Annotated in this window: 57 protein-coding genes (2 of these 57 cut by a window edge); 30 read left to right on the forward strand and 27 right to left on the reverse strand. The window is 72.2% G+C overall.

All coding sequences use genetic code 11. The features are described 5' to 3' along the window. Positions 1 to 553: the 3' portion of a class I SAM-dependent methyltransferase gene (locus ACWED2_RS28560; protein ID WP_449693581.1), read on the forward strand. It extends 119 nt beyond the left edge of the window; 553 of the gene's 672 nt are visible here — the last part of the coding sequence; its start codon lies beyond the left edge, outside the window; it ends in the stop codon at positions 551 to 553. Here ACWED2_RS28560 and ACWED2_RS28565 read toward each other — a convergent pair. After that, on the reverse strand, positions 542 to 796 hold the full coding sequence (locus tag ACWED2_RS28565) for a hypothetical protein (RefSeq protein WP_003057586.1): 255 nt from the start codon (positions 794 to 796) through the stop codon (positions 542 to 544). The two genes, ACWED2_RS28560 and ACWED2_RS28565, sit on opposite strands and share 12 nt — an antisense overlap. A gap of 86 nt (positions 797 to 882) precedes the next feature. On the opposite strand from ACWED2_RS28565, the gene ACWED2_RS28570 reads away from it, so the two are divergent. The 5 genes from ACWED2_RS28570 (at position 883) to map (ending at position 5,850) form a co-directional block, all read left to right on the forward strand. Then, complete coding sequence (locus ACWED2_RS28570) at positions 883 to 1,707, forward strand: helix-turn-helix domain-containing protein (protein WP_449693582.1); 825 nt, start codon at positions 883 to 885, stop codon at positions 1,705 to 1,707. A 4-nt stretch (positions 1,708 to 1,711) separates the two neighbouring features. Beyond that, positions 1,712 to 2,101 (forward strand): VOC family protein, encoded by a 390-nt coding sequence (locus ACWED2_RS28575; RefSeq protein ID WP_449693583.1) that lies wholly within the window; start codon positions 1,712 to 1,714, stop codon positions 2,099 to 2,101. A 158-nt stretch (positions 2,102 to 2,259) separates the two neighbouring features. Continuing rightward, positions 2,260 to 3,114 (forward strand): GNAT family N-acetyltransferase, encoded by an 855-nt coding sequence (locus ACWED2_RS28580; protein WP_449693584.1) that lies wholly within the window; start codon positions 2,260 to 2,262, stop codon positions 3,112 to 3,114. A gap of 61 nt (positions 3,115 to 3,175) precedes the next feature. Continuing rightward, positions 3,176 to 4,969: a penicillin-binding transpeptidase domain-containing protein gene (locus tag ACWED2_RS28585; protein ID WP_449693585.1), complete on the forward strand. Its 1,794-nt coding sequence runs from the start codon at positions 3,176 to 3,178 to the stop codon at positions 4,967 to 4,969. Between the two features lie 23 nt (positions 4,970 to 4,992). After that, positions 4,993 to 5,850, forward strand: a complete 858-nt coding sequence (map, locus tag ACWED2_RS28590) for a type I methionyl aminopeptidase (RefSeq protein WP_043786947.1) — start codon at positions 4,993 to 4,995, stop codon at positions 5,848 to 5,850. 3 nt (positions 5,851 to 5,853) lie between these two features. On the opposite strand, the gene ACWED2_RS28595 is transcribed toward map, so the two are convergent. The 5 genes from ACWED2_RS28595 to ACWED2_RS28615 all read right to left on the reverse strand — a co-directional run bounded on the left by ACWED2_RS28595 (position 5,854) and on the right by ACWED2_RS28615 (position 9,794). After that, positions 5,854 to 6,657 carry an ABC transporter permease gene (locus ACWED2_RS28595; protein WP_449693586.1) on the reverse strand — a complete coding sequence of 268 codons (804 nt, stop codon included), beginning with the start codon at positions 6,655 to 6,657 and terminating at the stop codon, positions 5,854 to 5,856. Further along, the gene (locus ACWED2_RS28600; RefSeq protein ID WP_449693587.1) at positions 6,657 to 7,613 is read right to left on the reverse strand and encodes an ATP-binding cassette domain-containing protein; all 957 of its coding nucleotides are present in this window, start codon (positions 7,611 to 7,613) and stop codon (positions 6,657 to 6,659) included. The genes ACWED2_RS28595 and ACWED2_RS28600 overlap by 1 nt, the downstream gene beginning before the upstream one ends. Positions 7,614 to 7,639: 26 nt before the next feature. Continuing rightward, a complete protein-coding gene (locus tag ACWED2_RS28605) occupies positions 7,640 to 8,482 on the reverse strand; it encodes a DUF4097 family beta strand repeat-containing protein (protein ID WP_449693588.1) in 843 nt (280 codons plus the stop codon). A 55-nt stretch (positions 8,483 to 8,537) separates the two neighbouring features. Then, positions 8,538 to 9,029 (reverse strand): hypothetical protein, encoded by a 492-nt coding sequence (locus ACWED2_RS28610; RefSeq protein WP_449693589.1) that lies wholly within the window; start codon positions 9,027 to 9,029, stop codon positions 8,538 to 8,540. A gap of 81 nt (positions 9,030 to 9,110) precedes the next feature. Next, positions 9,111 to 9,794, reverse strand: a complete 684-nt coding sequence (locus tag ACWED2_RS28615; protein WP_449693590.1) for a FadR/GntR family transcriptional regulator — start codon at positions 9,792 to 9,794, stop codon at positions 9,111 to 9,113. Between the two features lie 48 nt (positions 9,795 to 9,842). Between ACWED2_RS28615 and ACWED2_RS28620 the strand changes: the two genes are divergently transcribed. Then, entirely contained in the window at positions 9,843 to 11,060 is a 1,218-nt protein-coding gene (locus ACWED2_RS28620; protein ID WP_449693591.1) for a CynX/NimT family MFS transporter, read from the forward strand. A gap of 39 nt (positions 11,061 to 11,099) precedes the next feature. On the opposite strand, the gene ACWED2_RS28625 is transcribed toward ACWED2_RS28620, so the two are convergent. Both ACWED2_RS28625 and ACWED2_RS28630 read right to left on the reverse strand, forming a co-directional pair. Next, positions 11,100 to 12,494: a mycothione reductase gene (locus ACWED2_RS28625; protein ID WP_449693592.1), complete on the reverse strand. Its 1,395-nt coding sequence runs from the start codon at positions 12,492 to 12,494 to the stop codon at positions 11,100 to 11,102. A 96-nt stretch (positions 12,495 to 12,590) separates the two neighbouring features. Next, entirely contained in the window at positions 12,591 to 13,274 is a 684-nt protein-coding gene (locus tag ACWED2_RS28630) for a M15 family metallopeptidase (protein WP_449693661.1), read from the reverse strand. A gap of 330 nt (positions 13,275 to 13,604) precedes the next feature. On the opposite strand from ACWED2_RS28630, the gene ACWED2_RS28635 reads away from it, so the two are divergent. Then, the gene (locus ACWED2_RS28635) at positions 13,605 to 14,423 is read left to right on the forward strand and encodes a S1 family peptidase (RefSeq protein ID WP_449693593.1); all 819 of its coding nucleotides are present in this window, start codon (positions 13,605 to 13,607) and stop codon (positions 14,421 to 14,423) included. Positions 14,424 to 14,440: 17 nt separating this feature from the next. Next, on the forward strand, positions 14,441 to 14,872 hold the full coding sequence (locus ACWED2_RS28640) for a GNAT family N-acetyltransferase (RefSeq protein WP_449693594.1): 432 nt from the start codon (positions 14,441 to 14,443) through the stop codon (positions 14,870 to 14,872). A 27-nt stretch (positions 14,873 to 14,899) separates the two neighbouring features. Here ACWED2_RS28640 and ACWED2_RS28645 read toward each other — a convergent pair whose 3' ends face one another. The 3 genes from ACWED2_RS28645 to ACWED2_RS28655 form a co-directional block, all read right to left on the reverse strand. After that, positions 14,900 to 16,075, reverse strand: a complete 1,176-nt coding sequence (locus tag ACWED2_RS28645) for an 8-amino-7-oxononanoate synthase (protein WP_449693595.1) — start codon at positions 16,073 to 16,075, stop codon at positions 14,900 to 14,902. A 99-nt stretch (positions 16,076 to 16,174) separates the two neighbouring features. Further along, complete coding sequence (locus tag ACWED2_RS28650; RefSeq protein ID WP_449693596.1) at positions 16,175 to 17,758, reverse strand: DEAD/DEAH box helicase; 1,584 nt, start codon at positions 17,756 to 17,758, stop codon at positions 16,175 to 16,177. A gap of 324 nt (positions 17,759 to 18,082) precedes the next feature. After that, complete coding sequence (locus tag ACWED2_RS28655; protein WP_449693597.1) at positions 18,083 to 19,042, reverse strand: serine protein kinase RIO; 960 nt, start codon at positions 19,040 to 19,042, stop codon at positions 18,083 to 18,085. A gap of 275 nt (positions 19,043 to 19,317) precedes the next feature. On the opposite strand from ACWED2_RS28655, the gene ACWED2_RS28660 reads away from it, so the two are divergent. Continuing rightward, positions 19,318 to 20,850 carry a phytoene desaturase family protein gene (locus ACWED2_RS28660; protein ID WP_449693598.1) on the forward strand — a complete coding sequence of 511 codons (1,533 nt, stop codon included), beginning with the start codon at positions 19,318 to 19,320 and terminating at the stop codon, positions 20,848 to 20,850. A 6-nt stretch (positions 20,851 to 20,856) separates the two neighbouring features. Here ACWED2_RS28660 and ACWED2_RS28665 read toward each other — a convergent pair whose 3' ends face one another. Next, positions 20,857 to 21,744, reverse strand: coding sequence for an MBL fold metallo-hydrolase (locus tag ACWED2_RS28665; RefSeq protein ID WP_449693599.1), 888 nt, complete (start codon positions 21,742 to 21,744; stop codon positions 20,857 to 20,859). Between the two features lie 82 nt (positions 21,745 to 21,826). Between ACWED2_RS28665 and ACWED2_RS28670 the strand changes: the two genes are divergently transcribed. The 3 genes from ACWED2_RS28670 to ACWED2_RS28680 all read left to right on the forward strand — a co-directional run bounded on the left by ACWED2_RS28670 (position 21,827) and on the right by ACWED2_RS28680 (position 24,089). Next, positions 21,827 to 22,672 carry a LysR family transcriptional regulator gene (locus tag ACWED2_RS28670; RefSeq protein WP_449693600.1) on the forward strand — a complete coding sequence of 282 codons (846 nt, stop codon included), beginning with the start codon at positions 21,827 to 21,829 and terminating at the stop codon, positions 22,670 to 22,672. Between the two features lie 68 nt (positions 22,673 to 22,740). After that, positions 22,741 to 23,544 (forward strand): class I SAM-dependent methyltransferase, encoded by an 804-nt coding sequence (locus ACWED2_RS28675; RefSeq protein WP_449693601.1) that lies wholly within the window; start codon positions 22,741 to 22,743, stop codon positions 23,542 to 23,544. Further along, positions 23,544 to 24,089, forward strand: coding sequence for a TetR/AcrR family transcriptional regulator (locus ACWED2_RS28680; protein ID WP_449693602.1), 546 nt, complete (start codon positions 23,544 to 23,546; stop codon positions 24,087 to 24,089). The genes ACWED2_RS28675 and ACWED2_RS28680 overlap by 1 nt, the downstream gene beginning before the upstream one ends. Here ACWED2_RS28680 and ACWED2_RS28685 read toward each other — a convergent pair. Further along, positions 24,086 to 24,640, reverse strand: coding sequence for a suppressor of fused domain protein (locus ACWED2_RS28685; protein WP_449693603.1), 555 nt, complete (start codon positions 24,638 to 24,640; stop codon positions 24,086 to 24,088). The genes ACWED2_RS28680 and ACWED2_RS28685 overlap by 4 nt on opposite strands. Before the next feature lie 83 nt (positions 24,641 to 24,723). Here ACWED2_RS28685 and ACWED2_RS28690 point away from each other — a divergent pair, with 83 nt between their 5' ends. Next, entirely contained in the window at positions 24,724 to 25,794 is a 1,071-nt protein-coding gene (locus ACWED2_RS28690; protein WP_449693604.1) for an NAD(P)/FAD-dependent oxidoreductase, read from the forward strand. 150 nt (positions 25,795 to 25,944) lie between these two features. Here ACWED2_RS28690 and yaaA read toward each other — a convergent pair whose 3' ends face one another. Then, entirely contained in the window at positions 25,945 to 26,691 is a 747-nt protein-coding gene (yaaA, locus tag ACWED2_RS28695) for a peroxide stress protein YaaA (RefSeq protein ID WP_449693605.1), read from the reverse strand. Positions 26,692 to 26,847: 156 nt separating this feature from the next. Between yaaA and ACWED2_RS28700 the strand changes: the two genes are divergently transcribed. The 3 genes from ACWED2_RS28700 (at position 26,848) to ACWED2_RS28710 (ending at position 28,871) form a co-directional block, all read left to right on the forward strand. After that, complete coding sequence (locus ACWED2_RS28700; protein ID WP_449693606.1) at positions 26,848 to 27,801, forward strand: GNAT family N-acetyltransferase; 954 nt, start codon at positions 26,848 to 26,850, stop codon at positions 27,799 to 27,801. Between the two features lie 55 nt (positions 27,802 to 27,856). After that, complete coding sequence (locus ACWED2_RS28705) at positions 27,857 to 28,690, forward strand: helix-turn-helix domain-containing protein (protein ID WP_449693607.1); 834 nt, start codon at positions 27,857 to 27,859, stop codon at positions 28,688 to 28,690. 70 nt (positions 28,691 to 28,760) lie between these two features. Then, positions 28,761 to 28,871: a DUF397 domain-containing protein gene (locus ACWED2_RS28710; RefSeq protein WP_449693608.1), complete on the forward strand. Its 111-nt coding sequence runs from the start codon at positions 28,761 to 28,763 to the stop codon at positions 28,869 to 28,871. Here ACWED2_RS28710 and ACWED2_RS28715 read toward each other — a convergent pair. Together ACWED2_RS28715 and ACWED2_RS28720 are read right to left on the reverse strand one after the other, a co-directional pair. Further along, on the reverse strand, positions 28,852 to 29,754 hold the full coding sequence (locus ACWED2_RS28715) for a 2-hydroxyacid dehydrogenase (RefSeq protein WP_449693609.1): 903 nt from the start codon (positions 29,752 to 29,754) through the stop codon (positions 28,852 to 28,854). The genes ACWED2_RS28710 and ACWED2_RS28715 overlap by 20 nt on opposite strands. A 15-nt stretch (positions 29,755 to 29,769) precedes the next feature. Then, on the reverse strand, positions 29,770 to 30,123 hold the full coding sequence (locus ACWED2_RS28720) for a VOC family protein (protein ID WP_449693610.1): 354 nt from the start codon (positions 30,121 to 30,123) through the stop codon (positions 29,770 to 29,772). Between the two features lie 124 nt (positions 30,124 to 30,247). Here ACWED2_RS28720 and ACWED2_RS28725 point away from each other — a divergent pair, with 124 nt between their 5' ends. From ACWED2_RS28725 to ACWED2_RS28735, 3 genes are read left to right on the forward strand one after another with little or no spacing between them, the layout of a single operon-like run. Continuing rightward, on the forward strand, positions 30,248 to 31,996 hold the full coding sequence (locus ACWED2_RS28725) for a proline--tRNA ligase (protein ID WP_449693611.1): 1,749 nt from the start codon (positions 30,248 to 30,250) through the stop codon (positions 31,994 to 31,996). Between the two features lies 1 nt (position 31,997). Next, on the forward strand, positions 31,998 to 32,822 hold the full coding sequence (locus ACWED2_RS28730; protein WP_449693612.1) for a hypothetical protein: 825 nt from the start codon (positions 31,998 to 32,000) through the stop codon (positions 32,820 to 32,822). 28 nt (positions 32,823 to 32,850) lie between these two features. Further along, complete coding sequence (locus ACWED2_RS28735; RefSeq protein ID WP_449693613.1) at positions 32,851 to 33,528, forward strand: hypothetical protein; 678 nt, start codon at positions 32,851 to 32,853, stop codon at positions 33,526 to 33,528. Here the strand turns inward: ACWED2_RS28735 and ACWED2_RS28740 are convergent. Both ACWED2_RS28740 and ACWED2_RS28745 read right to left on the reverse strand, forming a co-directional pair. After that, complete coding sequence (locus ACWED2_RS28740) at positions 33,506 to 35,632, reverse strand: bifunctional lysylphosphatidylglycerol flippase/synthetase MprF (RefSeq protein ID WP_449693614.1); 2,127 nt, start codon at positions 35,630 to 35,632, stop codon at positions 33,506 to 33,508. The two genes, ACWED2_RS28735 and ACWED2_RS28740, sit on opposite strands and share 23 nt — an antisense overlap. Before the next feature lie 110 nt (positions 35,633 to 35,742). Then, a complete protein-coding gene (locus ACWED2_RS28745) occupies positions 35,743 to 36,438 on the reverse strand; it encodes a haloacid dehalogenase-like hydrolase (protein WP_449693615.1) in 696 nt (231 codons plus the stop codon). Positions 36,439 to 36,543: 105 nt separating this feature from the next. Here ACWED2_RS28745 and ACWED2_RS28750 point away from each other — a divergent pair, with 105 nt between their 5' ends. Continuing rightward, complete coding sequence (locus tag ACWED2_RS28750) at positions 36,544 to 37,536, forward strand: ABC transporter permease (protein WP_449693616.1); 993 nt, start codon at positions 36,544 to 36,546, stop codon at positions 37,534 to 37,536. Here ACWED2_RS28750 and ACWED2_RS28755 read toward each other — a convergent pair. After that, on the reverse strand, positions 37,474 to 37,884 hold the full coding sequence (locus ACWED2_RS28755) for a secondary thiamine-phosphate synthase enzyme YjbQ (protein ID WP_285989367.1): 411 nt from the start codon (positions 37,882 to 37,884) through the stop codon (positions 37,474 to 37,476). The two genes, ACWED2_RS28750 and ACWED2_RS28755, sit on opposite strands and share 63 nt — an antisense overlap. A 10-nt stretch (positions 37,885 to 37,894) precedes the next feature. Then, positions 37,895 to 39,097 carry an MFS transporter gene (locus ACWED2_RS28760; RefSeq protein WP_449693617.1) on the reverse strand — a complete coding sequence of 401 codons (1,203 nt, stop codon included), beginning with the start codon at positions 39,095 to 39,097 and terminating at the stop codon, positions 37,895 to 37,897. A gap of 83 nt (positions 39,098 to 39,180) precedes the next feature. Here ACWED2_RS28760 and ACWED2_RS28765 point away from each other — a divergent pair, with 83 nt between their 5' ends. Then, positions 39,181 to 39,828, forward strand: coding sequence for a TetR/AcrR family transcriptional regulator (locus ACWED2_RS28765; protein WP_449693618.1), 648 nt, complete (start codon positions 39,181 to 39,183; stop codon positions 39,826 to 39,828). On the opposite strand, the gene ACWED2_RS28770 is transcribed toward ACWED2_RS28765, so the two are convergent. Both ACWED2_RS28770 and ACWED2_RS28775 read right to left on the reverse strand, forming a co-directional pair. Continuing rightward, complete coding sequence (locus ACWED2_RS28770) at positions 39,813 to 40,457, reverse strand: response regulator transcription factor (RefSeq protein WP_449693619.1); 645 nt, start codon at positions 40,455 to 40,457, stop codon at positions 39,813 to 39,815. The two genes, ACWED2_RS28765 and ACWED2_RS28770, sit on opposite strands and share 16 nt — an antisense overlap. Before the next feature lie 9 nt (positions 40,458 to 40,466). Beyond that, entirely contained in the window at positions 40,467 to 41,765 is a 1,299-nt protein-coding gene (locus tag ACWED2_RS28775; protein WP_449693620.1) for a sensor histidine kinase, read from the reverse strand. Between the two features lie 136 nt (positions 41,766 to 41,901). Here ACWED2_RS28775 and ACWED2_RS28780 point away from each other — a divergent pair, with 136 nt between their 5' ends. Continuing rightward, a complete protein-coding gene (locus ACWED2_RS28780) occupies positions 41,902 to 42,432 on the forward strand; it encodes a hypothetical protein (protein ID WP_449693621.1) in 531 nt (176 codons plus the stop codon). After that, complete coding sequence (locus ACWED2_RS28785) at positions 42,425 to 43,231, forward strand: hypothetical protein (RefSeq protein ID WP_449693622.1); 807 nt, start codon at positions 42,425 to 42,427, stop codon at positions 43,229 to 43,231. The genes ACWED2_RS28780 and ACWED2_RS28785 overlap by 8 nt, the downstream gene beginning before the upstream one ends. Positions 43,232 to 43,272: 41 nt before the next feature. Here ACWED2_RS28785 and ACWED2_RS28790 read toward each other — a convergent pair whose 3' ends face one another. From ACWED2_RS28790 to ACWED2_RS28800, 3 genes are read right to left on the reverse strand one after another with little or no spacing between them, the layout of a single operon-like run. Beyond that, a complete protein-coding gene (locus tag ACWED2_RS28790; protein ID WP_086846523.1) occupies positions 43,273 to 43,473 on the reverse strand; it encodes a hypothetical protein in 201 nt (66 codons plus the stop codon). A gap of 7 nt (positions 43,474 to 43,480) precedes the next feature. Then, positions 43,481 to 44,590, reverse strand: coding sequence for a fatty acid desaturase family protein (locus ACWED2_RS28795; protein ID WP_449693623.1), 1,110 nt, complete (start codon positions 44,588 to 44,590; stop codon positions 43,481 to 43,483). A gap of 11 nt (positions 44,591 to 44,601) precedes the next feature. Beyond that, entirely contained in the window at positions 44,602 to 45,669 is a 1,068-nt protein-coding gene (locus ACWED2_RS28800; RefSeq protein ID WP_449693624.1) for a ferredoxin reductase, read from the reverse strand. Positions 45,670 to 45,763: 94 nt separating this feature from the next. Between ACWED2_RS28800 and ACWED2_RS28805 the strand changes: the two genes are divergently transcribed. The 5 genes from ACWED2_RS28805 (at position 45,764) to ACWED2_RS28825 (ending at position 50,160) form a co-directional block, all read left to right on the forward strand. Continuing rightward, positions 45,764 to 46,423: a TetR family transcriptional regulator gene (locus ACWED2_RS28805; protein WP_449693625.1), complete on the forward strand. Its 660-nt coding sequence runs from the start codon at positions 45,764 to 45,766 to the stop codon at positions 46,421 to 46,423. A 123-nt stretch (positions 46,424 to 46,546) separates the two neighbouring features. After that, on the forward strand, positions 46,547 to 47,659 hold the full coding sequence (locus ACWED2_RS28810) for a Re/Si-specific NAD(P)(+) transhydrogenase subunit alpha (protein ID WP_449693626.1): 1,113 nt from the start codon (positions 46,547 to 46,549) through the stop codon (positions 47,657 to 47,659). 82 nt (positions 47,660 to 47,741) lie between these two features. Further along, positions 47,742 to 48,047, forward strand: coding sequence for an NAD(P) transhydrogenase subunit alpha (locus tag ACWED2_RS28815; RefSeq protein WP_033261827.1), 306 nt, complete (start codon positions 47,742 to 47,744; stop codon positions 48,045 to 48,047). Beyond that, positions 48,044 to 49,432, forward strand: a complete 1,389-nt coding sequence (locus tag ACWED2_RS28820) for an NAD(P)(+) transhydrogenase (Re/Si-specific) subunit beta (protein ID WP_449693627.1) — start codon at positions 48,044 to 48,046, stop codon at positions 49,430 to 49,432. Before ACWED2_RS28815 ends, ACWED2_RS28820 begins: the two co-directional genes overlap by 4 nt. Continuing rightward, on the forward strand, positions 49,429 to 50,160 hold the full coding sequence (locus ACWED2_RS28825) for a lipoate--protein ligase family protein (RefSeq protein WP_449693628.1): 732 nt from the start codon (positions 49,429 to 49,431) through the stop codon (positions 50,158 to 50,160). Before ACWED2_RS28820 ends, ACWED2_RS28825 begins: the two co-directional genes overlap by 4 nt. 36 nt (positions 50,161 to 50,196) lie before the next feature. Here ACWED2_RS28825 and ACWED2_RS28830 read toward each other — a convergent pair whose 3' ends face one another. After that, positions 50,197 to 50,763, reverse strand: coding sequence for an Lsr2 dimerization domain-containing protein (locus ACWED2_RS28830; RefSeq protein ID WP_449693629.1), 567 nt, complete (start codon positions 50,761 to 50,763; stop codon positions 50,197 to 50,199). 142 nt (positions 50,764 to 50,905) lie between these two features. On the opposite strand from ACWED2_RS28830, the gene ACWED2_RS28835 reads away from it, so the two are divergent. Beyond that, positions 50,906 to 52,294, forward strand: a complete 1,389-nt coding sequence (locus ACWED2_RS28835) for a dihydrolipoyl dehydrogenase family protein (RefSeq protein WP_449693630.1) — start codon at positions 50,906 to 50,908, stop codon at positions 52,292 to 52,294. A gap of 3 nt (positions 52,295 to 52,297) precedes the next feature. Here ACWED2_RS28835 and ACWED2_RS28840 read toward each other — a convergent pair whose 3' ends face one another. Further along, positions 52,298 to 54,248, reverse strand: partial view of a hypothetical protein gene (locus ACWED2_RS28840; protein WP_449693631.1) — the 3' portion only. The gene runs 194 nt beyond the window's last position; only the last 1,951 of its 2,145 coding nucleotides appear in the window; its start codon lies off the right edge, out of view; the stop codon is at positions 52,298 to 52,300.

Below are 54,248 nucleotides of genomic sequence, written 5' to 3' on the forward strand. Positions count from 1 at the left end.
GGCCGGTCGTGACGGCTACGCGCGCGTCCTGGGCTTCGACGTCCTCGGCCTGCCGCCGGACGCCCGCTGGCTCGACCTCTGCTGCGGCAGCGGGCGGGCGCTCTTGGACGCCGCCGAAGCCCGTCCCGACCTCGCCATCACCGGCGTCGATCTGGTCGGGTACTTCGCGGCGGCCGGGCCCGTGCGGTTCGTGACGGCGTCGATCACGGCGTGGGAGCCCGCGGGCCGGTTCGACCTCGTCACCTGCGTGCACGGGCTGCACTACGTCGGCGACAAGCTCGGCGCGCTGCTGCGGGCGGCCTCCTGGCTGAGCGACGGCGGCGTGTTCGTGGCGAACTTCGACGTCGATGGCATCGAGGCGCCGGGCGGTGCGCGCCGGGTTCTGCGCGCGTTGCGTTCCGCGGGCTTCGAGTACGACTCGCGGACCCACCGGATCCGGCGGGACGGCCCCTGCGAGGGCTCACTGCCCTTCCGCTACCTCGGCGCCGACGACCGGGCCGGCCCGAACTACACGGGCCAGCCCGCCGTCCGCTCGTACTACTCAGCCCTGTAGGTGGTGCTGGGCGGCGTCCCGGATCTGCAGGCGCACGTTCTCGAGCGCGGCCGCGACCTCGTCGATCTGCTGCGAGGCGAGCTGGATGGCGCCCTGGATCGCGGTGGCCGTGGACGTCTCCCCGAGCAGGCCGAGCACCTGGGCCTGGAGGTCTTCGAGGTCGCTCTTCGTGGCGAGCGCGATGCCGGTCGGCACCTGGTCGGCGAGCAGCTCCAGCTGCTGCGCCTGCTCCTGGATCGTCATCGGGTGGTTCCTTCCGCGGTGGGGACGCACGTCCGTGTTATCAGACGCGGGAGCCGGCAGTGGCATCCAGGGCTTGGCCCCCGAAAATGTCGGTGGTCCCGATTACCCTGGCTTCCGTGAGCGTGACCTGGGCTGTTCGCGAGCCGCACCCGATGGTGCGGCCCCTGGTCACGCGCTATGTCGGGTACGTGCAGGACGAGGTCACGCTGGCCGTCCACCGCGGCCTGCCGTCCCGGCACGTGACACTCGTCATCAGCCTCGCCGGGCCGGTGCGCATGGCCGGGCGCAGCCTGCAGGCGCTGGTCGGCGGGCTCCACACGAGCGCGGTGCTGATCCGGCAGGACCGCGTGCAGGAGGGCCTGCAGCTGGAGCTCGATCCGCTGGGCGTGCGGACGCTGTTCGGCGTCACCGCGGCCGAGCTGAGCGGCGAGGTGGCCGACCTCGCGGAGTTCGGCCTCGGCTGGCTGCCGGAGAGGCTGCGGGAGCTGCCTTGGCGCGAGCGGTTCGCGCTGCTGGACGACGTCCTGGCCGCCCGGGCCGTCGAGCCGGAGCCGCCGCCGCCCGAGCTGGGGGAGGCGTGGCGCCGGCTGCGGGGTGCGGACGGGCGAGTGCGGGTCGCGGACCTGGCGGACGAGGTCGGCTGGAGCCGACGGCACCTGGGCGAGCGGTTCCGCGCGGAGCTGGGGCTGGCGCCGAAGCAGGCGGCGCGGGTGCTGCGGTTCGAGCGGGCCGGGCGCCTGCTGCGGCACGGGCGGCGGGACCTGGCGGCGCTGGCGGCCGAGTGCGGGTTCTACGACCAGGCGCACCTGACGAACGAGTGGCGGGCGCTGGCGGGCTGCACTCCGGGCACGTGGATCGCCGAGGAGCTCCCGTTCCTCCAAGACCAGGAGGCGGAGGTGGCGCGAAGCTGACGGCATGACTCCTGAACCGAACGTCTGGCCCGCCCTCCGGTACGACGACGCCCCGGCCGCGGTCCGCTTCCTCGTCGACGTCCTGGGCTTCACCGAGGCGCTGGTGGTGCCCGAAGGCGACCTGATCGCGCACGCCGAGCTGCGCTGGCCCGAGGGTGGCGCGGTGATGCTGGGCAGCGTCCGGCCACCGGACGGCGTCCACGACACGATGAAGCCGGGTGCGTCCGCGGTGTACGTGGTGTCGGACAAGGTGGACGAGGTGTACGCGCGGGTGAAGGCCGCGGGTGCGGAACTCACGGCGGAGCCGGCGGACACCGAGTACGGCTCGCACACGTTCAGCCTGCGCGACCCGGAAGGCAATGCCTGGACGATCGGCACCTACCGCGGCGCCTGACCGGACCGGCAAGGGGCCTGCCGAAGACGCCTGCGTGACCTCCGGCGTCCCGGCTGCGGCGCTCGCGAGCCGCCCGGGTGCCCGGCTCCGGCTGTTCATCTCACCGTGTCGGGAGGCTTGCGTTCCGTTTAGCAGTCGAATCTGGCACCCTGGAGCCCGTGTTGCGGCTTGCAGGTGCACGGCTGCTCGATGATCGGGACTATCCGGCGGTCCGTGCCGCTCTGGCCGCGGATCCCGTGGGCAGCTGCATGGTCAGCGCCCGGGTCGAGGCCGCCGGTCTCGACCCGTGGCGGCTCGGTGGTGAGCTCTGGGCCGCCGACAGCCGTCCGGTCCGGGCCGGACGGCTCCAAGGGCTGTGCTTTTCCGGGCCGAACCTCATCCCGCTGAGGGGCAACGCGCCCGCGCTGCGCTCTTTCGCCGACCGTGCCCTGAGAAGGCAACGCACCTGCTCCTCGCTCGTCGGCCCGGCCGAGCAGGTCCTCGGCCTGTGGGACGAGCTCGAAGCCGAGTGGGGCCCGGCCCGCGAGGTCCGCGACGACCAGCCGCTGATGGCTCTGGACAGCACCCCGCTCGTCGCCGCCGACCCGCTGGTCCGCCCCGTCCGGCCGGACGAGCTCGAGCGGTACCTGCCCGCGGCCGTCTCGATGTTCATCGAGGAGGTCGGCGTCGACCCGCGCAGCGGCGACGGCGGGGCCAGCTACCGCGCCCGGGTCACCGAGCTGATCGGCGCCGGCCGCGCGTTCGCCCGCTTCGAGGACGGCGAGGTCGTCTTCAAGGCCGAGATCGGCGCCATGTCGGCCACCGTCGGGCAGATCCAGGGCGTGTGGGTGCACCCCGACCGCCGCGGCGACGGGCTCGGCACCGCCGGCACCGCCGCGGTGGTGAACCGGCTGGTCCGCGGCCTGGGCCGCACCGCCAGCCTCTACGTCAACGCGTTCAACACCCCCGCCCTCGCGGCGTACCGCAAGATCGGGTTCCAGCAGGTCGGCCAGTACGCGACGGTGCTGTTCTAACCACTCTTCCGTGGCGGTGTTGCGCACCGGCCGCACCGCGCTGACCAGGCATCATCCGGCCATGAGTGCACGTCGAGGCCGCGGTGCGCTCGCGGCGCTGCTGCTCGTCGCCGCGACCACGGCGGGGTGCTCGGGCGACGGTCCCGAGGATGCCCTCTCCGCGTTCCTGGACGCCGTCGCGTCCGGGGACGTCGCCACCGCGGCGGCGAACACCGACTCGCCCGAAGCCGCGAAGACCGTGTTGAGCCAGGTCCGCGGCGTGCTCGACCCCGAAGCCCTCGACGTCGACGACGAAGAGGTGAAACAGCCGGACGGCGACGTCGTGACCGCCGGCTACCGGCTCACCTGGCACCTGCCGCACGACCGCACCTGGTCCTACCGCGCCGACGCCCAGCTGCGGGCGGCCGAGAACGGCTGGCAGGTGCACTGGCAGCCGACGGTCGTGCACCCGCAGCTGGCCGTCGGCCAAACGCTCGGCATGCTGCCGCAGCTGCCGGAGACCGCGCCGGTCCTCGACCGCGACGGCGTGGCGCTGATGCGCCCGCAGACCGTCATCGGGGTGGTCGTCGACCCGCAGAAGGCCGGCGACGCGAACGCCGTCGCCGGGACGCTGGCCAGGGCGCTGCACCGGTACGAGCCTTCGGTCACCGGCCGGTCCGTGCTGGACGGGATGAACAAGACCAAGCCCGGCGACGCCTACCCGGTGATCACCCTGCGCGCCGGCGACTACCAGCGCGTCAAACCGGCGATCTACGACCTGCCCGGCGTCCGCTTCGCCAGCCAGGAGCGGCTGCTGCCGGTGACCCGCGGGTCGGGCCAGCAGGTCCTGCCGGGCATCCGCGCGCTGGTCGAACAGCAGCTGGCCGGTGCGGCGGGCTGGCGGATCGTCACGCGCGACGTCACCGGCGGTGAGGCCGTCGAGCTCAAGGCCGAGCCGCCGCGGCCGGCACCGGCCGTCACCAGCACGCTCAGCGCGAAGATCCAGGCCGCCGCCGAGAAGGCCCTCGACACCGAGCCGTACTCCGCCGCGCTGGTCGCGATCCAGCCCTCGAGCGGGGACATCCTCGCCGTGGCGCAGAACGACGCCGCGGACGAAGAAGGCTCGCTGGCCCTGTCCGGCCGCTACCCGCCGGGGTCGACGTTCAAGATCGTCACGGCGGCGGCCGCGCTGTCGGCGGGGGAGGTCGAGGCGGGCAGCGCGGTGGACTGCCCGGGTACGACAACGGTCGAAAACCGCGTCGTGCCCAACGAAGGCCGGTTCGACCTGGGCCGGGTGCCGCTGAAGACGGCGTTCGCGCGGTCCTGCAACACGACCTTCGCCCGGCTCGCCGCGGGCCTCGGCGGCTCGTCGCTGACCGACACCGCCCGGTCCTTCGGCCTCGGTGCCGACTTCGTGGTGCCGGGCCTGACCACGGTCACCGGGGACGTCCCGGCCAGCGACTCGGCCGTCCAGCGGGCGGAAAACGGCTTCGGCCAGGGCCGGGTGGTGGTCAGCCCGTTCGGCATGGCGCTGGTCGCGGCCACCGTGCAGGCCGGGAAGGTGCCGTCGCCGTCGATCGTCAAGGGCCTGCCGGCCGCCACGAAGAACGTCGGCGACCCGCCGTCGCCGGAGGCCCTGGACGCGCTGCGCGGGATGATGCGGGAGGTCGTCACCGCGGGCACCGCGACCGGGCTGCGGGACATCCCCGACGTCGCGGGCAAGACCGGCACCGCCCAGTTCGGCGACGGCTCCCACTCGCACGGGTGGTTCGTCGGCTACCGCGGTGACCTGGCGTTCGCCGTGCTGCTCACCGACGCCGGGTCGTCGAAACCGGCGGTGCAGGCCGCGCACCGGTTCCTGGCGGGGATCGGCTGAGCGGACCGTCGTAAGGTGGAGGCATGTCCGTTCGTGCCCCGCTCGTTCCCGGCGTCCAGACGCCGCGCCGTGACGTCCCCAGTTCCATCGCCCGTCCCGAGTACGTGGACAAGCCGGCGCCGAAGCGGGACACCGGCAACGGCGTGCGCACGCCCGAGGTGATCGAGGCGATGCGGGTCGCCGGCCGCATCGCGGCCCAGGCGCTGGAGGAGGGCGGCAAGGCCGTCAAGCCGGGCGCCACCACGGACGACATCGACAAGGTGGTGCACGAGTTCCTGCTCGACCACCACGCCTACCCCTCGACGCTGGGCTACCGCCGGTTCCCGAAGTCGTGCTGCACCTCGCTCAACGAGGTGATCTGCCACGGCATCCCGGACTCGACGGTGATCGAGGACGGCGACATCTGCAACATCGACGTCACCGCCTACATCGGCGGCGTCCACGGCGACACGAACGCGACCTTCCTGGCCGGCGACGTCTCCGAGGAGGCCCGCCTGCTCGTGGAGCGCACCCGCGAGGCGACGCTGCGGGCGATCAAGGCGGTCCGGCCGGGCCGGCAGCTGAACGTGATCGGCCGGGTGATCGAGTCCTACGCCAAGCGCTTCGGCTACGGCGTGGTCCGCGACTTCACCGGCCACGGCGTCGGGCCGGCGTTCCACACGCCGCCGACGGTCCTGCACTACGAAGAGCCCTCCGTCGACACGATCATCGAGGAGGGCATGACCTTCACGATCGAGCCGATGATCACCCTGGGCACCATCGACTACGACATCTGGGCCGACGACTGGACCGTCACCACGAAGGACAAGAAGTGGACGGCCCAGTTCGAGCACACCCTCGTGGTGACGGCCGACGGCAGCGAGATCCTCACGCTGCCCTGAGCGTCAGTGGCTGGTGGCCTTCTTGTAGCAGCGCACCGAAAGCGGCACGAAGATCGCCAGCAGGAGCGCGATCCACAGCACCGAGGCGAGCACGGCGTGCTGCATCGGCCAGGCGTCGTGCACCGGCATGGCCGCGCTGGTGTTGCCGAACAGCTCCCGTGACGCCTGGGTGATCGCCGAGACCGGGTTCCAGTCGGCGATCACCCGCAGCGGGGTGGGCAGGCGGCCGCTGTCGACGAAGGTGTTGGCCAGGAACGTCAGCGGGAAGATCGCCACGCTCGAGACGTTGTTGAACACCTCGGGCTTGCGCACGGTCAGGCCCAGCGTCCCCATCACCCACGACAGCGCGTAGGCGAAGGCGAGCAGCAGGAGCACCCCGCCGAGTGCCTCGAAAACGCCGGTGTGGATGCGCCAGCCGACCAGCAGCCCCACGAGTCCCATGATCAGCAGGCTCGTGACGTTCAGGATGAGGTCCGCGGTGGTGCGGCCGATGAGCACCGCGGCGGGGGACATCGGCAGCGAGCGGAACCGGTCGATGATGCCCTTCTGCAGGTCGTCGGTCAGCCCGTAGCCGGTGACGATGCTGCCCATCGCCACCGCGAGGACGAAGATTCCCGGCAGCATGAACTCGCGGTAGGACATCCCGGGGATGTCGATCACGCTGCCGAACACGTAGCCGAAGAGCAGCACGAACATCACCGGCATGAACACGATGGACCCGAGCAGGTCCAGCGACCGGACGATCTTGATCGAGTTGCGCTTGGCGACGGTCACGCCGTCGGTGACGGCCATCTGCACCGCGTTCATCACACGGCCTCCTTCGCGGGTTCGGCCGTCTCGTGGCCGGTCAGGGACAGGAAAACGTCGTCGAGGGTGGGGCGGCGGACGCCGACGTCGCGGACGTCGACCCCTTCGGCGGCGAGGATCGCCAGCGCTTCGGTAAGCGCTTTCGCGCCGTGGGTCACGGGCACGGTGAGCCGGAACGCCTCGGCCTGCGGCTCGCCGCTGGCCAGCCGGGCCAGCGCCCGCCGCGCGACGCCGACGTCGGCGTGGGTGCCGACGGTCAGCTCGATCCGTTCGCCGCCGACCAGGTCCTTGAGCTCGTCGGCGGTGCCGCGGGCGATCACGCGCCCGTGGTCGACGACGGCGATGCTGTCGGCCAGCCGGTCGGCCTCTTCCAGGTACTGGGTGGTCAGCAGCAGCGTGGTGCCGCCCGCGACCAGCTCGGTGATGACGTCCCACAGCTCGGTGCGGGCCCGCGGGTCGAGCCCGGTCGTGGGCTCGTCGAGGAACAGGACCGGCGGGTTGGCCACGAGCGCGCCGGCCAGGTCGAGCCGGCGCCGCATGCCGCCGGAGTAGCCCTTCACCGGCCGGTCGGCGGCGTCCTCCAGGCTGAACCGGGCGAGCAGCTCCCGGCCGCGGGCCTTGGCCCGCTTGGTGCCCAGGTGGTACAGCCTGCCGACCATCTCGAGGTTCTCCGCCCCGGTCAGCTCCTGGTCGACGGCGGCGTACTGCCCCGAAGCGCCGATGTGCGAGCGCAGCTCGTGCGCGTCCTTCACGACGTCGAACCCGGCGACCGTCGCGCGGCCCGCGTCCGGCTTCTGCAGCGTCGTGAGGATCTGGACGGTGGTGGTCTTGCCCGCGCCGTTCGGCCCGAGCACCCCCAGCACCGTGCCTTCCGGTACGGACAACGTCATCCCGTCGAGCGCGGTGACCTTCCCGTACTTCTTGACCAATCCCTCGGCCACGATGGCGTCTGACATGGAATTCCCCTTGTTCTCGTGGAGTTTCAGGCCCGGCGGATGACGATGTCGCCGGTGTAGGTGTGGGCCTTGACCTCGACGGTCTCGGTGGTGCCACCCGGCCCGTCGGACGGCGTGAGCGTGTTGCGCACGGACCCGGTCAAGGAGTTGAGCTCGAGCCACGCGGCGCTGCCTTCGCGGATGCCGACCTCGATCTCGCCGACGGCGGTCTCGAGGACGACCCGGTCGCGGACGACCTCGCCGAGCCGGATGTCACCGGCGGCGGTCTTCGCGTTGACGCCGGCGTGGGCGACGTCGACCAGGATGTCGCCGTTGGCCGTGCTGACGCGCAGGTCACCGGTCACCTCGCCGACGCGGGTCTCGCCGTTGGAGTTCTTCAGCACCGCGGTGCCGTCGATCTCGCGGATCCGCAGCTCGCCGGAGCCGGTGCCGACCTCGGCGTGGCCGGTGGCCCGGTCGACGAAGACGTCACCGGTCGCGGTGTTCGCCTCCAGCCGCGAGGTTTCGTCGAGGTGGATGTTGCCCACGGACGTCTTGAGCCGGCTGTCGCCGAGGCGGCCGGTGACGTGCAGGTCGCCCATCGCGGACGTCGCCCTGACGCGGGAACCGGCCGGCAGCTCGACCGTGACGTGCAGCGCGCCGCCCTTGCCCCACAGCTTGGTGGTGTACTTCGGGCCCTTGACCAGCAGTTCACCGTCGGCGAACTCGACGCGGGTCTTGGCGGCGGCCTTGACGTCCTCGGTGTCGCCCGGGTCGGCCGGCTGGACCTCGACGGTGGTTTCGGCGCGGTCGCCGGCGACGATCCGGACGTCGGCCATGCTGACGTCGAGCGTGGCCGTGATCGGCTCGGGGGTGGCGAAAAACGGCATGGCTGCGCCCTCCTGGGGTGCGTCGAGAGTGTTTTGGCTGGTCAGAGCAGGCGGGTCAGCGGACCCAGCCGGTGTACTTCTCGCCGTAGACGGACCGGCGGTGCGTGGGACGGCTCGCGTCGGCGCCGAGTGCGGTGTTCGCGGCCCGGACGAGCCAGGCGTTGATGGAGAGCCGGTCGCGGCTCGCGGCCTCCTCGACCCGCTGCTTCAGCTGGTCGGGCAGCCGCAGGTTGATCCGCGAGACGGCGCCGTCGTCGGCCTCGGGCGGCGGCGGTGGTGCTTCGGCGGGTGCCGGTTCGGGCGCCGTGGGCAGGGAAACGGCGAACTCCGCTTCGCGGCGGCGAAGGCGTACTTCGACGGAGCCGGGAGCGAGGTCGCGGGTGATCTCGTCGGCCGCGGCCGAGAGCGCGTCGAGCAGGGTGAGCCGGATCGCCGATTCGAGCGGTGCGGTGAGCCGCTCGGCGAGCGCGACGGCGTCCTCGCCCGCCGCTTCGGCGGCGACCGCGAGCTCCCGGCGGAGTTCGTCCACGAAGGGCGTCAGGTCCATGGCACTACTGTGGCACCACGGTGGTGCCACGACAACCCTGAAATGGCACCCTTAGGGGTCGACGGTTGGTGAAACCGCAGCTCAGGGGCGTTCGATGCGCTCCAGCAGCTCGTCGAGGAACCCGCACGCCTCGGCGGCGGCGCGGTCCGGATCCCGGTCGGCGATGGCCTGCGCGAGGCCTTCGTGGCCGATTTCCGGCGCGTGGTCGACGCCCGGCGTGATGCGGGACGTCGTCGCGATGCTGGCCGCGATGACCTCCGTCAAACCGCGGTAGAGCTCGGTCAGCAGCCGGTTGTGCCCGGCGCCGACCACGGCGCAGTGGAACTCGGCGTCGGTGCGGGCGAAGTCCTGCCAGTGGCCTTCGCGCAGGGTGGCCTCGCGGCGGGCGAGCAGCGCCCACAGCTCCGCGACCTCTTCTTCGGTCCGCTCGACGGCGGCGAGCCGCGCGCCCTCGACCTCCAGGGTGCGCCTGACCTGCAGGACTTCGCGCAGTTCCGAGCCGCACAGCCGGCGGATCGCGCCGGACACCTCGCTCGTGGCGCGCACGTAGGTGCCGTCGCCCTGCCGGACTTCCAGCAGTCCGGTGTGGGCGAGCGCGCGCACGGCTTCGCGGACGGTGTTGCGCCCGACGCCGAGCTGCTCGACGAGCTCCGCCTCGGTCGGGATGCGTTCGCCGATCGGCCATTCGCCCTGCGTGACCGCGGTCCGCAGCTGCTCGATGACCTGGTCGACGAGGCCTGCTCGGCGCGTGGTGGCCAGCGGCACAGGATTATCCCTTCATCCAATCATCCTACGTATGCGATAGTAACGGACATGCCCGTCGAACACCGTGAACCCGAACTGGACGGCGCCGTCGAGATCCGGACGCCGGGCGTGGTCGCCGCCGGGGCGCTGCTCGCGGTCGCCGTGGTGCTCACCGCGCTCAACCTGCGGCCGGCCATCACCGGTGTCGGGCCGATGCTCGCCGAAATGCGGGCGGACCTGGGCGTTTCCGTCGTCTGGGCCGGCGTGCTCACGACGTTGCCGACGCTCTGCTTCGCCGGCGCCGGGCTGGCCGCGCCGCTGCTCGCGCGCCGGGCCGGGATCGGCGCCGCCATCGCGCTCGCGCTGGCCGCGCTCGCCGCCGGGCTCGTGCTGCGCGTGCTCGACGGACCCGCCGTGGTGCTCGGCGGCACGCTCGTCGCCACCGCCGGGATCGCGCTGATCAACGTGCTCGTCCCGGTCGTCATCAAGGACTCCTTCCCGGCTCGCATCGGGGTGATGACCGGCATCTACACCGCCGCGCTGCAGGGCGGCGGTGCCCTCGGGTCGGCGGTGACCCCCCGGCTCGGCGACGCTCTCGGCGGCTGGCGCCCGGCGCTGGGCGGCTGGGCGGCGCTGGCCGTCGTCGCGCTGGTGGCCTGGATTTTCGCAGCCCGTGGCACCGGCCGGCCACCGCGCCCTGCCGACGGCGCCGAAGCCGGCCGGTCGCTGCTGCGCAACCGGCTCGCCTGGATCGTCACCGGCTTCTTCGGCCTGCAGGCGTTCTACGCCTACGCGGCGATGGGCTGGTTCCCGCAGGTGCTGATGGACGCGGGTGTCCCGCGCGACGACGCCGGGCTGCTGTTCGGCCTGGTTTCGCTGATCGCGGTGCCGATCAGCCTCTTCGTCGCGCCGCTGGCGGCCCGGCAGCGCGGGCAGAGCCCGTGGATCGTGGGCCTGGGTGTGTTCGGCGTCGCCGGGACCGCCGGGCTGATGCTCGCGCCGTCGTGGTCGCCGCTGCTCTGGAGCATCCTCGTCGGGCTCGGGATGAGCAGCTTCTCGCTGGCGCTGACCGTGATCGCGCTGCGCGCGCGGACCGGCGCGGACACCGCGCGGCTCTCCGGGATGGCGCAGGGCTTCGGCTACCTGTTCGCCGCGTTCGGGCCGTTCCTGTTCGGCCTGCTGCACGACCTCGCGGGCGGCTGGACCGTGCCGCTGGCCATGCTGCTCGGCCTGCTCGGCGTCCAGCTGGCGTTCGGCGTCCTCGCCGGCCGCCACCGCTTCGTCTGACGCGGGCCGGGTGAGTCGTCCCGCCCGGCCCGCGGTGCCTCAGTCCAGGGGCAGGTTCAGCAGCGCGTTCTCGATCAGCTCCGGCATCGCGGGGTGGATCCAGTACTGCCCGCGCGCCATGCTCCGCGCGTCGAGGCCGAAGCTCATCGCCTGGATGAGCGGCTGGATCACCGACGACGCCTGCGGGCCGATGATGTGCGCGCCGAGCAGCTGCCCGGTCGCCGGGTCGGCCAGGAGCTTCGCGAAGCCCGTGGTGTCCTCCATCGCCCAGCCGTAGGCGATCCCGGCGTAGTCCTGCTTCGAGACCACATAGGACACGCCGAGCTCGCGCGCCTTCCGCTCGGTGAGCCCGACCGAGGCCACCTGCGGGTGCGTGAACACCGCGTGCGGCACGAACCGGTGGTCGGCGGTGATCCGCTCGCCGGGGTGCAGCAGGTTGTGCTGCACCACGCGGGCTTCGTGGTTCGCGACGTGCTTGAGCTCGTGCGGCGACGACAGGTCGCCGAGGGCGTAGATGCCTTCGACCGCGGTCTGCTGGTAGTCGTCGACCACGACGTGCCCACTGTCCGATGTGGTCACTCCGGTGGCGGCGACGTCCAGCAGGTCCGAGTTCGGGCGGCGGCCGGTGGCGATCAGCAGCACGTCGCCCTCGACGGTCTCGGCGCCCTGCGGCCCTTCGAGGTCCAGCGCGATGCCGCCGTCGGTCTTGCGTGCCCGCACGGTCTTGCGGTCCAGGCGGACGTCGAACCGCTCGGCGGCCAGCTCGGTGAAGCGCGCGCTGACGTCCTCGTCCTCCGAGCGCAGCAGCCGTCCCGAGCGGTTGACCAGCGTGACTTGCACGCCGAAGGAAGCGAAGACGTGCGCGAACTCGGCCGCGATGTACCCGCCGCCCAGGATGACGATCCGCTCGGGCAGCTCGTCGAGCCGCATCACGGTGTCGGAGGTGTGGTAGTCCACGCCGTCCAGGCCCGGGATGTCCGGGATGACCGGACGGCCACCGGCGGCCAGCACGAACTGGTCGGCGGTCAGCACCTCGTCGGGGCGCCCGTCGGCAAAGCTGACGCGCAGCTCCTTGTGCCCGGTGAAGCGGCCGGTGCCCTCGTAGACGTCGACGTTCGCGTTGTCCTCGTGGTGGCGCCGGTACTCCGCGCCGCCCTCGGCGATCGGGTCGATCCGGCCGAAGATCCGGTCGCGGATGTCGCGCCAGCGCACGCCCTTCAGCTCTTCGTCGACGCCGTACTTGGCGCTGTGCGAAGGCGTGTACGCGACATCGGCGGCGTACACGAACATCTTCGTCGGGATGCAGCCCACGTTGAGGCACGTGCCGCCGAAGGTGCCCTTTTCGACGATCGCCGTCTTCTTGCCGGCGAAATCCGGGCCGAGGATCGAGTTCCCCGATCCCGTCCCGACGATCACCAGGTCGTAGTGGGGCACTGCATCCTCCGCGGGGTCCGGTCCGGTCGATTCACCCTAGCCAACCTCAACGTGGAGACGGGTGTTCCCGGTTGTGCTTAACGTCGTATTACGTGGTCAGTGCCCGGTCGCGGTGAAGTGCATCCGGTCGGTCGGGCTGCGCCAGTTCCCGCCCCAGCTCCACCCGATCGCCGCGAACGCGCGCACGGTCGCGTCGCCGGCCAGCACCATCCCGGGCCGCCGGCGCGAGCGGTCGACGTACGCCGAGGCCAGCTCGGGCAGCACCAGGTCGCCCTGGGTGTAGGGGTTGCAGAACGGGTTGACGTCCACGGCGAGCCCGTAGGCGTGCGCCGACCAGGTGGTCTGCCCGCGGGCCGGGCGGCAGACGAACGCGCTGGTCGAGTTGCCGTCCCCGGTCGGTGGCGCGGTGAGCTCGGCCGGGCTGGTCACGCGCATCTCTTCGAGGGGGAAGTGGGCGGCGAACAGCTGCCCGAAGACCTTCGTGATCCCCGCCGCGCCACTGGCGTCGACCAGCATTTCACCGGTGTGCGTGCGGCCGTCGAAGCCCCAGAAGGACATCGTCAGGTAGCGGAGCTCGCTCGCCTTGACCGGGCAGGCGGGCTGCCAGGTGCTGCGCGCGAGGACGTCCGCGGGCACGGCGCTGATCGTCGAGGCGTACACGTTCCCCGCGGGCGGCGGCAGGAGGTCTTTTGTCGGAAGTGCCCGGTTCACCAGTTCGGGTGGCGTCGGCTCGACCTCGCCGAAACCGTCGGGACGGCGGGGGAGTGGCCGGGCGCCCACCTGCCAGGTGACCGCCGGTGCGTTCGACGGCGGGCCCGCGGTGCCCGCGACCGGCGTGCTCGCCGCCGGCCCGGGTGCAGGTGCAGGCCGGGCCGGCGGCGGTGCTTCCGCCGAGCACGCGCTCAGGGCGAAGGCCAGTGCTGCCCACGTCGCCGCCGTCCGCCACATCCGGCCAGCTTGGCAGAAGCGGCCGGGAGCGGAGACCACCCGTTCCAGTGACACCGTTTTGGGCCCCCTCGGCTTAGGGTATTGAGCGCACGTCGTTCACGCACCGGAGTTGTCCGGGTGCCGAGTGCTTTGCTCCGTGCTGCGTCGAAAAGGGGAAGACCCATGTCCGTGAAGTCCCGCCGATCCCTGCTGCTCGCGAGCGGCGCGCTCCTCGCGGTCGCCGCGGTCGCCGTCCCGGTCGTGGTGGGCACGGCGGCGGCGGCGGACCAGGCTTCGGCGAACCAGCCGCGGATCGTGGGTGGCGAGAAGGCTTCGCTGTCGAACTACCCGTACGCGGTGTACTTGACCGACGCGGGCGGAAACCAGTTCTGCGGCGCGGTGATCGTGAGCTCCACGGCGGTCGCGACGGCGGCGCACTGCGCCAAGGCGGTGGCGAAGCAGGACATCCGCGTGGTGGCGGGCCGCGAGGACAAGCGCACGAGCGACGGCCAGGTCCTCGGCGTCTCGAAGGTCTGGGTGAGCCAGGGCTACACCGATCCGACGAAGGGCGGCGACATCGCGGTGCTCACCGTCCGCGGCCAGTTCGACTACCGGCCCGCGAAGCTGCCCGACAGCGGCGACGCGGGGCGGTACGCGGCGGGCACCCAGGCGACGGTGCTCGGCTGGGGCCGCGTCGCCGACGGCGGCGCCCGCTCCGACTACCTGCGCAGCGCCGAGGTCCCGGTGGTCTCGGACAGCGAATGCCGCGCCGACTACAGCGTCTACGACCAGCGGACCATGGTGTGCGCGGGCTACGCCGAGGGCGGCGTCGACGCCTGCCAGGGCGATTCGGGCGGCCCGCTCGTGGCCGGCGACACGTTGATCGGCATCGTCTCCTTCGGCGACGGCTGCGCGAAGGCGAACAGGCCGGGCGTCTACACGCGAGTGTCGACGTACGCCGACGACGTCGAAACCCAGGCCAGGCCCCGCCTCCTCGGCTGAGCGTGCTAAGCAGGGGTATGCCGACTCTGCACGACGCGACCGGTCCGGAGCTGACCGCGGTCCAGCTGCACGACATCCTCCGCCTGCGCGTCGACGTGTTCGTCGTGGAGCAGAAGGCGGCGTACCCGGAGCTCGACGGCCGTGATCTGCTCCCGGACACCCGCCACCTGTGGTTCGAGGAAGACGGATCGGTCCTGGCGTACCTGCGCGTCCTGCTCGACCCGGGCGGCATCCGCCGCATCGGCCGCGTGGTCACGGCGGCGCCCGCCCGCGGCGCCGGCCTGGCGGCCCGCCTGATGGACGCGGCCCTCACGGTCCCGGGCGAGTACGTCCTCGACGCCCAGACGTACGTCCAAGGCTTCTACGCCCGCTACGGCTTCGTCGCGGAAGGCACCGAATACCTCGACGACGACGGAATCCCCCACATCAGGATGCGCCGCCGCCCGTGATCTGAGAGCCGACCCTTCCGGCGCAGCTCAGGTGATCGCGCCCCGCGGCGCGGTCGCGGTGATCACCTTCACCGCCCGGTCCACGTCGGCCTCTGTGAGGTCGGCCCGTGCGGTCAGCCGCAGCCGCGAGATCCCGTCCGGCACCGACGGCGGCCGGAAGCACCCCACCCGGATGCCCTGCTCCGCACAGGCCGCGGCCCACGCCACCGCCGTCTCCGCGGACGGCGCCTGCACCGAAATGACGGCGGCGTCCGGCAAACTCGCCTTCAGCCCGTTCGCCTTCAACGACATCGCCAGGTTGCCCGCGTTCTCGACCACCTTCCCCGCGAGCCCCGGCTCTTCCTTCAACGCGTGCAACGCCGCCAACGCGGCCGCCGCGCTCGCGGGCGCCAACGCGGTGTCGAAGATGAAGCTGCGTGCGGTGTCCACCAGGTGCTTGATCACGCGACGCGGCCCCACCACCGCCCCACCCTGGGCGCCGAGGGACTTCGACAGTGTCAACGTCGTGACGACGTCGGGCGCGCCGGACAGCCCGGCCGCGTGCACCGCCCCGCGGCCGCCTTCGCCCAGGACGCCGAAGCCGTGCGCGTCGTCCACCAGCAGCGCCGCGCCGTGCGAACGGCAGATCCCGGCCAGCTCCTCCAGCGGCGCGAGGTCGCCGTCGACCGAGAACACCGAGTCCGTCACCACCAGCGCCCGCGGCTTGCGGCGGGTCGCCAGCGCGTGCTTGATCGCCGACGGCGTCGAGTGCGCGACCGCGGCGACGTCGGCCCGCGACAGCCGGCAGCCTTCGATCAGCGACGCGTGGATGTACTTGTCGGTGACGATCGCGGACTCGGCCCCGGACAGTGCCGTCACCGCGCCGAGGTTCGCGGTGAACCCGGAGGAGAACACGAGCGCCGCCTGCGCGCCGCAGAACCGGGCGAGCTCCAGCTCCAGCTCGGTGTGCAGCTCGGTCGATCCGGTGACCAGCCGGGACCCGGTGGACCCGGCGCCCCAGCGCAGCGCGGCGGCCGCGGCGGCTCCGGCGACGCGCTTGTCGCGGGCCAGCCCGAGGTAGTCGTTGCCGGCCAGGTCCAGCTCGTCGGCCTGCGCGGGACGCGGCCGCAGCTGCCGCACGAGCCCCGCGTTCGCCCGCTTCTCCGCCTCGGCGTCGAGCCAGTCGAAAACCTCGTCGGGCGGGGGCGTCGGCGGCGTAGTCACGTCCCGCAGTCTCCCATCCGGCCCAGTCGCCACCGCCAAGCGGGCCCGCAAACGCCGGAAGCCCCGGACCGCGGGGTCCGGGGCTTCCGAAGGAGGAACTCAGCTGTCGTAGCCGCGACGCGGGCCACGGCTCGGGCGGCCGTAGCCACCGCCGTTGCCCGAGCGGGGCTGACGCGCGCGGCCGCCGAAGCCACCGGGACGGCCTTCGCGGTCGCCGCCGCGGTAACCACCGCGCTCGCCGCCACGCTCGCCACCGCGGTCACGGTCGCCGTAGCTGCGCTCGCCGCGGTAAGAACCGCCGCGCTCGCCGCCCCGGCCGCCACCGAAGCCACGGTCACCGCGGAAGCCACCGCCGCCACGGCGCGGGTTCTCGCGCCGCCGCTCGACGACCGGCTCGCCGCTGGGCTCCTGGGCACCGGTGATGCGGGACAGCTCGGCGTCGCCCGGGCGGACCGTGGTCGACTCCGCGCGCACGCCGGCGCGGTCGGTCAGCCGGCGGACCATCCGGCGCTGGTCGTGCGTCGCCAGCGTGACGACCACCCCGGACGCCCCGGCGCGGGCCGTGCGGCCCGCGCGGTGGAGGTAGTCCTTGTGGTCGGCCGCCGGGTCGACGTGCAGCACCAGCGAGATGTCGTCGACGTGGATGCCGCGCGCGGCGACGTCCGTGGCGACCAGCACCGGGGTGAGGCCGTCCTTGAAGTCGGCGAGGACGCGGTTGCGCTGCCCCTGGGTCTTGCCGCCGTGCAGCGCCGCCGCGTGCACACCTTGCTCGCGCAGCCGCTCGGTGAGCCGGTCGACGTGGTGCTTGGTGCGCACGAACATGATCGTGCGGCCGTCGCGGGCGCCGATCTGGGTGATGACGTCCTGCTTGTCCTGGTGCGAGACCTGGAGCACGTGGTGGTCCATGGTCGTCACGCTCGCGGTCGACGGCGCGACCGAGTGCGTCACCGGGTCGGTCAGGTACTGCTTGACCAGGCGGTTGACGTCACCGTCGAGCGTCGCCGAGAACAGCAGGCGCTGCCCGCCCGGCGGGGTGAGGTCGAGGATCTCGCGGACCTGCGGCATGAAGCCCATGTCCGCCATCTGGTCGGCCTCGTCGAGGGCGATGAAGTTGCAGTCGCCCAGGTGCGCGGTGCCCTGGCGGACGTGGTCCGAGAGCCGGCCCGGGGTGGCGATCAGCAGGTCGACGCCACGGGACAGGGCGTCCGCCTGGCGGGCGAAGGCCATGCCGCCGACGGCCGTGCGGCACCACAGGCCGAGCGACTTGGCCAGCGGGGTCAGCGAGTCGGCGACCTGCATGGCCAGCTCGCGGGTCGGGACCAGGATCAGCGCGCGGGGGCGCTTCGGGCGGGCCTTGCCGCCGTCGAGCCGGGCCAGCATGGCCAGGCCGAAGGCGAGGGTCTTGCCCGAGCCGGTCTGGGCGCGGCCCAGCACGTCGCGGCCGGCCAGCGCGTCCGGGATGGTCGCGGACTGGATCGGGAACGGCTGGTTGATGCCCGCGTCGGCGAGCGCGCGGAGCAGCGGCTCCGGCAGGCCCAGCTGGGCGAACGTCTTGGTGGCCACGGTCTCGACGGCGTCGTCGCGCAGCATGTCGCCGCCCGCAGGCCGCTGGCGCGGCTTGTGGTCGGGACGGCCCGCGCGGGCGGACGTCGAGGAGTGGCCGGAGTTGAACGTGACTGTCACAAATGCCTCTCGGACGTGGTTCGTCGCAAGGGAGGCCCGGGCTGCCCGCGCGCAGGCAGGGCAAGATGGTGTGCGATGGGCGTTCACAGGGACGGACCCGGCACACCGTGTCATCGCTTGCCGACACTGCGCGCCGCTTGGGTTACGGATCACCGCGAGCCATTCGGTTGGCTTTGGAGGCGACGGACACCAACTCATCCACGCCGCCGGTTGCGGTCTGTGTTCACTGTACCCGAGTCGGAGCTGGGACTACGCATCGAGGTCACCGGTTGTGGGCGGCGTCGCAGGCGTGGTCTGCACCACAGCCGCGACGCCGCCCCGGAATCAAGCCAAACCCGCCGCGGAAACGAGCTCGGCCAGCAGTTCTCCGGTGTTCGTGACGTGCTCGCTCAAGCCCCGGCCGTGGAACCAGCCGGCCAGGTTGCGCACGTCCCGCGCCAGGAACTCGACGCCGCCGGGGTTGGCGACGACGTCGACGACCTGGGGCAGGTCGATCACCATCAGCCTGCCCCGGTGCACCAGCAGGTTGTACGCCGAGAGGTCGCCGTGCGCGAGCCCCTCCGAGGCGAGCAGCTCGAGCGCGGCGGTGGCCTGGAACCACAGGTCCGTCAGCTCGGCGGCGTCCGGGCGGACCTGGGCCAGCCGGGGCGCGGCCGTGCCGTCGTCCTCGCCGAGGAACTCGAGCAGCAGTTCCGTCCCCTCGCGCTGCACCGGGTAGGGCACCGGCGCCCCGAGCGTCCACAGGCGACTCAGCGCGGCGAACTCCGCCACCGCCCACTGCTCGGCGATGAGGTTGCGGCCGAACGCGCTGCGCTGCGCCATCGCCCGCATCTCGCGGGACCGGCGCATCCGCCGCCCTTCGAGGTAGCCCGCGTCGCGGTGGAACAGCTTGTGTTCGTCGCTGCGGTAGCGCTTGGCCGCGAGCAGCGTGCCCGGCGTGCCGGGCAGCCCGCGCCGCAGCAGGTGGACGTCGGCCTCCTTGCCGGTCTTGAGGACGCCGAGGTCGGTGTCGACCGCGGCGAGCTCGGTGACCACCCAGTCCGGCCGCGGTGACGGGCCGTGTTCGGCGTCGTCCCAGGTGGACCAACGGTCGGCACCATCGGGTAACTGGTTTTCGGTGTAGGCGTCGTCGCGCAGCTTCGCGAGGCGGACGCGTTCGGCTTCGGTCAGCCGTCCGCTGCGGGTGGGTTCGGGTTCGTCGAACCGCCCGCGCCGCGGGCTCTTCCGGCGGCGGGTGGGCTGGTCGTCGAACAGGTCGAAGTCTTCGTAGTCGTGCTGGCGCACTGGTGGGTTTCTCCTCGATCAGGGATGCCCCACCGGGCGCGAATTCAGCCTCGGGGGGCGGGTGGGTGAGGGCGCGAAAGGGCCCGGACAGTCATCACGACAGGCACCTCCCGTTCTCACGCGCACGGCTCCCTGCCGGCTGCGCAACAGCTTGCCGGACCGGTCACTCTCCGCGCAAGCGAATAGCGCGAACGGACCGTTCGTGACGTTTCCTTGAATTCGCCCCCGCGCCACGGTCACGATGAAGGGGCAGGCCGAACCAAGGAGGGCGGCGGATGGACAGCTACGACGTGGTGATCGTCGGCGGCGGGCACAACGGCCTGGTGGCGGCCGCGTACCTGGCGCGGGCGGGCCGGTCGGTGCTCGTGCTCGAACAGCGGGAAGAGACCGGTGGCGCCGCCGTTTCGTTCCGCGCGTTCGAGGGCGTGGACGTCCGGCTTTCGCGCTACTCGTACCTGGTCAGCCTGCTGCCGAAGAAGATCGTGGCCGACCTCGGCCTCGACGTGGAGCTGCGGCGGCGCCGGATGTCGTCCTACACCCCGTCGGGCGGCACCGGTCTCCTCGTCGACAACGACGACGCCGTCCGGACGGCGTCGTCGTTCCGGGCGGTCACCGGGTCCACTTCGGACTTCTCGGCCTGGCGGCGGTTCTACGAGCTGACCGAGCGCGTCGCCGGGCGCGCGTTCGGCACCCTCACCGAGCCGCTTCTGTCCGAAGTGGACTTCCGCGCGCGCGTCGGCGACGCCGAGGCGTGGTCCTTGCTGTTCGAGCGGCCGATCGGCGAAGCGCTCAGGTCGTGGTTCGGCCACGACACGGTGCGCGGCGTGGTGCTCACCGACGCGCTGATCGGCACGTTCGCCCCGGCGGACGGCGAGGACCTGCGGCAGAACCGGTGCCTGCTCTACCACGTGATCGGCAACGGCACCGGCGACTGGGACGTCCCGGTCGGCGGCATGGGCGCGGTCACCCGTTCGCTCGCGGCGGTCGCCGCCGCGGCGGGCGCGCGCCTGACGACCGGCGCGGAAGTGCTCTCGGTCGACCCGGACGGCGAGGTGCGGTACCGGCGCGCCGACACCGAGCTCGTCGTCCGGGCCGGGCACGTCCTGGCGAACGTCGCACCGGCGACGCTCGCGCGGCTGCTGGGCGAGGAACCGGCGGACCGGCCGGAAGGCGCCCAGCTGAAGGTGAACATGGTGCTGACGCGGCTGCCGAGGCTGCGTGACCCGGACGTCGATCCGGCCGAGGCGTTCGGAGGCACCTTCCACGTCAACGAAACCTTCAGCCAGCTGGAGGCGGCGTACCGCGAGGCGGCGGCGGGCAGGATCCCCACGCTGCCGCCCTGCGAGATCTACTGCCACTCGTTGACGGACCCGTCGATCCTCGGCCCGGCCGAGCGAGCGGCCGGCACGCACACCCTCACCTTGTTCGGCCTGCACATGCCGGCCCGCCTCTTCGAGGGGCGCAACGAAGAGGCACGCGAAGCGGCGTTGCGCGCGACGCTGGCCTCGCTGAACAGCGTGCTGGCCGAGCCGATCGAGGACTGCCTGCTGACCGCGCCGGACGGCAGGCCCTGTGTGGAGGCCAAAACCCCGTTGGACCTGGAAGCCGAGCTGGGCCTCCCGGCGGGGCACATCTTCCACCGGGACCTGTCGTGGCCGTACGCGGAAGACCCGGCCCAGGCCGGTCGCTGGGGCGTCGAGACCGCCCACGAACGCATCCTGTTGTGCGGCGCGGGTGCCGTGAGAGGAGGTGGTGTCAGCGGCATCCCCGGCCACAACGCGGCGATGGCGGTCCTCGGCGCCGGGTGAACCGGGTCAGGCGTCGTGTTCGGTGCACAGACACGCGACGCCCGGCTCGATCCACTCCCGCCCGGCCCAGTCCGGGTGGCGCTCGACGAGCAGCGCGCGGACCTCGGCGGTGGTTTCGTCCACACCCATCGCCGAGTCCCGCCGGCGCCAGGTCTCGTCCCGCAGTTCCCGGAGGTAGGCACGGACGTCGGTGAGCACCGCCCCGTCACCGACCTCTCCGTGCCCCGGGACGACGACCCGGTGCCCGGCGGCGGCCAGCCGGTCCAGGACGGCCAGCCAGCCCACGCCCGAGACGTCCACGTCGTGCGGCGGGAACCACGGGAAGATCGCGAACTGCCCGGTCTCGGCCAGGTCGCCGGTGAACAGGACGCCTGCGTCCGGGACTTCGACGACCTGGTCGCCCTTGGTGTGCCCGCGTCCGGTGGGGCGCAGCCGGACGGTCCGGCCACCGAGGTCGAGGTCGTACCCGTCGTCGTAGACGAGGTCGGGTGCGGGCACGCGCACGCCGTCGAGGCGGCGGGCGATCACCTGGCCGAGGCCCCGGAACATCTCCAGGTAGCCCGGGCCCTTGGTGGTCAGGTCTTCGGCCTGGCCGCGGTTGACCAGGTACGTGGCCTCGCCGGCGAACACCTGCGCGCCGAAGGCGTGTTCGGGGTGGAAGTGTGTCGTGGTCAGGTACAGGCGGCGGCCCTTCGCCACTTCGCGCGCGAAGGCGAGCACTTGCTCCGCGTTGGCGGTGCCGATGCCGGTGTCGACGACGAGGACGGCTTCGGTCCCGGCGACCACACCGATGTTGGGCACCAGGTCGACGTGGTCGTTCGGGATCACCAGCAGGTCGGGGGCGATCTCCCGGGCGCCGGCGACGCGCACGGCGGGATCGGTCAGTTCGGTCATGCCCCGATTCCACCGCCGCCCGGGCGCGGGCGTCCAAGACCGGTTCGGTGGTGCCGATACCGGGCGCCTATCGTCGCCGGTCATGGAGCTGCGCACCCTGCGGTACTTCGTCGCGGTCGCCGAGGAACTCCACTTCGGCCGGGCCGCGGCGCGGCTGCACATGAGCCAGCCGCCGCTGAGCCGGGCGATCAAGCAGCTGGAAACCGACGTCGGCGCGGTGCTGCTGCTGCGGTCCGCCGCGGGGGTCACGCTCACCCCGGCCGGGACGGCGCTGCTGGCCGAGGCGCGGGCGTTGCTCGACCAGGCCGACCAGGCCCGCGTGCGCGTCGCCGCGGCGGCGGGCGCGGCGGCCCTCACCGTCGGCATCCTCGGCGACGGCGCCGACCCGGCCGCGACCCGGCTCGCCGACGCGTACCGGCGGCAGCACCCGGACGTCGAAGTCCGCGTCCGCGACACCGACCTCACCGACCCGACCTGCGGGCTGCGCGCCGGGCTGGTCGACGTCGCGCTGACCCGCGGGCCGTTCGACGAGACCGGCCTGACGGTGCACGAGCTGCGCGCCGACCCGGTGGGTGCGGTGCTGCGCGCCGACGACCCCCTCTCCGGCCGGGCCCGCCTCACCCTCGCCGACCTGGCCGGGCGCCGCTGGTTCCGGTTCCCCGACGGCACCGACCCGGTCTGGCAGGCGTACTGGCACGGCGGCGAACCCCGCGAGGGGCCGGTGGTGCGGGCGGTCCAGGAGTGCCTGCAGGCCGTGCTGTGGAACGGCACGATCGGCCTGATGCCGCTCGGGCACCGCCCGCCCGGTGAGCTGGCCGTGGTGCCGGTGGCCGACCTGGCGCCGAGCCCGGTGGTGGTCGCCTGGAAGGACGCCGGGCCGCTGGTGCGGTCGTTCGCGCGCCTCGCGGCGGCCGCGTACCGGGACTGAGCGGGGCCTGCCGGACCCGCTGGGGTGGCCGAGGTGAAAAACGAACGTTCATTCACTATGCTGGCCGCATGCACACCGCCAGCCGGACCGCCGAGCACGTCGCCTTCTTCCGCGCCCTCGAAACCCGGCGCCGCGACCGGCTCTTCGCCGACGACCACGCCATCCGGTTCCTGCCCGCCCGCTACCGCTGGCTCGTGCGGGCCGCCGCGATCCCGCTCGTCGGGCAGGGCCTCGCGCGGCTCATCGACCACCGCTACCCGGAGGGACCCCGCACGTCCGCCGTCGCCCGCACCCGGCTGATCGACGACCTGCTCGCCGAGGCCCGGCCGGAACAGGTGCTGCTGCTCGGCGCCGGCTACGACAGCCGGGCCCACCGGATCCCCGGGATGCCGCCCACCTACGAGGTCGACCGCCCGGCCACCCAGCAGGCCAAGCGCCGTCGCATCGCCGACCGCCCGCACGTCCGCTACGTCCCCGTCGACCTCGGCTCCGAAAGCCTTGCCGCGGCCCTCGGCGACTTCCCCGGGAAACGCACCGCGGTCATCTGGGAGGGCGTCACCAACTACCTCACCGAGCGGGCAGTCGACGCGACCTTCCGCGAGCTGGCCGGGATCGTCGCGCGCGGCAGCACGGTGATCTTCACCTACGTCGACCGCTCGGCGCTCGGCGCCGAGACCACGTGGCACCGGGAGGTCGGGAAGGTGGGCGAGCCGTGGACGTTCGGCCTCCACCCCGCCGACGTGCCCGGCTACCTGGCCGAACGGGGCCTGGGCCTGAAGGGCGACATGTCCGCGAAGGAAGCCGCCGTGCGCTACCACCGTGACGACCCCGCCGCGGGCTTCTACCGGATCGCGTGGGCGGTGGTCCGCTGATGCCCAAAGTCAGCGAGGAACACCTGACGAACCGCCGGCGGCAGATCCTCGACGCCGCGGCCGGCTGCTTCGCCCGCAACGGTTTCCACCGCACGTCGATGCAGGACATCGTCAAGGAGTCCGGCCTGTCCGCCGGGCTGATCTACCGGTACTTCACCGGCAAGGAGGACATGATCCTCGCGATCGTCGCCGAATGGCACACGGACCGCTCGGCCGGTCTCGGCGCCGCGGGCGACCCGCTCACCGCCTACCTCGGTCTCCTGCGGGCCATCGCGGATCCGGCGGCGGCGCAGCAGCGGAACCTCGGGATGCAGGCCTGGGCCGAAACCGTCCGCGAACCCCGCATCCGCGCCCTCGCCCGCCAGGGCGTGGACGACCAGCTCGAGGCGTTCGGAGCGGTCGCCCCGGAACCTTTGATCCGCGTGCTCGTCGCCGTCCACCAGGGGCTGCTGCTGCAGGCTTCCTGGGACGACAGCCTGGACGTCGAGGCGTTCGTGACGGAGGTCGGCGAGCTCGTGCGGCGCCGGGTCCGGACCACCGGCTAGACCACCGGCGCGCGGCGGACGTCGTAGAGGTCCCAGTCCAGCTGCCAGAACGCGTCGATGCCGTGCTCGCGGATGAACTTCCGTTCGGTGTCGTGCACCGGGTAGCAGCCCGCGATGCTGATCGGCGCGCCACCGATGTCGATCAGCGTGTACTGGTGCGCGTCGAGGGCCGCCGGGGCCGAAACGGCGAACGCCGTCATCGACGACTCCGGCGCGATCGGCTGGCCGAAGTCGATGGTGTCGCCGTAGACGAACGGGCACGTGCCGCGCAGCTGCTCGGCCAGGTAGCCGATGGCCAGCGCCCAGACGGGGTCGTCGGACCGGACGCTGATCCACAGCTCCGGCCGCACGCCGTGCCAGTCCGGGTGGTCGGCCAGGGAAAGCCCGTAGGTCGCGCCGGTCAGGTAGCGCGGCTCGGGCTCGTCGGCGTAGACGAACGCGATGACGTCGTCGAGCCCGGGCTGCGTCGACGGAATGGGCTGCAGCCGGGGCGCGGCGGACCCGGTCAGGGTGTCGAGATGGGCGAAATACCGCTCGGCACGGCTCGGCATGGCGCGCAGCATACGGCCGGGCGGGCGCCGGCGTGGGTTATCCCGCTGGCCCGGGCGCGGCAAGATCGGGCAGGGTGGGAAGCATGCGAGTGCTCGTGATCGGCAGCGGAATCGGCGGCGCGGCGACGGCCTGGCACCTCGCGGGCCGCGGCGCGGAAGTGATCGTGGCGGACGCGGCCCGCCCGGGGACGGCGACCGAGGCCGGCGCCGGCATCGTCAGTCCCTGGGCATCCCGCCGGGAGGACGCGGTGTACCCGCTCGCGGCGGCGGCCAGCCGGTACTACCGGGAATTCACGGCGGAACTCGAAGGATCGTCGTTCGAGGTGGTCGGCGGAATGGTGGTCTCGGCCGACGACGCGGAGCTGGCGGAAGCGCACGAGCTGCTGACGTCGCGGGCGGCGGACGCGCCCGAGATCGGCGAGGTCCGGCGCCTCGACCCGGCGCAGGCCCGCGAGCTGTTCCCGGCGCTGGCGCCCGGACTGGGCGCGGTGCACCTGGCCGGCGCCGGCCGCGTCGACGGTCACCTGCTGCGCCGCGCGTTGCTGGCGGGCGCCGAGCGCCGGGGCGCGAAGTTCGTCGAGGGCGAGCTGGCGTTCCGCGCGGACGGCACGGTGGCGAGCCCGGACGGCCCCGTGGCGGCGGACAGTGTCGTGGTGGCGGCCGGCGCGTGGAGCCGGGAACTGCTGGCCCCGCTGGGGATCGACCTGCCGGTGACGCCGCACCGCGGCCAGATCAGCCACTTCGACCTGCCGGGCACGGAAACGGCGGCCTGGCCGGTGGTCCTGCCCCGCACCAGCCACTACCTCCTGGCCTTCGGCGGCGGCCGGGTGGTGGCGGGCGCGACCCGCGAGGCGGAGTCGGGCTTCGACTACCGCGTCACGGCGGCCGGGCAGCACGAGGTGCTGGAGAACGCGCTGGCGGTGGCACCGGGGCTGGCGGACGCGACGCTGGCGGAGACCCGGGTCGGCTTCCGGCCGGGCACGCCGGACGGGCGTCCGGTGCTGGGCCTGCTCAGGCCGGGCCTGGCGGTGTCGACGGGCTTCGGCGCGGGCGGGCTGACGAACGCGCCGTTCGCGGGGAAGCTGGTGGCGGCGCTGGCGCTGGGGGAGGACCCGGGCTTCGACCTGAGCCCGTACGCGCCGGACCGGTTTTGAGGGTGCCCGGGCCCGTCGCCGGAACTCAGGAACAGCTCGAAGCCGACCAGCGGCATCAGGGCGTCGTAGTACCGCTTGGCCGCGTCGAGGTCCGGCACGTTGATCCCCAGGTGACCGAGCACACCCCGACCCTGGACCGGCGGCCGGCCGTCAGCCTTCGGTGACCAGCTCCAGTGCGTGCTCGCCGGTGCGCTCGACCACCAGGCCGGCCTTGGCGATCACCTTCACCAGCTGGTCCACAGTGGACGGCTCGGCGCGGGTGGCCGCCAGCACGTGGGCCAAGCGGCCCTTGTACGCCTTGTTGAAGTGGCTCACCGTCACGCGCTCGCCGCGGGCGTTTTCCGTCACCACGCGGACCGTCACCGCGTCCGGGCGCAGCTTCGCGAACGCCGAGTACGTGCCGGAGCGCAGGTCCACCACCAGGCCCTCGACCTGCTGCAGCACCGGCTCCAGGACCGGCTTCCACAGCCCGCGGACGGTGCCCAGCGCCGGCAGCGAATTGCCGCCCGAAAGGCGGTACGCGGGGATCGGGTCGGTGGCCGAGACCACGCCGAACAGCGACGACGTCACCGCCAGCCGCCGGTGCGCCTTCTCCAGCCCCGCCTTCGTGAAGCTCTTCACGTCCAGCGCGTCGTACAGGACGCCGGTGTAGCGGCGCAGCGCCGGCATCGTCGGGGACGTCCACAGCTCGGCGTTGCGCGCGACCTCACCCGCCTGCCGCTCGGTGAGGCCGAGGGCCGCGATGCTGGCCGGCACGTCGGTGGCCAGCTCGGCCAGCGCGTCGGCGAGCTTGGCGCGCGTCGGGTTGAGCTCGGGGAACGACAGCGCGCCCAGGTCGAGCGGGCCGCCGCGGCCGCCGTCGGCCTTGGTTTCGGAAGGGGGCAGGAGGACGAGCACACAGCGAGCCTACTGCGCCGATCATCACCGATCCGGCCGGCGGCTACGGCGGAACGGGTTCCGGTGAGGGGCCGGCGCCGGACCGTGTCCGCCTGCTTCCGGGCCGGCTCGGTAATCGGGGTGCGCGGGCGCCGCCGCCCGGCCTAGCCTGCCGGGATGGACCTGACCTGGCGCCCGTTGACCCTGGACGACGCTGCCGCCCTCGCCCGCCTGTACGCGGCGGCCGAAGAAGTCGACCGGACGGGTGAGCACTTCAGCGCGGAGGACCTCCGCGAGGAGCTGGAAGGGCCCAACGTCGACCTGGCCCGCGCCACCACCGGCGCCTGGGCGGGCGAGGAGCTCGTGGGCTACGGCCTGGTCCGCCGCCGCGACGCCGCCGACCCCGTGCACATGATCCGGCTCCAGTCGGTCGTGCACCCGGAGCACCGCGACGACGCCGTCGGCACTCACCTGGTCGAGTGGTTCGCGCGCACGAGCCGCGAGGTCCACGAGCGCACGTTCCCGGGCGCACCGCTCGAACTGCACTACGGCAGCCACCAGAACGAGCACTGGATCGCCGGCGTCCTCACCCGCGCGGGCTACACGCACGGCCGGACGATGGTCACCATGCGCGTCGGCCTCGCCGACCTGCCGGAGCAGCCCCCGCTGCCGGACGGCTTCGAGGCGGTGCCCTTCGACTTCACGCACGACCTCGCCGCGCTCGACGCCCGCAACGACACCTTCGCCGACCACTGGGGCAGCACGAGCTACGAGCCGGACGCCTGGCGCCACCTGGTCACCGGTTCGAAGGACTTCCGGCCGGAGCTGTCGTTCCTCGTCCTGGACGGCGAAAAGGTGCTGGCGTTCGTGCTCAGCCACCACTACGAGTCCGAAACCGCGGCGACGGGCATCCGCGAGCACTACGCCACCTGGGTGGGAACGAGGGCGGCGCTGCGCGGCCGCGGCGTCGCGTCCGGGTTGCTGGGACACACGCTCCTCGCGGCGAAGAACGCGGGATTCGACCGGTCCGCCCTCAACGTCGACGTCGACAACGCGCACCGCGCCCTGGGTGTTTACGAGCGGTGCGGATATCGCGTCGACGACGAATGGCACGTGTACGTGCTGTCCTGAAAATGGGACGCCCCACCGCCGATCGGGGAATGGACGGCATTCGTACCATCACGACATGAAGCCGACTTCCACCTCGCCCGGTTCGAGGGCATTGGCCGCTTCGCTGCGCGAAGTGCGGGTAGCGCGGGGAAAAGGGCTGCGCGAACTCGCCCGGATGGTCCGGATTCTGCCGCAGTTGTTGTCGGCGTGGGAAAAGGGGCAACGGGTCCCGCAGCCCGAGGACGTGGCGAGGTTGCTGGGCGCGCTGCGGGTCGACGACGTGACCTACGACCGCATGATGCGCCTGGCCAGGCACGCCCGCGACGACAACTGGCTGGATTCCAACCCGGGCGACCTTCCGCCGGTATTGAACGGAATCCTCGAATACGAGCGCACGGCCAGCCGAATTTTCAACTGGGAAGTGGCGATCGTGCCGGGATTGTTGCAGACCGCCGACTATGCCCGCGCGTTGCTGAGCAACTCGCAGATCAGCCTGGAGCAGGCCGATTACCGCCTGGTTGCGCGGATGCGCAGGCAGAACATTTTGCACGGCGCGGAGCCGGTGCGGCTGACCGCGATCCTCGACGAAGCGGTGATCCGCAGGGAGGTCGGCGGCCCGGACATCATGTCCGACCAGATCGACCAGCTGCTGGAGGTCTCGCGTCTCGGAAACGTGATATTGCGGATCATGCCGGGGAACGTGGGTTATCACCCCGGCCTGGCTGGGGCATTCCTGCACTACGAATTCGCACAGCTGCCGCCGATCGTGTACCTGGAACACCACCACGCCAGCTCGTTCCTGCACGACGAAGCAGGGGTTGGCAGATATCGCGCGCTGGCTAAGCTGATGAAGGAGAAAGCGCTCAGCGAAGACGACACCCGAGCCTTGCTGCGGGAAGTCGCGCGATAGTCCGGGAGGCCGGCAGGTGAACGGTTGGCGGAAGTCGAGTCACAGCGCGACCGAGGGCAACTGCGTTGAGGTGAAGCTTGACCGCTCGGTCGGCGTCCGGGACACGAAGGCCCGGGAGCACGGCGAGCTGACCGTCTCGCGCGCCGCGTGGGCCGCCGCCCTCACGTCTCTACGAGGTTGAGCAGCTCCTCGCCCTGCACGTACCTCCGCACCTGTTCCGCCGCGAGCTTCTTCGCGCGCGGATAGAACGACGCCGACCCGCCCGCGATGTGCGGGGTGATGACCACCCCCGGCACCGTCCACAGTGGATGATCCGCGGGCAGCGGCTCCGGGTCGACGACGTCGAGACCGGCGCGCAGGCGTCCGGTGCGGGTCTCCGCCAGGAGCGCTTCCGTGTCGATCGCCGTGCCGCGGCCGACGTTGATCACCAACGCGTCGTCGGGGAGGGCGGCCAGCTCTTCCGGGCCGATCAGGCCGCGCGTGGCGGGGGTGTCCGGCAGGATCAGCACGACGATGTCGGCCTCGGGCAGCAGCGCGGGCAGCTCGGCGACGCCGTGGATGCCCTCGGCCGGGCGCGGACGGCTCGCCACCCTCGTCACCACCGCCTCGGCGGCGACGAGCTGGCGTTCGACGGCCTGCCCGATCGAGCCGTACCCGACCAGGAGCACCCGGCTGTCGGCCAGCGACCGCGTGTGCTCGCGGATCCACTCTCCGCGCGCCTGCTGCGCGAGCCAGCGCGGCAGGTCCCGCTGCGCCGCGTGGATGAGCGCGAGGGCGTGCTCGGCGACGCTCAGGTCGTGCAGCCCGCGCCCGTTGGCCAGCAGCACGCCCTCGGGCAGCAGCGGCACGAGCGTCTCGACGCCGGCCGACAACGACTGCACGACCCGCAGCGACGGCAGCTCCCTGATCAGCTTCGGCGGCTCCGGCCCGCGGTCGTAGGGCAGCACGTAGAACTCGACGCCGCCGAGCTCGGCCGGGGGCGCGCCGACGCCGTCGTAGTAGGCGGCGCCGACCCCTTCCGGCACGTCGATGTCGGTCCACGGCAGCAGTACGCGAGCGCTCATGCCGCCTTTCTACCGCTAGTGCACCCCCGCCGACACGCAGAACTCGTTGCCCTCCGGGTCCACGAGCACCGTCCACGCCAGGCCCGGCACCTCGTGCTCCGCCACCTCCTTCGCACCCAGCCCCACCAGCCGCTTCACCTCGGCCTCGCGATCGTCACCGCCGAAGTCCACGTGCACGCGGTTCTTGCCGACCCGCGGCTCCGGCACCCGCTGCAGCCCCACTCTCAGCCCGCCACCCGGCGGCGGGGCGAGCATCACGAACTCGCCGAAGTCCTCCGCCACCGTCGTGCCCAGCGCCGCCGTCCAGAACTCCGCCAGGACCTTCGGGTCCGCGCAGTCGATCGTGATCATGCCCATGTGAATCGCCATGCCCCCGACGCTAGCGGTCACCACCGACAAAAACGGGCCGCCGAGTAACCCGTTGGAGTCATGGCCGGGGGATTGACTACCCTGAGCGGGACTTTCACACCCGCCCGGCGCAGGGAGCCCCGCAGTGATCACCAGGACTTCGTCGTTGTTCCTTCGCACGTTGCGCGAGGATCCGGCGGACGCCGAGGTACCGAGCCACCGGCTCCTGGTACGTGCCGGCTACGTCCGCCGGGTCGCCCCGGGCGGGTACTCCTGGCTGCCGCTCGGCCTGCGCGTGCTGCGCCGCATCGAGGCCGTCGTGCGCGAGGAAATGAACGCCATCGGTGCGCAGGAGATCCAGTTCCCCGCGCTGCTGCCGCGGGAGCCCTACGAGGCCACCGGCCGCTGGACCGAGTACGGCGACGGCCTCTTCCGCCTCAAGGACCGCAAGGGCGCCGACTACCTGCTCGGCCCGACGCACGAGGAGCTCTTCGCCCTCACCGTCAAGGGCGAGTACAGCTCGTACCGCGACTACCCGGTCACGCTGTACCAGATCCAGACCAAGTACCGCGACGAGGCGCGTCCCCGGGCCGGCATCCTGCGCGGCCGCGAGTTCGTCATGAAGGACTCCTACTCCTTCGACCTCGACGACGACGGCCTCGCGCGCTCCTACCAGGCCCACCGGGACGCCTACACCAAGCTGTTCGACCGGCTCGGCCTCGAGTACGTCGTCGTGAAGGCGACGTCGGGGGCCATGGGCGGCTCGGCGTCCGAGGAGTTCCTCGCGGTCGCCGAAACGGGCGAGGACACCTACGTCCGCAGCACCGAGTCCGGCTACGCCGCGAACGTCGAAGCCGTCGTCACGCCCGCGCCGGCCGCGCAGCCCGTCGAGGGCCGTCCCGAGGCGCAGGTGCACCACACGCCGAACACGCCGACCATCGAGAGCCTGGTCGACTTCCTGAACAAGGCCGGCCTCGGCCGCGCGTTCACCGCCGCGGACACGCTGAAGAACGTCATGCTCAAGACGCGGCAGCCGGGCTCGGACGAGTGGGAGCTCGTCTGCGTCGCCGTCCCGGGCGACCGCGAAGTGGACATGAAGCGCCTCGAAGCGTCGCTGGAGCCGGCCGAGGTCGCGCTGCTCGACGAGGCCGACTTCGCGAAGAACCCGTTCCTCGTCAAGGGCTACATCGGCCCGAAGGCGCTGCAGGACAACGGCGTGCGCTACCTCGCCGACCCGCGGATCGTCCCCGGCACGGCCTGGGTCACCGGGGCCGACAAGGTCGACCACCACGTCGTCGACCTCCTGGCGGGCCGCGACTTCACCCCGGACGGCACCATCGAGGCCGCCGAGGTCCGCGAGGGCGACGCGTCGCCGGACGGGCACGGCACCCTGGTCGCGGCGCGCGGCATCGAAATCGGGCACATCTTCCAGCTCGGCCGCAAGTACACCGACGCCTTCGAGGTCGACGCGCTCGGCCCCGACTCGAAGCCGATCCGGATCACCATGGGCTCCTACGGCGTCGGCGTCTCGCGGCTGGTCGGCGTGCTCGCCGAGCAGAACCACGACGACCTCGGGCTGATCTGGCCGCGCGTGGTGTCGCCGTTCGACGTGCACATCGTCATCGCGGGCAAGGACGAGACGGTCGCGGCCGGCGCCGAGAAGATCGCCGCCGACCTGGACGCGGCCGGGATCGAGGTCATCCTCGACGACCGCAAGGCGACCCCGGGCGTCAAGTTCGCCGACGCCGAGCTGGTCGGCGTGCCGACCATCCTGGTCGTCGGGCGCGGCCTGGCCAACGGCGTCGTCGAGGTCAAGGACCGGCGCTCGGGCGAGCGCGAGGAGATCGCGGTCGACGCGGTCGTCGAGCACCTGGTCAAGCTCGTCCGGGGCTGAAGTGAACCGGCGTTCCGAAGATTCGACGCCGGGTTATGAAGACAACGCGGCGCTCCGCGGGTTCGGCGGTTACGAACCCGCGGACGCGCCGCGCGCCCGGCCGAAGCGGATCCGCCCGAAACTGAAGCCGCTGAAGTGGCGGCGGGCGCCGTGGTTCGGTCTGGTGTTCATCGCCCTGGTCGCGGGCGTGCTGAACGCGCTCGGGGTCGGCAGGCAGCACCCGGCGTCGTCCTCGCCGCCGCCGTCGTCGCCGCAGGTGGTGACGCCTTCCCCGCGCGCGGCGGTGCCGGCGGTGGTCGCGGGCTGGCAGCCGGTGGCGGGCCGCGACGGCTCGTACGCCTACGACGTCCCGCCGAACTGGGAGCCGTCGCCCGGCACCCAGCACGGCTGGGCCGGGATCCGGCTCATCACGAGCGCGTTCCTGGGCAAGTGCGGCGGCGCGGGCGTGACGACCGAGCCGCTGACGGACCTCGACGCGGCGGCCCACAAGGCGGCGACGGACCTGGCGACGGCCGCATACGGCGGAGCACCCCAGGTCTCCCCGGGTGCGGACGCGCAGGTCACGAAGGCCGACGGCACGGCGGTTCCCGCCCGGATCGTGGTCGCCGAGGTGACGCCGACGGCGCCCGGGGAGTGCCCGACCCGGCACGCGGTGGTGGCGACGCTGGCTTTCGGCGGGAATTCAGGGACGTCCGGCGTGGTGGTGGCCTACGCGGACAGCGACCGCTCGGCGCGGGAGGAACTGGAGCGGATCGTGCGCAGCTACCGGTTCGTCCCGGCGAAGGACCGCGGCACGACCACTCCGCCTCCCACCACCTACCGCTGATCGCCGGAATTCGGCAGGCTGTGTCCCCATGACGGGTGGGGATGCGGAGAGACGGCTCCGGCGGATCAGAGGCGTCGCGTTCGGGGTGCTGGCGGTTTCCGGTGTGCTCCTCCTCTTCGGGCCGCTGCTGGCCAAGGCCTGGATCTGGCTGGTCGAGCCGCGGGATCCGGACTGGTGGGGCGCCTCCGGCCAGTGGGTCGGCGGCATCGGCACGATCGGCGCCGTGGTGGTGGCGTTGTGGATCGCCATCCGGGACGGGCGGATCGCGCAGGCGGACCGGCGGGAACGGGACCTGCGCGAACGGCAGGAGCAGGCCGCGAAGGTCACCGCCTGGATCGAGTACGCCGGTGACCGCGGCTACATGGTCGTCTCCAACGCGAACGCCGAAGCGGTCAACCACGTCGTCGTTTCGTTCGACCTCGTGCACAACCTGCCGATGACCGGATCGACGCTGCACCGCGGGCCGAACATCGAGGACGACGAATACCTCTACGCCATCCTGCCGCCCGGGAAGTGGCGGATGCCGATCCGCGAGGAGTGGCGGCGGCCGGGCATGACACCCGGCGTGATGCTCGCCTTCACCGACTCGCGGAACGGCCACTGGCTCCGGCTGACCGACGGGCGGTTGATCCCGAAGGAGCAGAACGTGGTCACCAGGCGGAAGATCCGCTTCCCGCAGCGGATCAGCGTGCCCGAGAGCTACTGACCAGCTTCGCCAGCTGCCGCAGCCGGACGTCCGGCAGGTAGGCGCGGCCGAGCGCCAGGCCGATGCGGGGAAGGTCGGCTTCGTCGCGGAACGCCAGGTACAGCGGGACGTGCCGCGGCTGGAACTTGGCCTTGAACGCGTGCAGGGAACGGAATCCGTAGTACGGCTCCATCACGCGGCCCAGCGACTCCAGCGCCCGGTCCACCGGGCGCGCCTGGGATCCGTCGCCGCTACGGGCCAGGGGAGCGCCCGACAGCGAGACGAACCGGGCGCCTTCGTCGCGGAACGCCATGCAGGCCGAGGCGATGAGGAACTCCATCACCGGGCGGAAGCCGTGGGCGCTGCGGCGCATGATGTCCAGCGTCCAGCCGCCGATCTTGCCCGCGCCCGTGTGGACCGGCAGCCACGACGTCACGCCGTGGACCGTGCCCTCCGCGTCGACCGCCAGGCCGACCCGGGTCGCCGGGTCCATCGCCTCGTCGAGGCCGCCGAGGGTGAAGCCCATCTCCGGCATGGCCTTGCCCGACATCCACTCCTCCGAGAGCGCCCGGACCTGGGCCAGGATCGGCTCGGGCTGGTCGGCCAGGCGGACCAGCCGGAACTCGATGTCCTGCTTGGCCGCCTTGTTCAGCGCCGAGCGGACGTCCTGCCACGCCTTGCCGCGGAACTCGAGGCCGTCGAGGTCGAGCACGTTGTCCTCGGCCACCTGGACGCTCTGCCAGCCCAGCTCGCGCGTCGCCGCGACGGTGGCTTCGGTCGCCGAGAACACGCACGGCACCAGGCCGGAGTTCTCGCACATCGCGGCGAATTCGGTGACCGTGGCCGCCGCGGTGCCGTCCGGGGCGATCGGGTCGCCGAGCGCCACCGCGACACCCGCGTGGCGGCGGTAGGCGAGGTACGACCGGCCGTCCTCGCGGACGAAGTAGGTGTTGCGGGGCCAAGTCGTCATCCAGGACAGCGTGCTGCCGCCGTGGCGCCCCAGCAGGTTGCGGGCCAGCGCCGGCCCCGGGCCCTGCGCGTGGCGCCGCAGCCGGCGCCGCGAAGGGACGCGGAAGGCGTGCCGCGCGGCGATCAGGACACCCAGCTCGACCGTCCACAGGAGATTGTCCACGAAGAACAGCGGCAGCCCGGCGGTGTCGAAGTCGCCGCCGAAGATGTCGGCCACCCCGAGGAGCGTCGCCACGGCCAGCCCCTGCAGCGTCACGAACGCCGACAACCCGACCGCCCAGCGCCACGCGACGCGGCTGCCCTTGCGCAGCCCGTTGAGCATCGGCACCACCATCAGGACCAGGACGCCGAGCTCCGGTGCCGACAGCGAAACGCCGTCGTCGGAACCGAACGGGCCGTCGCCGGGCACCAGGAACATGACGATCTCGGCGATGGTGAGCAGCAGCAGCCCGGCCACGGCCAGCACGCGCCACTCCCGCAGGTTCGGGGCCGCCTGCGCGCCGACCCGCCGGGAGCCGACCAGGCGCTTGCCGAGCGGAAGGGCCAGCAGCAGCGCGAAGAAGTGCACGAGGTCGGCCAGTGTGCCGACGTAGACGATCGCGACCCCGGCGTACACGCACAACCCGGCCCGCAGCCGCAGCGCCCACGGCGGCCGCAGCGTGGCGCTGGCGATCGCCACCGCGGCGAGCGCGCCGCCGGAGAACCCGACGTCGAGGCTGCCCGCGACCCGCTCGGCCCACAGCCAGCCGGAGTTGCGGGACAGCGCGAGGAACTGGGTCGCGACGAGCACCGCGACCAGCTGGCCGCCGATCGTCACGGCCATCGCGCGCCGCGTGCCGAGCTTCCACTCGGCGAAGCCGGCGAACAGCGCGAAGCTGCCGACCATCGGCAGGTAGTACCACGGGATGACGGCGAAGAACGGCCCGGTGAGCATGGTCCACCACCGGCCCGCCTCCAGCGACGGCAGCCCGTAGGCGACGAACGGGTAGCCGGCGCGGTCTTCGGCGGCGTTCCACAACGCCCCGGTCGCGACGGCCAGCACCAGCATCGCGAGCGTGACGCCGCTGGTGAACGGCAACCGCTGTCCGAGGATCGCCACCGTGCCCCGGATGCGTCCCCCTCCGGCGGGCTTCGCCGCCGCCACTGCGTGAGTCATGGGGAAGAGTCTGTCGAGTTCCCGGCGCCGCGGGCATCAGGCAAGGGAACGAGATTTCCCCTAGGGGTGTCGTACTTTCGGCTGAGGGATGTCCCCCCTGAAGGAGGACGTCAGCCGAGGACCGCGCGCCGGACCGCTTCGGTGTCGGTCAGGTCGGGCAGCACGGTGTGCGCGCCCTCGGCCAGCAGTTCCTCGGCGGAGTAGTGCCCGGTGGCCACGGCGACGGAGACCGCGCCGTTGGCCACCGCGGCCCGGACGTCGTTCGGTGTGTCGCCGATGACGACCACGGCGTCGGCGTCGAACTCGGTGCCGTGCTTGGCCGCCGCCAGGCCGACCGCGTGCGGGACCAGGTCCGGGCGGTGCACCGACAGCGTGCCGTAGCCGCCGATTTCCAGGTCGAGGTGCTCGTCCAGGCCGAAGGGGGCGAGCTTGTGCCGGGAGATCTCCGGCAGGTTGCCGGTGACGAGCGTCTGCACGACGTCTCCGCCGGTGGCGAACGCGGACAGCGCCTCGGCCGCGCCCGGCAGCGCGCGGGCCGTCTCCGCGAAGGTGTGCCGGTGGCGCTCCGACTCCGCCACCAGGGCCTTGAACAGCGCCTGGATCGTCTCTTCCGCGGCTTCGAAGCCGTTCGCGGTGAGCAGGTCGGTCGTCGTCGCGCGTTCCGTGCGGCCGCCGAACACCGGGTGCACGCGCAGGGCCGCCCCGGTCGCGGCGGTGAACGCGGTCCCGTACCAGGCCGCGCCCAGTTCGGAGAAGTCCACGAGCGTGTGGTCGATGTCCCAGAGCACCAGCCGCTTCTTCGTCACGGCTCCGAGGCTACCGGGCCCGTTATTCAACGCCCGTTGACTTTCGGTCGGGTGGGTCGTACCTTGAGGCGTAATTCAACAAGTGACGAATAAGTGGAGGCAGTGATGACCCGTCCCGCAGGGGCGCTCGCCCTGGTCGCCGCCCTGGCCGGCGCGCTGGTGGCGGTGGTGCTCGGATTCCTCACCTTCGGCGCACAGGCCACCGTCGCGCCCGACGGCGTCCCGGTCGCCGTCGCCGCACCGCCGGAGATCGCGCAGCGCATCGCCGCGCACGGCGGCGGCCAGCTCGCCTGGACCGTCGCGCCCCCGGCCGAAGCGCGGCAGCTGCTGGAGGACAAGAAGGTCTACGGCGTGCTCGAACTCGGGCCGGGACCGGCCGCCACCGTGGTGACGTCGGGCGCGGTCAACCCGGCGGGCACCCAGGTCGCGCAGCAGGCGCTGACCGGCGCCGCGACCGCGCTGGCCGGCCCGCCGAAGCAGGAGGTCCTGCACCCGGCGGGGCTCGCGGGCCGGGTCGCGCCGCTGGCCGCGAGCGCGCTGGCGTGGATCGGCGCGCTCGTCGCGGGCCTCGCCTTGACGCAGCTGGCCAAGCGGACCGGCCGGACGGTCGGGGCCGGCGCGCGGTTCCTGCAGGTCATCGGGGTGGGCGTGCTGATCACGGCGACCGTGGCCGGGTTCTTCGCGCTGTGGGACTCGTCGCTGCCGCTGACCGCCGACGTCCTCGGCTTCGTCTTCCTCGCGGCCACGGCGTTCGCGGCGCTGCAGGCCGGCCTGCTGCGCCTGCTGGGCCTGCGCGCGATGGCCGTCCTCGCGCCGCTGTACCTGGTTGCGCCCGCGGTGGCCGGGCAGGTGCCGGAGCTGCTGAACCCGGCCTACCGCGCGCTGCTGTGGTCGTGGACGCCGTTCCGGTTCTCCACGGAAGGCCTGCGCAGCCTGCTGCAGGGTGTGCCGGACGCGCCCGACGTGACGACCGCGCTGTGGGTGCTCGGTGCCCTGCTGGCCGCGGGCCTGCTGGTGGCGCTGTGGCCGGCCCGGTCAGCCCGCCAAGAGGCTGAAGCGCACCTTGCGGACGGGGTTGTCGAGGTTGGTGTCCACTAGGCAGATCGACTGCCAGGTGCCCAGCGCCAGCACGCCGCCGAGCACCGGGACCGTCGCGTAGGGCGGCACCAGCGCCGGGAGCACGTGGTCACGGCCGTGACCCGGGCTCCCGTGCCGGTGCCGCCAGCGGCCGTCGCGGGGGAGCAGCTCGTCGAGCGCGGTCAGCAGGTCCTCGTCGCTGCCGGCCCCGGTCTCCAGGATGGCCAGCCCGGCGGTGGCGTGCGGGACCCAGACGTGCAGCAGCCCGTCGGCCGCGTCGGCGTCGCGCAGGAAGGCCTCGGCTTCGTGGGTGAGGTCGTGGACGACGGCTTCGGAGCCGGTGCGGACCTCGATCTCGGTGGAGTACATGCGGTCCAGCCTAGGGAGCCACCGGCTCCTTCGCGGGCTCGCCGGTGATCGTGAACGCGAACGCCGTCAACGCCGCGAGGAGCACCGCGCCGGCGAGGTAGGGGACGACCGGAGTGATCTCGTAGAGGCCGGTGCCCAGCAACGGCCCGCCCATGAACGCCAGGGCGCTGCTCGACCCCATGAGCCCGGCGACGGCGCCTTGTTCGTCGCGGGTGGCCAGCAGGGTCGGCGCGGACATGAACCCCGGCGTCGCGAACCCCATCCCGGCGCCGAGCACGGCCACCCCGACGCCCAGGAGCGGCCCGGTCGAGCCGGCGGCCACCGCGAGCATCCCGCCGGTCATGACGACCGCGCCGACCCGGACCAGCCGCATCGGCGGCCACGCCAGCCGGGGGACGACGGCCACCTGGACCAGGATGATCATCCCGGCGCCGGCCAGCATGACCAGGCTGGTGACGCGGCCGGTGTCCTGGCCGGTCAGCAGCAGGCGGTCCTGCACGAGGAAGCCGACGGTCATCAGGACGATCGCCAGTGCGAGGTACAGGCCGAAACCGATGGTGAGGAACGGGAACAGGCGCTTGTCGAACGGGCTGACCTTCACCGTCGCCGGCGGCGCCTCGCGCTTCCGCGGCTTCGGCAGCGCGAACGTGATCACGACGCCGATCCCGGCCAGGACGACCGGGGCGGCGTAGACCGGGACGAGCAGGTTCCCGGTGAGGCTCAGCAGGCCGCCCAGCGCGGGGCCGGCCGCGAGCGCGAGCCCTTGGGCCGCGCCGAAGACCGCCATCCCGCGGACCCGCTCGGCCGGGCCGTCGGTGACGTCGGCGATGTAGGACTGCGCTGTCACCGGCGTCGCGGCCCAGGCGAGGCCGAACAGGACACCGCGGGTGAGCAGGACGGCCGCGAACAGCACCGGCACGGCAAGGGCCTTCGCCAGGCCGAGCTGGGCGACGACGGCGAACCCGAGCAGGCTCGCCATGGCGCCGAACAGGGAAAACAGCAGCACCGGCCGGTGTCCCCACTGCGCGGTGCGGCGGCCCCAGAACGGGCTCGCCAGCACGACACCCGCGCCGCCGACGGCCCAGACGGCGCCCAGCGCGAACTCGCTGAACCCGAATTCGCGGGCCAGCGGCGGCAGGATCGGATTGAGCAGCTGCTGGCCCGCCATCAGGCCGAACACGGCCAGGCAGACGACGAGGACCGGTCGTTTCATGTCGCACCCCCAAGTGTAGTTTTCGAACGTGTTCCGAAAGTAGCACCGGGCGGCCGGAGCTGTCGACCGGGCATGATGGGGGCGTGCCACGCATCGGGCGGCCGCCCACGACGTCCCGCGAGCAGATCCTCGAAGCCGCGCGGGCGATCCTCGACCGCGACGGCCACGAGAAGCTGACGATCCGCCGGCTCGCCGCGGAGCTCGGCGTCGGTGCGACGACGCTGTACCACCACGTGCGCGACAAGGACGACCTGCTGATCCAGCTGCTCGAGCACTACGCCGGGCAGCTGCCGCGGCCCGCGCTGCCGGACGATCCGCGGGAGAAGATCATCGCCGCGGCCACCCTGATGCACGACGCGCTCGCCGGTCGGCCCGAGATCGCCGAGGTGCTCACGGCCGACGACTTCCTCGGCGAGTCGGCGCTGTGGATGGTCGACGCGATCGTCGGCGGCGCGCTGGGCTGCGGGTGCGCGCCCGAGCGGGCCGTCGAGCTGTACCGCAACGTCTGGTACTTCACGATCGGCGAGATCCTGGTCCGGGCGCGCGCCGGGCGGCGGGCGGCCGAAGACCGCCCCCGCCACCGTGACCGGGTGTTCGCCGAGCTCGACGCGGCCCGCTTCCCGCACCTCGCCGCCGTCGGCGGCCGCTGGCCGGAGCTGAGCGCGCGCGACACCTACCGGGCGGGGTTACGCGCCTTCGTCGACGGGCTGCTCGCTCAGGATTCGAGGTAACGCAGCACCGCGAGCACCCGGCGGTTGTCCCCTTCGGACGGTGGCAGGCCGAGCTTGCCGAAGATCGACGTCACGTACTTCTCCACCGAGCCGGGCGAGAGGAACAGCCCGGTCGCGATCGCCGAGTTCGAACGGCCTTCCGCCATCAGGCCCAGCACCTCGCGTTCCCGCGGGGTCAGCCCGCCGAGAGCGTCCGTTCGGCGCGTAGCCGAAAACAGCTGGCTGACGACCTCCGGGTCCAGGACCGTTTCGCCGTCCGCGACCCGGCGCAGCGCGTCGAGGAAGTCGGAAACCTCGGCGACGCGGTCCTTGAGCAGGTAGCCGACGCCGCCCGCGCGATCGGCCAGCAGCTGGGCCGCGTACTTCGTCTCGACGTACTGGGAGAACAGCAGGATCGCGCAGCCCGGGAGCTCGCGGCGCAGCGCGATCGCCGCCCGCAGGCCTTCGTCGGTGTGCGTCGGTGGCATCCGGATGTCCACAATGGACACGTCGGGTGCGTGGTCTTCGACGGCGGCCCGCAGCGCGTCGGCGTCCTTCACCGCGGCGGCGACCTCGTGGCCGCGGAAGGTCAGCAGCTCGACGAGGCCCTGGCGCAGGATGGTGGAGTCCTCCGCGATGACGATCCGCATGCCGCGACCCTAGCGGGGCAGCGGCACCCGCGCGGAGACTTCGGTCGGACCGCCCGGCGGGCTGGTGACGGTCAGCTCGCCGTCCACCGTCCGCAGCCGGTCGGCGACGCCGGCCAGCCCGCCGCCCGGCACGATCCGGGCGCCGCCGGGGCCGCTGTCGCGCACCCGCAGGCGCAGGACGTCCCGTTCTTCGGTGACCTCGACCAGGGTCGTCCCGCCGTGCTTCGCGGCGTTCGTGAGCAGCTCGGCGGCGCTGAAGTAGACGATCGTCTCCAGCGAGGGCGGCGGGCGGCGCGGCAGGTCCACCGCGACCCGGGCGTCGATCCCGGACGTCGCGACGAGCGTGGCGAGGGCGACGTCGAGCCCCGCGTCCAGCGCGGCCGGGTGGATGCCGCGGGCGAGGTCGCGCAGCTCGGTGAGGGCCTGCTTGGCGTTGGCGTGCGCGGCGGCCACCAGCTCCTTGACCTGCGGCAGGTCGACGTCGGCGAGTTCGTCCTTGGCGAGGCCGAGCTTCATCGCGAGGGCGACGAGCTGAGCCTGCGCGCCGTCGTGGAGGTCGCGTTCGATGCGCCGCAGCCGCAAGGCGGCGTCCTCGACCGCGGTCGCGCGGCTCGCTTCGAGGTCGCGGACGCGTTCGGACAGCACGCGTTCGCCGAGCAACCCGACGACCAGCAGCCGGTCGAGGGCGGCGAAGGCGTGCGTCACCCGCGGCAGCGCGGCCAGCACCACCAGCCCGGACGCCGTCCAGGCGAGCGCGGCGGGCCAGTGCTCGGCGCGGATGTCGAACACGGGCAGCCGCCGTTCGCCCAGCGGGAACCAGAAGAACGAGTAGGTGGTGGCGGCGAAGCTGTAGAGGGTCGCGGCGAAGACGGTGAACAGGCCGGCGACGGTCAGGGGCAGCCGCAGGAGCAGGTAACCGACGGCCCGCCAGCCCGCGGGATCGCCGACGCGCGCTTTGACCCAGCTCCACAGGCCGGGCTTGAGCTCGGGCCGCCGCGGCACGGGAACGCTGACGCCGAGCAGGGCTTTCGCGAGCCTGCGGTGGGCGGCGCCGAGGCCACGGGCGTAGAAGACGGCGCCCGCGAGCACCAGGAAGCCCAGCAGGACGGGGGTGAGCCAGAGGCCGAGCGCGAGGACGACGAGGAAGGTGATCAAGGCAACGGCGGTGAGCGGGGCGGCGAGCCAGAGCCAGAGGTACTCGGCCCGGAAGTCCCGCGTGGCCAGGGGGCCGAAGACGCGGCGCAGCGGGTGGGGTGGGTCGAGGGTGGTCACTCGTCCAGTGTTCCCCGGGGCGGCCGGGCTGCCCATGGGGTTTTCCCCCGAGTTCGTTACGGAACACCGCAGGGGTACACCGTCGGCAACGATTTCATCACTTGGTTAACGGACCGGACAGCTTGCGCGACCCCGGTGTACGCGCTGTCGAAAATGTTCGGAGGCGGCCGCTGTGATCGCATTCTTCGGCTGGGCCTCGGCGACCTGGATTCAGGTGGCCGGCTGGTTTCTTTTCGCCAGCCTCGTGTACTTGCTGGTGTTCGCTCACCGGATTCCGTTCAGCGTGGCGTACGTGAAGAATATTTCTGGTTTGTCGGTCCTGGATACGAGGTTCGCGTTCGGTGCCGACCAGGGTGCTGCGGTGTTGGCGGCGCTCGGCGAAGTGGGCCGCCGGCACCACGTGTACTTCCAGGTCGCCGATCTCGGGTTCGTCCTGGTTTATGTGGTGGTCCTGTCCGGAAGCCTCTTCGCGTTGTCCGGCAGCGTGATCTTGGCGACGGTCCCGGTGGTCGGGGCGTTGGCCGACCTTGTCGAGGACTCCGGGATTCTCGTTGCGTTGCACAAATTTCCGGTGCCTGCGCGGCCGGCCCTGGCGGTCGCCGGTTCGGCCGGTGCTGTGAAACACATCTGCTTCTGGTCATCGGTCATCGCGGTCGTGGCAGGTGTGGGAGTCGTGCTGATCCGGAGGTTGTTCCATGCCTGAAAACGACAATGCCACGGGAACCTACTTCACCCTTCGCTTCGTGCTGATCATTCTGGTTTCGCTGCTTGCCGCCTCGATCGGCCTCCACATGCTCGCGCATGGCGGGTGCCTGCAGGACTCGATCAGCGGGTACTACTACACGTCTTCGCAGGCGATGTTCGTCGGCATGCTGTGCGCGATCGGTGCGTGCCTCATCATCTACCAGGGGGACAACGTCGAGAACGCCATTCTCGACTTCTCCGGCATCATGGCCTTCGTGGTCGCGTTCGTTCCCGCCGAGGTCGACAACACCTGCAATATCGCCGACCTCGTGGGCATCGAGACCACTGCCGAAGCGTCGACCACCTTGCCGCCCGTGCTCGTCGCCGCCATCGGGGCCGGGATCTGGGCTGTCGTGAAGCGACAGCGTGGCGAGGCGGGAGGGTGGGCCACCGGGCTGCGGTTCGCGGCACTGGCCGTAGTGGCCGGTATGGCCTTCTGGGCTGGGCTGTTCCCCCGGCATTTCGGGGTGCACGGACACATGACCGCTGCTGTGTCGATGTTCGCCGGGATGGTCCTGGTGGTGGGGTGGAACTACTGCGACACCAAGCGCAAGCGTTATGGCGTGGTCTTCTGGGCCATGATGGTGACCCTGGTCTTCTGGCTGGCAGTGCTGGTGTTCTTCCCCATTTCCCACCTGACGCTGATAGTCGAGGCGGTGCTGATCGCCGAGTTCGCCTGGTTCTGGATATGGCAGACGGCGGAATTCCGAGCAGGTGCGAACGGCCACTCGAGGAGATCAAGGGGTGGCACGGCGTGAGGGCCTCCCCGAAACCCGAAGAGGCCCTCACGACACCCGCGTCACGGCGCGTCCGGGTCGTCCTCCCGGGCCCGCTGCGCGGCTTCCCGCATCTCGATGACGTCGGTGAGCCAGTCACCCGTCTCCCGGGCGATGTCGCGGATCGCGCCCGTGATGATCGACGCTATGTTGCCGACGTGCGTCGCCGCTGATTCGGTGATCACCTGCAGGGTGTCCTTCTCTCGTTCGAACTGGCCCACCATGTCACCCTCACGCTGCTCGGAGCTGCTGCCGGTCGGGTTCCACGGTAGCCGGGGACTGCGGGGCGGGCAGGGCCAGCTTCACGATCTTCTTCGCCACCGACCAGAGCTGCTTGCGCAGCGGCCCCGTGTGGTACGGCAGCCCGTACTTCTCGCAGATCTCGCGTACCTCGCCGGCGATCTGCGGGTACCTGCGCGCCGGGATGTCCGGGAACAGGTGGTGCTCGATCTGGTGGGACAGGTTGCCGCTCAAGATGTGGAACAGGGGACCGCCCGTGATGTTCGCCGAACCCAGGATCTGGCGCAGGTACCACTGGCCGCGGGACTCCTCCGCCGTCTCCTCCTCGGTGAAGCTCTCCACGTCCGCCGGGAAGTGGCCGCAGAAGATGATCGCGAACGCCCACAGGTTGCGGGTCAGGTTCGCCGTCGCGTTGCCGAGGAACGTCAGCGGGGCCAGCGGTCCGGTCAGCAGCGGGAACAGGACGTAGTCCTTGCCGATCTGCCGCCCGGCCTTCCGCACGATGCGACGCAGCACCGGCACGTTGTCGGCCCAGGTCCGCGAACCCTTGACGACGTTCTCGACCTCGAGGTCGTGCAGCATCACGCCCCACTGGAAGAAGATCGCCAGCAGCGTCGCGTACACCGGGTTGCCGAGGTAGTACGGGTGCCACTTCTGGGCGGTGTCCATCCGCAGGATGCCGTAGCCGACGTCACGGTCCTTGTCGACGATGTTCGTGTACGTGTGGTGGATGTAGTTGTGCGAGTGCCGCCAGTTCTCCGCCGGCGCCACCGTGTCCCACTCGAACCGCTGCGAGCTCAGCGCCGGGTCGCGCGTCCAGTCGTACTGGCCGTGCATGACGTTGTGGCCGATCTCCATGTTGTCCAGGATCTTGGCCAGCGACAGCGCGCCGACGCCGGCCAGCCACGCCGGCGGGAAGAAGCCGGCGAACAGCAGCGCCCGCCCGGCCACCTCCAGGCCGCGCTGCGTCTTGATGACGTTGTGGATGTAGTCGACGTCCTCCTGGCCCAGGTCGTCGACGATCCGCTGCCGCAGCGCGTCGAGCTCGCGGCCGAACTCCTCGACCTGTTCCGGGGTCAGGCGGTCCTGCAGACCGGTCATGGCAGTTCTCCCTAAGCGTCGATCTCGACGTCCCCGACCGGGACGGAGATGCAGAGCTGGATTTCTTCGTCTTCGTCGCCGGAAACCTCGCCGGTGCGCGCGTTGCGGACCCGCCCGGCGGTCTTCAGCTGGGTGCACGAGAAGCAGATGCCCATCCGGCAGCCGTGCTCGGGTGCCAGCCCGGCTTCCTCGGCCTGCTCCAGCAACGGCTTCCCCGAGTTGGCGCACTCCCGGCCGCTGCGGCGGAACCGCACCCGGCCTTCGGCGTCCGCCGTGTCGAAGGTCAACGCCGGCGGCGTGAACTCTTCGGTGTGCACGCGTTCACCCAGTTCCTCGCGCACGGCGTCCATCAGCGGCTTCGGGCCGCAGACGAACGTCTCCGCGTCGCGGAACCACGGCGCGACCCGCGCCAGGTGCTCCGGCGTGAAGAACCCGGTCAGGTCGCCGCCCTTCGAGTGGGTGTAGGCCTGCACGACCCGCAGCCCGGGGTGCCGGGCGGCGAGCTCGGCCAGCTCGGTGCGGTAGAGCGCATCGGCCGGACCGTTCGAGTAGTGCAGGAACACGATCTCGCCCGGGTGGCCCTCCGCGACCAGCGTGCGCGCCATGGCGAGCACCGGCGTGACGCCGCTGCCGCCGCTGATCAGCAGCACGCGGTCCGGGCGTTCCGCGGGCAAGATGAAACCGCCGTCCGGAGTGGACAGGTTGACGACCGAGCCGACCCCGATCGCCCGGTTCAGGTGCCCGGAGACCAGTCCCTGCTCCTTGACCGTGAACTCCAGTTCGCCGTCGTACTGCGAACCGCACGGCGAATAGCAGCGCGTGCGCCGGACGCCGTCGATCTCCACCTGCAGGCGGACGTACTGGCCGGCGGTGAAGCCGGGCCACGCGCGGCTGGGCCGGACGGTGAGGGTGACGCTGTCCGGCGTCTGCTTGCGCACCGCCGTGACCAGCCCCCGGATCTCGCGGCGGACCAGCATCGGGTCGACGAGCTCCAGGTACCGGTCCATCCCGTGCGGCGTCAGCAGCGCCTCGGCCAGCGAGGCGAGGCCGCGTACCCGCCGGGGGATGAGCGCCGTCATCTCCGAACCTCCTCGATTACAGTGAACGACTGTACACTCAACAGTGCACTGCAGGAGTGGACGCCCTGTCAACGCGAGACCCCGAGGATGTGACGTGAGCAACGCGGTGGACACCCGTACGCTGGACAACGTGTCCGAACCACTGACGCCGGTGAGCCGCCAGGAGCGCAAACTGCGCACCCGCCAGGCACTGCTGGACACGGCCCTGGAGCTGCTGGCCGACCGGCCGTTCGCCACGCTCTCCCTGCGCGAGGTCGCGAAGGGCGCCGGCATCGTCCCGACCGCCTTCTACCGGCACTTCGCCTCGATGGACGACCTGGGCGTCGCCCTCGTCGAAGAGGCGACGCGCACCCTGCGCGGCATGATCCGCTCCGCCCGCACGGATCCGGACACCTACCAGGGGATGATCAGCGCGTCGGTGAGCACGCTGCACCAATTCGTCCGGGCGCACGAGGACCACTTCCGGTTCCTGACCCGCGAGCGGTACGCCGGCGGCTCGCTCGCCGAGGCGATCGGCGTCGAACTGCGGCTGTTTTCCGGTGATCTCGCGATCGACCTCGCCCGGTTCCCGAAGCTGCGCGAGTGGAGCACCGAAGACCTCCACATGCTGGCCGACTTGATCGTTTCCGTGATGCTGACGACCATTGTCGAACTGCTGGAAGCCCGCCCAGGTCAGGACGCGAAAATCACCGGAACGGCGGAAAAACGGCTGCGCCTGGTCCTGCTCGGCGTCCCGCACTGGAAAAGCAGCTGAACGTTTCCTCGCCGCCGCTCGTATCTTCTGGCACAACCGCGAGACTTGCGACCCACGTCACTGGGGACTGTCGGTCCGACGTGGTACAACCCTCGGATCGTGCCTCGCCGATGAGGAGGTCGTGTGGCGGACAGCGAACAGAGTCAGCAGCTCACCGTGGGTGTGGTGGCCGAAGCACGCCCCGGGGAGCGGCGGGTGGCGATGGTGCCCAAGCTCGTCGGGCGGCTCGCGCAGCGCGGGCTGCGCGTCGTCGTCGAGCCGGGTGCCGGGTCCGGCGCGCACCTGAGTGACGACGCGTACACCCGAGCGGGCGCCGAACTCGGCGACGCCTGGGGCGCGCCGATCGTCGTGAAGGTCAACCCGCCTTCGCCGGAGGAAGTCGCGAAACTGAGCCGGGGCGCCGTGCTCGTCGGTTTCCTCGATCCACGCGGAAACCCGGAAGGGCTCGCGAAGCTCGAAGAAGCGGGATTGCGCGCCTTCGCGATGGAGGCGGTCCCGCGGATTTCCCGGGCGCAGGCGATGGACGCGCTGTCGTCGCAGGCCAGCATCGGCGGCTACCGCGCGGTGCTGCTGGCCGCGCAGAAGCTCCCGCGGTTCTTCCCGATGCTCACCACTGCGGCCGGCACCGTCCCGCCGGCCAAGGTGCTGGTGCTCGGCGCCGGCGTCGCCGGTCTGCAGGCGCTCGCCACGGCGAAGCGGCTCGGCGCGCAGACCACCGGCTACGACGTGCGGCCCGAGGTCGCCGAGCAGGTGAAGTCGCTGGGCGCGCAGTTCCTCGACCTCGGCATCGAGGCGGTCGGTGAAGGCGGGTACGCCCGCGAGTTGACGCCGGAGGAGCGTGCGGAGCAGCAGCGGCGGCTCACCGAAGCCATCACGAAGTTCGACGTCGTGATCACCACCGCGCTGGTCCCGGGCCGCAAGGCGCCGACGCTGGTCACCGCGGACGCCGTCAAGGGCATGCCCGCCGGGTCGGTCGTCGTCGACCTCGCCGGCGAGACCGGCGGCAACTGCGAGCTGACCAAGCCGGGTGAGGACGTCGTGGAGCACGACGTCACGATTTCGTCCCCGCTCAACCTGCCCGCCGAAATGCCTTCGCACGCCAGCGAGCTCTATGCCCGCAACGTCGTCGAGCTGCTGGAGCTGCTCGTGACGAAGGAAGGCGCGCTGGAGCTGAACTTCGAAGACGAGATCGTCGCCGGTGCCTGCGTGGCCGGGCGCGAAGGGAGCGCCTCGTGAACGAGCTTGCGAGTGAACCATTCAACACCGCGTCTTCGGCGAACGGCGCACCGAGCGTCAGCGAGGTGGGCGCGTGAGTCCTCTGGTGCAGAACCTGGCGGTGCTCGTGCTCGCCGGGTTCGTCGGCTTCGCCGTCATCTCGAAGGTGCCCAACACCCTGCACACGCCGCTGATGTCGGGCACCAACGCCATCCACGGCATCGTGCTGCTGGGCGGGCTGGTCGTGCTCGGCCTCGGCGTCGACGGCGTGTTCAACAAGATCCTGCTGGTGATCGCGATCGCCTTCGGCACGATCAACGTCGTCGGCGGGTTCCTGGTCACCGACCGGATGCTGTCGATGTTCAAGGCCAAGAAGCCCGCCCCGGCCGATGAGGAGGAGACGAAGTGACCGACTTCATCGCGATCCTCTACATCATCGCGTTCGCCCTCTTCATCTACGGCCTGATGGGCCTCACCGGTCCGCGCACCGCGGTCCGCGGCAACTGGATCGCCGCGGTCGGCATGGGCATCGCCGTCGTCGCCACCCTGCTCACCCCCGGGATGGGCAACTGGGTGCTGATCGCCCTCGGCGTCGGGATCGGCGTGGTCGTCGGCGTCCCGTCCGCGCGCAAGGTCAAGATGACCGCGATGCCGCAGATGGTGGCGCTGTTCAACGGCGTCGGCGGCGGCGCGGTCGCGCTCATCGCCTGGGTCGAGTTCAACTCCACCGGGGGCTACGCGCACGAACCGGCGTACATCGCGATCGCGTCGCTGTTCGCCGCGATCATCGGGTCGATCTCCTTCTGGGGCTCGAACGTGGCGTTCGGCAAGCTCCAGGAGCTGATCAGCGGGCGCCCGATCACCCTGGGCAAGCTCCAGCAGCCGGTCAACCTGCTGCTCCTGGCGGTCGCGGTCGTCTGCGCGGTGCTCATCATCACCGGCAACGACAGCGAGCTGCTGATCATCGGGCTGCTCGTCGCGGCGGGCGTCCTCGGGCTCACCGTGGTGCTGCCGATCGGCGGCGCGGACATGCCGGTGGTGATCTCCCTGCTCAACGCCTTCACCGGCCTCTCGGCCGCGGCGATGGGCCTGGCGCTGGACAACACCGCGCTGATCGTGGCCGGCATGATCGTCGGCGCGTCCGGTTCCATCCTGACCAACCTGATGGCCAAGGCGATGAACCGGTCCATCCCGGCGATCGTCGCGGGCGGCTTCGGCGGCGGTCCGGCGGTCGCGGCCGGCGGCGGGGAGAAGGAAGCGCGCCCGGTGCGCTCGACCAGCGCGGCCGACACCGCGATCCAGATGGCCTACGCCAGCAAGGTCGTCGTGGTGCCGGGGTACGGCATGGCCGTGGCGCAGGCGCAGCACACCGTCCGCGAGATGGCGAAGCTGCTGGAGAAGAAGGGCATCACGGTCGCGTACGCGATCCACCCGGTGGCCGGCCGGATGCCGGGGCACATGAACGTGCTGCTCGCCGAGGCCGACGTGCCCTACGAGCAGCTCAAGGAGATGGACGAGATCAACTCCGAGTTCGCCCAGACCGACGTCGCGCTGGTGATCGGCGCGAACGACGTCACGAACCCGGCCGCGCAGACCGACCCGAGCTCGCCGATCTACGGGATGCCGATCCTCAAGGTCAACGAGAGCCGGTCCGTGATCGTCTTGAAACGCGGGATGAGCTCGGGCTTCGCCGGGATCGACAACGACCTGTTCTACGATCCGAAGACCAGCATGCTCTTCGGGGACGCCAAGTCGTCGGTGGGCGAGATCGTGGAGGAACTCAAGGCGCTATGACGACCGGGTCGGATGTTCGTGCGGCGTTCACGGATCCGGCCGAGAATCTCGCTTTCGACGAAGCGCTCCTCCGGGTTGCGCCCGAGTCACCGGTGCTGTGGCTCTGGCGCAACCCGGTTTGCGTCGTGGTGGGCCGCGGGCAGCGGATCGCCCGCGAAGTGCGCGTTTCGGAGTGTGCGCGTGACGGCGTCCCGGTGCTGCGGCGGGCCAGCGGCGGCGGCACGGTGTTCCACGACCCTGGGAACCTGAACGTGACTTTGGTTCTGCCCGGCCCGGCCGACCGGCCCCTGGAGGCGCTCGGCCAGGTGATGAGCGCCGCCGTCGACCAGCTCGGGCTGGTGCCGCGGATCGGCGACCGCGGGCTGTTCGTCGGTGACGCGAAGCTGTGCGGGTTCGCCGTGTTCCGCACCAAGACCGGCCTGCTGGCCCACTCGACGCTGCTGGTCGAGACCTCAGCCGGGCTCGTGGGTCGGTACCTGACCAGCGCGCCGCCGGACCCGCGGCCGCTCGACTCGCACCGCAGCCCGGTGGCGTCGCTGGCCGAGCACGGCCTGCGGCCCGGGTTCCCGGCGGTCGAGGCCGCGGTGCGCGCGGCGGCATCTCAGCTGCTCGGGACGTTCGTGCCCCGCCCGCCGTCGGCGGCCGAGCTGGCGCGGCAGCGGGCGCTGCTGCACACCCGCTACCGCTACCCGTCCTGGCACGCCGACGGCGCCCAGCGCGCCGCCTGACCCGGCTTCGACCGGGGGCTTCTGTCTACTGTGGACTTACTCGGCCGCCGAGAACGTGACGGTCGGCACCTTGCGCGCGGCCGCCCGGGTGGGGGTCTTCGGCTCCGCGGCCTTCCTGGTGGGCGCGGGCTTGGCGGGCTCGGCCTGCGCGGGCTCGGCCTTCGCGCGGGTCGGCTTGGCCGCGGTGGCCTTCGCCTTGGTGGCCTTCGCCTTGGTGGACGCGGCCTTGGCCGGTGCGGCCTTGGTCGTCGCAGCCTTGGCCGGTGCGGCCGCGGCCGATGCGGCTTTGGCCGGGGCAGCCTTGTTCGTCGCGGCCTTGGCGGAGGCGGCCTTGGCGGAGGCGGCCTTGACGCGTGCGGTCGTTCCGGCGGCCGCCTTCGGCGGGGTCTTCTTCGCGCCGGGGACGATCCGCGGGCGGTTCTTGCGGCCGCCGGTGCGGCGGCCGGCGTCGGCGTACCGCTGGAGCAACTCGCGCAGCGCCTCGGCGTTGGCGAAGGAGAGGTCGATGTCGTAGTCGATGCCGTCCAGCCCGAACCCGACGGTCTCCGCGGCGGCCTCGCCGGTCAGATCATCCAGCACCTGTACAGCCGTGTTCTTGGCCACGACAAACCTCCCGTGCTCGAACGTGTGATGTGTTCGCGTGCACCGGGCCCGACGGCACGCGGTGCCGCCGAAACTTGCAGCTTCCTGACGGAGGATAGCCGTTGGCTTGCGTGATCCCGCGTGGTGGTGTGCGCTGAACCCCATGGCTGGAGAGACTTTTGACGTAGTGGTGGTCGGCGCGGGTCCGGTGGGGGAGGTGGCCGCCGAACGGGCGGCCCGCGGAGGCCTGAAGGTCGCCCTCGTCGAGCACGAACGCTTCGGTGGCGAGTGCTCCTACTGGGCCTGCATCCCGAGCAAGGCGTTGCTGCGGCCCGGAAATCTGCTGGCCGCCGCCAAGCGGGTGCCCGGCGTGCCGGTCGGCGACCGGATCGACCCGGCGGCGGTGTTCGCGCGCCGTGACTGGTTCACCGGCAAGGGCGACGACTCGGGGCAGGTCGACTGGGCGCGCGGGGCGGGCATCGAACCGGTTCGCGGCCACGGGGAAATCACCGGTGAGCGGGAAGTGACCGTCGGCGGCGACCGCGTGCTGACCGCGCGGCACGCGGTGATCGTCTGCACCGGCAGCGTCCCGAGCACGCCGTCGATCCCCGGGCTCGACACGATCCGGCCCTGGGGTTCGCGGGAAGCGACGTCGGCGTCTTCGGTGCCGGCCCGGCTCGGCGTCCTCGGCGGCGGCGTGGTCGGCGTCGAGATGGCGCAGGCGTTCGCGTCGCTCGGCTCGGAGGTCCACCTGGTGATCAGCGGACCGCGGCCGCTGCCGCGCACCGCGTCGTTCGCCGGTGACCTCGTGCTGGCGGGGTTGCGGGAAGCGGGCGTCGTCGTGCACACGGAGTCGGGTGTTTCGCAGGTGGCCGCCGGGCAGTTCGGGACCGAGCTGACGCTGAAGGACGGTTCGGCGCTCGTCGTCGACGAGTTCCTGGTGGCGACCGGGCGCCGTCCGGCGACCGCCGGGCTCGAGCGCTTCGGCATCGAGCCGGGGCAGCCGCTGGAGGTGGACGACACCGGCCGCGTGTCCGCAGTGGACGGTGGCTGGCTGTTCGCGGCCGGCGACGTCACCGGCCGGGCGCCGCTGACCCACCAGGGCAAGTACGGCGCCCGCGCGGCCGGCGACACGGTGGCGGCGCTGGCCGCGGGCAAACCGGTGTCCGCTTCGCCGTGGAGCCCGTTCACGGCCACGGCCGACCACCACGCGGTGCCGCAGGTGGTGTTCACCGACCCGGAGGTCGCGGCGGTCGGCCTGGCGGACGCGCGGCCGGGTTCGGCGGACCGCGTCGTCGACATCGACATCGCGGTGGCGGGCTCGTCGCTGCACGCGGACGGCTACACGGGCAAGGCCCGGATGGTCGTCGACACCGAGCGGAACGTGCTGCTGGGGGTGACGTTCGTCGGCCAGGACGTCTCGGAGCTGCTGCATTCGGCGACGATCGCGATCGTCGGCGAGGTGCCGCTGGACCGGCTGTGGCACGCGGTGCCGTCGTTCCCGACGATCAGCGAGGTCTGGCTGCGGCTGCTGGAGGCGTACGGGCTCTGAGGGTCACCGGGCGGGCAGGTCGAGGGCGGCCGCGGCGGCCCTGACCAGGCCGGGATCGTCCGGAGTGGACGGTCCCGGCGCCCAGACGGCCTGCACGATCCGCACGGAGGAGCCGTCGAGCTTGCTGGCGTAGGCGGCGTTCTCGAACCGCGGCGCGGGGGTGGCGCCCCACTGCCCGGTCTCGGTGGCGAGGTCGAGGACACCGCCCCCGCCGGGCGTGTCGGTCACGGCCTTGAAGGCGGCGGCCTGGCCGGCATCGGGGAACTCGACGATCCCGACGGTGACGGCCCCCGCACGGCCGTCGACGGTGGCGGCGTAGCTGGCGCGTTTGACGCCGGAGCAGCTGGTCTGCTGCAGGCTGGCTTGGGCGTCGCCGAAGGCGTGGGAGGCGCAGCGCTGGTCCCCGCCGGCGGCGCGGAGGTCGAACCGGAGACTGCGGACCGGGGTGGTGACCGGCGCGGCGGTGGCGGTGCTCGCCGGCGGCGGGGCGGGCGCGGCGGCGGTGCCGTCACCGGTGGTCGCGACGGCAATGGCGGCCACGGCCAGCAGGACGAGCGCACCGATGGCGCCGAGGGGCAGCCACCGGACGGTCTTCGGGGCGGCGGCGGGTTCGGGCTTGGGCCGCGGGCGAGGGAAGGGCTGCGGGGCGGCCGAGGGAAGCGGAGGGAGCGCGGCTTGGGCCGGGCTGGGCCCGGGTCCGGCTTCGGCCTCCTGCGGTCCGGTGGGTTCGGGTGCCGGCCTGGCTTGGGCGGGCTGCTCGGGCGCGGTGGGGCCCGGGGCGGCTTGTTCCGCTTCGGGGGATCGCGGTGCCGGGTGCTCGGGCGCCTGCCCGGCTTCGGCGGGGAGGCCGAGATCGGTGGTTCGGTCGCTGTCCGGTGCGGGGAGGCGGAGGTTTTCGGTTCGCTCGGGCGGCGTGGCTTCGGGTGCGGCGGGGGCGGGTTCGGCCGGCCGGGCTTCGGCGGCAGGGTCGGCGGCCGCGGTTCGGTCGCTGCCCGGTGCGGGGAAGCGAAGGTTTTCGGTCCGCTCGGTCTCCGCGGCTTCGGGTGCGGCGGGGGCGGGTTCGGCCGGCCGGGCTTCGGCGGCAGGGCCGGCGGCCGCGGTTCGGTCGCTGTCCGGTGCGGGGAGGCGAAGGTTTTCGGTTCGCTCGGTCTCCGCGGCGGAGGATTCAGCCGGTTCTGCATCATCCGGCGGGGTGGCATCGCCCGATCGGGGTGATTCCGCGGTTTCGGTACCGGGGAAGACCGGGCGCGGCGCGGGATCGGGCGCCTGGGTGGGAGGCGCGATCACCTCGGTGCGCTCGGCTTCGGGCGAGGGGGAGGTGGTTTCGGTACCGGGGAAGACCGGTCGCGCCGCGGGGGCGACCGGGTGGCCCGGTTCCTCCTGCGGGTCGGGGGCCGGGAGCTCGGGTTGTGGCTCGGCTTCCACCGGTGTCTTGGTCCGCCAGCCGGCCGGGCTGGCCGAGACCGGCGTGTCCGCCGAAATCGCCGCGGGCGGCGGGACCGCCGCCGGTTCGTCCCAAAGGGACTCCGGGGGTGCGTCGTCCGTCAACCGGCTGAAGCCCTCGCCCAGCAGGACCTCGTCCGACAGCTCCGGTGCCGACGGCGCCAGCCCGCGGATCAACGCCCGCGCCTGGTCCACCGAGCGGGGGCGGTGGGCCGTCGCCAGCGATACCGTGGCCGCCAGCATCGTCGTCGGCGTCGGGTGCAGGACCCGGACCGGGCCGGCCAGGTCGGCCGCCGGCTGGTCCACCGTCTCCACGTACGGCCCCACCGCGATGATCGTGCCCACCGGGGCCGTGCCCGGGACCAGTGCTGCAACATGCCGTTCGCAAGCCTGGGAAACGTCCAGGGCCTCCGTTGCCGGGTTCACCGAATCGTCGTCGGCGACCAGTGGCCAGCCGTCGGCCTTCCACGGCCCGCCCAGTGGTGCCTCCAGGCGCAGGGCCGGGTCCGGC

The organism is Amycolatopsis sp. NPDC005003, from assembly GCF_053600695.1.

What these genes read in the sequence shown, in the direction of transcription:
- ACWED2_RS28565 (WP_003057586.1), bottom strand. Translation starts at nt 796, where the DNA reads ATGACGATCCAGGAGCAGGCGCAGCAGCTGGAGCTGCTCGCCGACCAG.
- ACWED2_RS28570 (WP_449693582.1), top strand. Translation starts at nt 883, where the DNA reads ATGTCGGTGGTCCCGATTACCCTGGCTTCCGTGAGCGTGACCTGGGCT.
- ACWED2_RS28575 (WP_449693583.1), top strand. Translation starts at nt 1,712, where the DNA reads ATGACTCCTGAACCGAACGTCTGGCCCGCCCTCCGGTACGACGACGCC.
- ACWED2_RS28585 (WP_449693585.1), top strand. Translation starts at nt 3,176, where the DNA reads ATGAGTGCACGTCGAGGCCGCGGTGCGCTCGCGGCGCTGCTGCTCGTC.
- map (WP_043786947.1), top strand. Translation starts at nt 4,993, where the DNA reads ATGTCCGTTCGTGCCCCGCTCGTTCCCGGCGTCCAGACGCCGCGCCGT.
- ACWED2_RS28595 (WP_449693586.1), bottom strand. Translation starts at nt 6,657, where the DNA reads ATGAACGCGGTGCAGATGGCCGTCACCGACGGCGTGACCGTCGCCAAG.
- ACWED2_RS28600 (WP_449693587.1), bottom strand. Translation starts at nt 7,613, where the DNA reads ATGTCAGACGCCATCGTGGCCGAGGGATTGGTCAAGAAGTACGGGAAG.
- ACWED2_RS28605 (WP_449693588.1), bottom strand. Translation starts at nt 8,482, where the DNA reads ATGCCGTTTTTCGCCACCCCCGAGCCGATCACGGCCACGCTCGACGTC.
- ACWED2_RS28610 (WP_449693589.1), bottom strand. Translation starts at nt 9,029, where the DNA reads ATGGACCTGACGCCCTTCGTGGACGAACTCCGCCGGGAGCTCGCGGTC.
- ACWED2_RS28620 (WP_449693591.1), top strand. Translation starts at nt 9,843, where the DNA reads ATGCCCGTCGAACACCGTGAACCCGAACTGGACGGCGCCGTCGAGATC.
- ACWED2_RS28635 (WP_449693593.1), top strand. Translation starts at nt 13,605, where the DNA reads ATGTCCGTGAAGTCCCGCCGATCCCTGCTGCTCGCGAGCGGCGCGCTC.
- ACWED2_RS28640 (WP_449693594.1), top strand. Translation starts at nt 14,441, where the DNA reads ATGCCGACTCTGCACGACGCGACCGGTCCGGAGCTGACCGCGGTCCAG.
- ACWED2_RS28660 (WP_449693598.1), top strand. Translation starts at nt 19,318, where the DNA reads ATGGACAGCTACGACGTGGTGATCGTCGGCGGCGGGCACAACGGCCTG.
- ACWED2_RS28665 (WP_449693599.1), bottom strand. Translation starts at nt 21,744, where the DNA reads ATGACCGAACTGACCGATCCCGCCGTGCGCGTCGCCGGCGCCCGGGAG.
- ACWED2_RS28670 (WP_449693600.1), top strand. Translation starts at nt 21,827, where the DNA reads ATGGAGCTGCGCACCCTGCGGTACTTCGTCGCGGTCGCCGAGGAACTC.
- ACWED2_RS28675 (WP_449693601.1), top strand. Translation starts at nt 22,741, where the DNA reads ATGCACACCGCCAGCCGGACCGCCGAGCACGTCGCCTTCTTCCGCGCC.
- ACWED2_RS28680 (WP_449693602.1), top strand. Translation starts at nt 23,544, where the DNA reads ATGCCCAAAGTCAGCGAGGAACACCTGACGAACCGCCGGCGGCAGATC.
- ACWED2_RS28685 (WP_449693603.1), bottom strand. Translation starts at nt 24,640, where the DNA reads ATGCCGAGCCGTGCCGAGCGGTATTTCGCCCATCTCGACACCCTGACC.
- ACWED2_RS28690 (WP_449693604.1), top strand. Translation starts at nt 24,724, where the DNA reads ATGCGAGTGCTCGTGATCGGCAGCGGAATCGGCGGCGCGGCGACGGCC.
- ACWED2_RS28700 (WP_449693606.1), top strand. Translation starts at nt 26,848, where the DNA reads ATGGACCTGACCTGGCGCCCGTTGACCCTGGACGACGCTGCCGCCCTC.
- ACWED2_RS28705 (WP_449693607.1), top strand. Translation starts at nt 27,857, where the DNA reads ATGAAGCCGACTTCCACCTCGCCCGGTTCGAGGGCATTGGCCGCTTCG.
- ACWED2_RS28715 (WP_449693609.1), bottom strand. Translation starts at nt 29,754, where the DNA reads ATGAGCGCTCGCGTACTGCTGCCGTGGACCGACATCGACGTGCCGGAA.
- ACWED2_RS28720 (WP_449693610.1), bottom strand. Translation starts at nt 30,123, where the DNA reads ATGGCGATTCACATGGGCATGATCACGATCGACTGCGCGGACCCGAAG.
- ACWED2_RS28735 (WP_449693613.1), top strand. Translation starts at nt 32,851, where the DNA reads ATGACGGGTGGGGATGCGGAGAGACGGCTCCGGCGGATCAGAGGCGTC.
- ACWED2_RS28740 (WP_449693614.1), bottom strand. Translation starts at nt 35,632, where the DNA reads ATGACTCACGCAGTGGCGGCGGCGAAGCCCGCCGGAGGGGGACGCATC.
- ACWED2_RS28750 (WP_449693616.1), top strand. Translation starts at nt 36,544, where the DNA reads ATGACCCGTCCCGCAGGGGCGCTCGCCCTGGTCGCCGCCCTGGCCGGC.
- ACWED2_RS28755 (WP_285989367.1), bottom strand. Translation starts at nt 37,884, where the DNA reads ATGTACTCCACCGAGATCGAGGTCCGCACCGGCTCCGAAGCCGTCGTC.
- ACWED2_RS28760 (WP_449693617.1), bottom strand. Translation starts at nt 39,097, where the DNA reads ATGAAACGACCGGTCCTCGTCGTCTGCCTGGCCGTGTTCGGCCTGATG.
- ACWED2_RS28770 (WP_449693619.1), bottom strand. Translation starts at nt 40,457, where the DNA reads ATGCGGATCGTCATCGCGGAGGACTCCACCATCCTGCGCCAGGGCCTC.
- ACWED2_RS28775 (WP_449693620.1), bottom strand. Translation starts at nt 41,765, where the DNA reads ATGGGCAGCCCGGCCGCCCCGGGGAACACTGGACGAGTGACCACCCTC.
- ACWED2_RS28785 (WP_449693622.1), top strand. Translation starts at nt 42,425, where the DNA reads ATGCCTGAAAACGACAATGCCACGGGAACCTACTTCACCCTTCGCTTC.
- ACWED2_RS28790 (WP_086846523.1), bottom strand. Translation starts at nt 43,473, where the DNA reads ATGGTGGGCCAGTTCGAACGAGAGAAGGACACCCTGCAGGTGATCACC.
- ACWED2_RS28795 (WP_449693623.1), bottom strand. Translation starts at nt 44,590, where the DNA reads ATGACCGGTCTGCAGGACCGCCTGACCCCGGAACAGGTCGAGGAGTTC.
- ACWED2_RS28800 (WP_449693624.1), bottom strand. Translation starts at nt 45,669, where the DNA reads ATGACGGCGCTCATCCCCCGGCGGGTACGCGGCCTCGCCTCGCTGGCC.
- ACWED2_RS28825 (WP_449693628.1), top strand. Translation starts at nt 49,429, where the DNA reads ATGACGACCGGGTCGGATGTTCGTGCGGCGTTCACGGATCCGGCCGAG.
- ACWED2_RS28835 (WP_449693630.1), top strand. Translation starts at nt 50,906, where the DNA reads ATGGCTGGAGAGACTTTTGACGTAGTGGTGGTCGGCGCGGGTCCGGTG.